This window comes from Roseibium marinum (assembly GCF_002906165.1).
Lineage (GTDB): Bacteria > Pseudomonadota > Alphaproteobacteria > Rhizobiales > Stappiaceae > Roseibium > Roseibium marinum.
In genome coordinates this window covers 1-57,671 of the sequence record NZ_PPCN01000008.1, presented here as the reverse complement: position 1 = coordinate 57,671, position 57,671 = coordinate 1, and the positions used below count along the sequence as shown (strand labels likewise).

The following is a 57,671-nucleotide window of genomic DNA, read 5'->3' as shown; positions in this document are numbered from 1 at the left end:
CCATTCAACCGCGCAAACCGCTTTTCTTTGACGCCAGCGGCGCGCGTATCGCCTGAGGAGACGGGATATGAAGCAGTTCATCAACTCGAAGGAAACGCTCGTCACCGAGGCCATCGACGGGACCTTGCGGACAGCCGGTGGCCGACTTGCCCGTCTGGACGGCTATCCGCATATCAAGGTGGTGGTGCGGACCGACTGGGACAGATCCAAGGTGGCGCTGGTCTCCGGCGGCGGCTCGGGACACGAGCCGAGCCATGCCGGTTTTGTCGGGCAGGGCATGCTGACGGCCGCCGTCTGCGGAGAAGTCTTCGCCTCGCCGTCCGTGGATGCGGTCCTTGCCGGCATCCTGGCAGTCACGGGCAAGGCCGGCTGCCTGCTGATCGTCAAGAATTATACCGGCGACCGGCTCAATTTCGGCCTGGCGGCGGAGCGGGCGCGGGCCTTCGGCTTGAAGGTCAAGATGGTGATCGTCGACGACGATGTCGCCCTGCCGGACCTGCCGCAGGCGCGCGGGGTTGCCGGAACGCTGTTCGTGCACAAGATCGCCGGTGCGCTGGCCGACCAGGGGGCGGATCTGGAGACCGTGAGCGAAGCCGCGCAGCGTGTGATCCGCGGGGCGATCTCCATCGGCATGTCACTGGACACATGCACGATCCCCGGGTCTCCGAAAGAGGCGCGTATCGAAAAGGGCAAGGCGGAACTGGGCCTCGGTATTCATGGAGAGGCCGGTGTCGAGCAGGTCGATTTTTCCAATGCCAAGGCCGCCATGGCAATGGTGGTCGACCGGCTGGCGCCCAGTCTGACCCCCGGTCCGCATGTGGCGATCCTCAACAATCTCGGTGGTACGACACCTCTGGAAATGGCGGTGCTCGCCGAAGAGCTGACCCTGTCGCGCATCGGCGGTCAGATCCGCTGGCTGATCGGGCCTGCCGCGATGATGACCTCGCTGGACATGCACGGTTTTTCCGTATCGCTGCTGCCGGTCAGCAAGACGGATGAGGCGGCGCTCCAAGCCCCGGTGGCGCCGTGGGTCTGGCCGGGCTGCCTGGCGCTCGGGCCGGTGTCCATCCTACCTCTGCCGGATGGCCTGGCGCCGATACAGCCGCTGCCGTCAAAGAACGCCGACATGCGGGGGTTCATCGAGAATTGCTGCAATATCCTGATTGCGGCCGAGGCCGATCTGAACGCGCTCGATGCCAAATCCGGGGACGGCGACACGGGCAATACGCTGGCGACTGCCGCGCGTGCGCTGATCAAGGCTCTCGACCGACTGCCTCTCGCCGACCTCACCCAGCTCTACCGGGCGATCGGTCTTGAACTCAGCCAGACCATGGGCGGTTCGTCCGGTGTTCTGCTGGCGATCTTCTTCGCGGCGGCCGGGGATGCCTCCTCCAGCGGACGCAATGCGATCGGCGCGCTGAAGGCGGGTCTTGACCGGATCATGCAGGTTGGCGGCGCCCAACCCGGAGACCGGACCATGATCGATGCGCTGATGCCGGCGCTGAACGCGCTGGAGAAGGGTATCGGGGAGGCCGCACGGGAGGCGCGTCAGGGAGCGGATGCCACGGCGCGCATCACGCGCGCCCGGGCCGGGCGGGCCAGCTATGTCTCCGAAGCGAACCTTTCCGGCCATAACGACCCGGGCGCGGAAGCGGTTGCGCGCCTTTTCGAACAGCTTGCCGCCCAGCCGGTCCTCTCCTCCCGGACCGCTTGAGCGGGAAACCTTCCGGCAGCCCGTCTCAATGGCGGTCTGCCGGATTTTTTATGCGCTCACAAACATGTCGCCGTATTGCTCCCGCAGGACGTTTTTCTGGACCTTGCCCATCGTGTTGCGCGGCAGGCTGTCGACGAGGACGAGTTTGCGCGGATGCTTGAAGCGTGCCAGCGACGATCCGGCGGCCGACATGACCGCTTCCAGGTCCGGTGTCTCGCCGGGGGCGGGAACAATGAGGCCGAGAACCGTCTCGCCAAAGTCGGCATGGGGCACGCCGATGACGGCGCTCTCCTGGACGCCGGGCTGGGCATCGAGGACCAGTTCGATTTCCTTGGGATAGATGTTGTAGCCACCGGAGATGATCAGGTCCTTGTTGCGGCCGACGATATGGACATAGCCGTCGGCGTCGATCAGGCCAAGGTCGCCGGTGATGAAGAAACCGTCTTCGCGCAGTTCCGCCGCGGTCTTCTCGGGCATTTGCCAATAGCCCTTGAAAACGTTGGGGCCGCGCACCTCGATCTGGCCGACGGTCCCCTGGGGCAAGGTCTCGCCGGTTTCCGGATCGGTGATCTTCAACTCCACACCGGGCAGCGCGAAGCCGACCGTTCCGGCCCGGCGCTCGCCGTCATAGGGGTTGGAGGTATTCATGTTGGTTTCGGTCATCCCGTAGCGTTCCAGGATGCGGTGACCGGTTCGCTTCTCGAACTCCTGATGCGTGTCGGCAAGCAGGGGTGCACTGCCGGAAATGAACAGACGCATGTGACTTGTCAGGTCCCGGGTGAACCTGGGATCCTGCAGCAGCCGGGTGTAGAAGGTGGGTACGCCCATCATCGCTGTCGCCCTGGGCATCCATTCTATCATCGCATCCACGTCGAATTTTGGCAGGAAAATCATCGATGACCCGGCTTCCAGCGTGATGTTGGTCGCGACGAAGAGGCCGTGCGTGTGGAAGATCGGCAGGGCGTGCAGCAGCACGTCGCCAGCCGAGAAGCGCCAGTGTCCAGCGAGCGTTTCGGCATTGGACAAGAGGTTCTTCTGCGTCAGCATCGCGCCTTTCGACCGGCCGGTGGTGCCGGAGGTGTAAAGAAAGGCGGCGAGATCGTCCTCGTTCCGTTCGGCGGTCGGATAATTCGCGGGCATGGCCCCGGCGAGAGCGGTCAATGAGCCGGACCCGTCGGCGTTCAGCGTTTCAATGCGCGCGTTCATTTCAGCGGCGACCGGTGCCAGCGACGTCTTGCGGGCATCATCGCAGACGACGGTCCTGGCGCCGCTGTTTTCGATGAAATAGCTCAATTCATCAACGGTGTAGGCGGTATTCAGCGGCAGGAAGACGACACCGGCCTGAACACAGGCGGCGTAGAGCGCAAGCGCCATGGGCGATTTTTCGACCTGTGCGGCCAGGCGGTCTCCCGGCCGCAGTCCGTTTTCCGTCAGAACATGGGCAATCCGTGCCGCTTTTTCCAGGAAGTCCGCATGACTCAGGACTGTCCCGTCCGGCAGGTAAAGGAACGGGGTGTCCTTGCCTGCATGTTTGCCGAACATCCGGTCATAGAGTGGGTTGGTCATGGTATGCGATCCTAAACGAGAGCTTCTTCGGCGGACGCGCTCAGCGACCGGATTTCCGAGGATGCGGCGATGGTGTGGCTGGAGGCGAAGCGCTCGTGGTTCTGCGCAACCTTCGCAAGGTCGTAGAGATAGTTGACCATGACGCCGGCGGATTGCTGCATGCCTTTTTCCGAAATGTCGGCCCGGGCATGAACCTGGTGTATCTTCGCCCCGTTGCCGAGATGGAACCGGGCGACAGGATCGAGAGGCAGGCCGTCCTCGCGTTTGGCGGTGAGAAGATAATTCGCGGCAAGGCTCCGCATCCGTTCGTCGTCAGCCGGGTCGTATGACCTGCCGTCCTTCTTGAGCTTGCGCACCAGTCCGGGGATCGGTGACAGGGTGACGAAGGTCTTCAGGCCGGGCAGTTCGATGGAAAGATCGGTGACGACCTGCTTGATGAGCGAATTGCCGAAGGAAATTCCGGCGAGCCCTTCCTGGCAGTTTGAAATCGAGTAGAAAACCGCCGTGTCCGCGCGCTCGGCGTCGATCATGTCGCGGTTGCCGGCAAGCAGGTCCTGGATCGATCCGGGCACGCCCCTGGTCAGCGCCACCTCGACAAAAATCAGCGGTTCGTCGGGCATGGCCGGATGGAGAAAGGCGAAGCAGCGCCGGTCGGCTGGTTCCAGGCGGCGCCTCAGGTCGTCCCAGCTGTCGATCGCATGGACTGCTTCATAGGCGATGATCTTTTCCAGCAATTGCGCAGGGCTCTCCCAGCTGATGGGCCTGAGAACCAGGAAGCCACGGTTGAACCAGCTTCCGAACAGGTGGCGGAAATCCATATCAAGCGCCTGCAGCGCATCGTCGTCACGGCCGAGCCGCAAAAGATCCTCCCTCATCCTGACCAGCGAGCGCGTTGCATCGGGAACCTGGTTGAGACGGCGGATCAGTTCCTGGCGGGGCGGTTCGACAGCTTCCATGAAGGCTTGATAGCTGGCCTTCGACTGGCCTTTTTCATAGGTCTCCAGCGCGGCCCGGACCGCGGGCGCCGAGATGGTCAGGTCCTCGGCAAGATGACGGAAGAAAGCCCGCTTGTCATCGTCGTCCAGAGTGGCATAGCGGCTGAGAATCTGCCGGGCCATTGTGACGCCGGAGACTTCGCCGGTCGCACCGATCAGGTCGGCGACGAGCGCCTCCAGCGGCCTGCCATCCGTCTTGTCGGATGTTCTGAAGCGATATCTTCTCTCGAACACCGTTGAGAGGATGTCCGCCAGAAAGGTCATTTAGGTGCTCCCATGACAGTGTCGGGCAGCCAGGTGGCCAGATCCGGAAACAGGCACAGCAAAAAGATCGCGAATACCATGCAGGCCACATAAGGCAGCGATCCGGTGAGGATCGTTTTCAGCGAGATATCGGGCGCGATGCCGTTGATAACATAAAGGTTCAGGCCGACGGGAGGGGAAATCAGGCCGATTTCCATGTTGATGGTCAGCACGACGGCGAACCAGACAGGGTCGAAGTTGGCCGCGACAATGATTGGCAAAAGGATCGGCGCGGCCATCAGGATGACGGCGACCGGCGGCAGGAAAAAGCCGGCGATCAGCAGGAACCCGTTGATGGCCGCCATCAGGACCCAACGGTTGACGTCAAGCGTTCCGATCCATTCCGCGATGGCCTGGGTGATGAACAGCGAGGAGAGCATATAGGAGAACACACCCGCGGCGGCGATGATGAAAAGGATCATCACGCTTTCCTTGGTGCTGTCGCGCAGAACGACCCACAAGGCGGCCAGACTCCAGAGCTTGTAGATGATCATGGCGATCAACAGGCACAACAGCGCCCCCACGGCGGCGGTTTCCGATGGCGTCGCGACACCTCCGTACATGGCGTAGAGAACACCGAGAATGATTGCCAGGAAAGGCAGGACGCGCGGCAGGATCTCGAATCTCTGTTTCCAGGAATAGCTGCCCGCGCTCAGGACACTGGCGTTGCCACTTCGCCAGGTCGAATAAAGCGACCAGGCCATGAACAGGCCCATCAGCATCAGGCCGGGAATGACGCCGGCCAAGAACAGGCGGCCGATCGATGTTTCCGTTGCGATACCGTAGACGATCATGGTGACCGACGGCGGGATGAGAATGCCCAGGGTGCCACCGGCGGCAATGGACCCGGCGGCGACGCCATCGGGATAGCCGCGCTTGCGCATTTCCGGAATGCCCATCTTGCCGATGGCGGCGCAGGTCGCGGGCGAGGAGCCCGACATGGCGGCGAACAGGGCGCAGGCGCCGAGATTGGAGACCACCAGTCCGCCGGGAATGCGCGTCAGCCAGCGCTCGAGCGCTTCGTAAAGGTCCGCACCGGCCCGGGTGGAGGCGATGGAGGCCCCCATGATGATGAACATGGGGATCGACAGGAGCGCAAAATTGTCGAGCTTGCCGAAAAAGATTTCCGGCATCAATTCAAGGGAGCGCGAGCCGTCGAAAGCGAGTAGGAAACCGGCCGAAACGATCAGGAGGCCGATGGCGACCGAGACGCCGGAGAACAGGACGAGGATTGTGGTCACGGCGACCAGCAGGCCGAGAAAAAGCGGATCCATCAGGCGTCCTCCAATCCGAAGGGTTTTTCCAGTCCGGTCAGGACGGCAAAGAGATCCGCGACCAGTTGCAAAAGAAGCAGGCCGAAGCCGACCGGGATCGACAGATAGGGGATCCACAGCCTGACACCCCAGACCGTGTCCGATGTCCACCCGCGCGCCCAGGCAAAGTGCCAGTATTCAAAACCGTAGTAGAGCATCACGGCGACGATCAGGGACGAAGTGGAAAGCGTCAGACAGGCAAGAAAATATCTTGCGCGCGGGCCAAGCGACAGAGGAAACAGATCGACATTCACATGCCCGCGCAGGCGCTGAACATAGGGAAGGCCGACAAGCGTGGCGGTAATGACGAGATAGATGACCGCCTCGGTCTGCCAGACGGTGGAGGCGTTCAGCACGAAACGCACGAATATCATCTGGCAGGTGATGGCGACGGCAATGACGATCATCGCCGCGGAACACCAGCCGGCGACAGTCGAGATCGCCGCAACGCCGCGCAGAAAGGGATTGTTGCCGGCATACGCAACCGCAGCCGTACTGTGGCCCGCCATGGGTCACTCCTTCGAATGAAATCGGGTAGAAGGCGTTTTGCGGGGCGGCTGACCGCCGCCCCGGTTCAGATCGTGTCCCGGTGCGTCAGTTGACCGACAGCGCCAGGTCGAGAAGCTCTTGTCCATTGGGAGTTTCCTCCACAAACGCCTTGTAGGACGTTTCCTTGGCCAGGGCCCGCCAGGCTTCGAAGTCCGCTTCCGTCATGGCCGCGATCTCCACGTCATTGTCGCGGAAAACCTGCGCCGATGCAGCATCTTCCTTCTTGGCTTCTTCAAGATAAAAGGCCTGCGCCTTTTCGGAAGCGGAAAGCAGGGCTTTCTGCTGGTCCTCGTTCAGTCCCTCGAAGGTGGACTTGTTCATGAGAAGCGGCTGATACATGAACCAGAGCGCGTATTCCCCGGCGGGGGTGTAGCAGGAGACCTGCTCGTAGATCCGGTAGCTGACGAAGGAGGACGAGGACGTATTGGCCGCATCCAGCACGCCGGACTGCATGGCGTTGTAGATTTCCGAAGAGGACATGGAAGCGATGGATGCACCCGCGCCCGCAAGCATCTGTTCGAAAGCCTTGCCGGCCGCACGGGTCTGAAGACCCGGCATATCGTCAGGCTTGGTGATGCATTTTTCCTTGCCGGCAAAACCACCTGCCAGATAGCCATGGACGAGGACCATGACGTCGTCTTCCGCCATGATCCCCTCAATGGCATCCATGAACGGGCTTTCGTTCAACCGTGCGGCGTGATCGTGGTTTTTCACCAGACCCGGCATAAGGGTGAGATTGTATGCAGGCTGCTGTCCGCCGGCATAGCTGAGCGGCAGGACCGTCATGTCGAGCAGGCCGCGGCTGAGGGGCTTATATTGTTCGCGGGCCTTCAAGAGCGACTGCGAGGGGAAAATCTTGATGTCGAGGTCGACGTCCGCGGCGGCGACGTCATCGGCGACCATCTGCGCGACCTTGTGACGGACATCGCCGTTCGACCATTGATGCGACAGGCGCAGTTCTGTGGCGTTTGCCGTAAGCGCGCCGGCAAAGAGCGCCACGGCCGCAACGGACGCTGAGAGTTTGAAGTGCATTTTATTCCTCCCTGGAAGTTCCGGTTCTGGGACCGGGACATGATCTTACCCTTATGTCATGTTTTTTTGTCAAGCCTTTTTGTATACAAGAATGGCAATATTGCGCGCTAAAAAGGCTTATGCTAAATGCAACATCATGGAACGAAGACGCGCCGACTGTATTGCCGATGACCTGGAAGGACTGATTTTCGACGGTACTTTCGCCGATGGCGAGAGACTGGACGAGGTCCAGCTGGCCAACCGTTTCTCGGTTTCCAGAACACCCGTTCGTGAAGCTTTGCAACGGCTTACGCAGTCCGGCCTGGTTGAGCAGATCCCGCGCAGGGGCGTGTTCGTCCGTCAGCCCGGCCCCGTTGAGCTTCTGGAGATGTTCGAGGTCATGGCCGAGCTTGAAGCGGTTTGTGCCCGTCTCGCCGCCTCGCGCATTTCGGACGAGGGTTTCAAGAACCTCCTCGACGCCAACAAACGCTGCAAGTCCGTCGTCGAGGCACAGGATACCGACACCTACTACCGTGAAAACGAGCGTTTTCACGCGATCCTGTACCGGCAGTCCGGCAATGCTTTCCTGGAGCAGGAATGCCTCCGCCTTCAACGCCGCCTGCAACCCTTCCGCAGGGTGCAACTGCGCGTTCGCGGGCGCATGAGCCAGTCGATGGCGGAACACGAGGCGATTGTCGCCGCTATCGGCGATGCCGACGGCGAAAGAGCGGCTGAGGCAATTCGGCAGCACGTGTCCGTCCAGGGGGAAAAATTCCACCATCTGATCGCCCGCCTCAAGCCGGCGGCTGAATAACCGGCCGATCCTCCCGGACCGGAACCGGAGATCGGCTTGCGCCAGCGATGCGGTAAAAGCCGAAGAGCGATCCTGTTCGCGCGACCTTGGGTATAAGTGATTTAAAAGGCCCGAGGCGCTGGCAACTGACGCGGTAAGAGACTAATTTCGGTCCGAAAGAAATCCGCAAGAAGCCCTGCAGGGAGTCACGGGATGCTCAAAGCCCTCTATGTCGACGATGACGAGGATATCGCAACGATTGTCGAGATGTGTCTCGATCTCGACGGCGCCTATGAGGTTCGATGCGTGATGTCGGGCCGGGAAGCGCTGAACACGGCCCGCGAGTGGAAACCGGACGTGATCCTGCTGGATTTCATGATGCCGGAAATGGATGGACCAACGACGTTCCGCTATCTCAAGAAGGACAGCGAGACGGCGGAAATCCCAGTGATTTTCATCACTGCCAAATCGATGCAGGAAGACATCGCGAAGCTGGAAGCACTTGGAGCGGTCGGGGTGATTTCCAAGCCATTCGATCCGACAAGCCTGGCAGGTGAAATCAAGGCCATGCTAGCCTAGGGCACGGACCCATTTCATCCTCATTCATGGGGTCGTGACCTAGAGCGAGATGGGGTCAGAGAGACCGATTTGTTGGCGGAAACCGCCGAAGATCCTGGTGACCTTCAAATGGTCAATTCGGGGACCGTTCCTGCTCCGACTGCTCCGCAGAATAGTTCTTTTTCAATTTTATCTCTTCGATCAGACCAGTAAATTTTTCCAAGAGTTCACCCGGCCGAGTCTTCGATTTGATCAGGGTTGCGTCAACATGGATATGCTCGATATTCTCGTCAATAGCCGTCACCACAACGGTTTTCGTATTCTGCCGGTTTGGAATGAACTGGATCACGTCCAATCCTTCGCCATCCCTGATGTGGACTTGCTCCGATTTAGTGGAGAGGCTTTCACTCTGTGATGGCCATTTCGGCCACGAATGATACCGGCGATTTGTATCCCAATGCGGAATGTCTCCGGCGTGGATTGTAGAAGCCGTCGATGTATCGGCCAAAGGCCAATTCGGCGACGGCGCGGGTCTGGAAGATCGTTCTGCCGCCCAGTCCGTGCCTGTAGCGCTGGAGATAACCGTCATGCGGTTTTGCATCTTCAGTCTCCAAGAAGTGTTTTCCCGAAAGCCAGATTTGGGATCTCTATTCCTTAAGGTTGGCGGTATTCAGAAACTCTGATCCGGAAGACTGCATGCAAACACAATTGCGGCCATTGGCCTTGGCTTGATAAAGAGCTATATCCGCCGCGGAAAGAAGTGCTTCCTCCGAAGTGTTCGCATTGGATCCTGCCAGACCGCAACTGAACGTTACATGGAACTTTCTGTTCGTGGCGCTGAACTCAATGTGCTCGAACGCGCTTCGAATTCGATTGATCGTCTTTTCCGACTGGTCCGGTGTCGCATCGAGAAGGATGATGGCGAATTCCTCCCCACCGTAACGCGCGATGATATCGATGTTTCGGAATGAGTTTTTCAGCAACGTCGCAAAGGTCTGGATGACTGTGTCACCGACCTGGTGACCATAGGTGTCATTGATCGACTTGAAGTGATCAAGATCAAGCAGGGCAACGGTAAAGGCCGCCATGGTTCGTTTGCTGCGGTTCAGTTCACCAGTCAGCCGTTCCTTGAACGCGACATGGTTCAAAAGACCAGTCAGGCCATCGCGAACCATGATCTGGCGGAGTTCAACAGCCCTCGCGGCGCGCATCCGTACCATTTTCACGAGATAATTCACGTCGACAGGCTTCTTGATAAAATCGTCGCCGCCAATCTCCCGGGCCAGCTCCTGAATGTCTTTCTGGTAGATGGAAGACAAGAACATGATTGGAAGTGACGTATAAGCGGGATCCAGACGGATCGCCTGCGCGACATCAATACCGTTGGCTTGCGGCATGTCGATATCCATGATCACCAGATCCGGACGAAAGTCTTCAATAGTGGCTTCAGCCTGAAGCGGATCGTGGATGATCTCTACGCGCAAACCGCACTTTTCCAGAGCCAGCGCATAGACCGTTGCTGTGAGTTCATCATCGTCGATAATCAGAACACGGGCTTCGGGCATGTCGGATTTGCGGGTTTCCTCAAGGTTGGACAAAACCTCAACAGCGTTCACGGGCAGGCTCAGTAATCCCTTGGCTCCCATATGCACTGCCATGATCTTGAACTCGAAAGCCCGATCATCGGTTGTTAACAGGACCTTGCATTTTTTGCTGAGCGACTTGCATAGCTCGAATTGCGGGTCCATTTTTGGATTGATCAGGGCTACGGTGGCTGATTCCGCAGGAAAATTTTCCGTGTATTGGACAACTTCGAGTCCGAATTCACCCAGGGTGCGCGAAATTTCTTTGATGTTGTTCTCAGTATCAACAACAATCACAATTTTATTCGGAGATATAATTGTGATTTCTTGATGATTATCATCATAAAATAATGAATTTTCTTTGGAATTACTTTCCATTGCGCAAACTTTCGTTGCTCTTCAGCTGTGAATTCAATCTGCGTGCGGATCTAACCAGTCCGGTTGCTCCAGTCCGGCGAGCAAGGACTGGTCGATCTGTTCAACGAGTTTATTCACCGCCTGAATAATGAGGCTGGTATCCGCGCCGCAATCGACCATTTTTTCGACAGTTCTGGCAGGGAGATCGAGATCGTCACATCCGAACAAGTGAGCGCTTCCGACGAGCCGGTGCGCTATGTAGCGGACGATTTCAAATCCATTTGTTGCATTGCCGTTGCGAACCGCCGCCAGGCTGGAAACGAGTTCACTCTTGTCCTTGTCCAGGCGCCGTTCATACGCTGCTACAAGTTGTGCGGTCTTGGTTTTCAGAGCATCTGTCATGCGGCTTCCCTTTAAGGTTGCGCTCAATAGAATGCCATCTATGTATTAAGATACTTTTATGTATTTTTATTGTAAGATTTAACAATAATCTTGAACTAATTTATCGAAATATGGATTTTAATGTAATATTTGACAATAAATACTTAGTTTAATTGCCGCTACTATTATGTTAATTGTAATAATGGTGTTGGTATATTTATCGATGTCGGTCGTTATATTTCTCACTGGTTTGAAAAAAAACCTTCGGTTTCAGGCCGCTCCTGACACGCGGCTTTTTCTCTGTTTTATCTCTTCAACCAGCTCCGATACCCTTGCAGCGAACTCCCCCGGACGTGTCTTGGCCTTGATCAGTGTCGCATCGACGTGGATGTGCTGAACATTCTCATCGACCGCCGTCACCACCAGGATTTTGGTGCGCTCGGGAGCAGGAATGAACTGGATAAGGTCCAATCCGTCGCCGTCTTCTATCAGCCGGTCGAGGATAACGATGTCGAATTCTTGTTCGTCCAGCCGCCGCCTGGCTTCTTCAACCGTCCTGACATGAACCAGATCGAGATCAGGCTCCAGCCCGGCGGCAAGAACCGTATGAAAGTCATTGTCGTCTTCCAGATGCAGACCAAGCAGCCGGGTATCCGCCGGATTTGGTAACGGATTTCCGCCAAGTCCGTTGGCTACCTGCAAGGGGAATTCCACCCAGAAGGTGGTTCCCGAGCCAACCAGGCTATCAAAGCCGATCTGACCGTGCATCCCTTCGACGAAGCTTTTGGATATATTCAGACCGAGACCTGTGCCGCCCTCGCTCCTGGTCGCGCTGCCATCGGCCTGGGAGAAGGCTTGAAAGATGTGCTTCCTGAAATTTTCGTCAATCCCCACACCCTTGTCCACGACTTCGATCCTGCCCTTGCGCCTGGAAACCATGGTCCGGAGCGTAACCGTATGTCCTTTGTTAGAAAACTTCACCGCGTTTGAGATCAGATTGCTCATGATCTGCTGGAATTTCGTGGATTCCAGGGAGACGAGGATTTCATTGCTCGCCAGTTCCGCGTCAAGCTGAATACCGGCATCGTCCGCGTAGCCCTGATTGAGCTCCAGCGCCTTTTCGATTTCGCTGTTGAGATCCAGGACCTTCATCTCGAATTTGGTTTTGTTCGCGCGCAACTTTTCAAAATCGAGTATTTCGTTGACGAGTTGGATCAGCCGTTCCGTGTTTTTTCGGGCCATGCCAATCAACTGGAACACTTTGGGCGGCAAATCGTCCGGCGCGAGGGTGTCGATCAGTGTCAGCGATCCCCGGATGGAGGTAAGTGGCGTTCTCAATTCGTGGCTGACGGTGGAGACAAATTCCCTGCGCAAACGATCTATTTCCCTGCGCTGGCTGATGTCGCGAATCACACCGCTGAATTTTGTCGTGCCGTTAAACTTGACCGCGTTGATTGAAAGTTCGATCGGGAATATCCGACCGGACTTGTCAACGGCTTCGAGTTCGCGGGTGATATCGAGCGTTCGCCCCCCAAGTCCGTCTCTGTAGCGCTTAAGATAGCCGTCATGGGGTTTCGCATCTTCCGGTTTCATGAGCGTCTTGATATTGCATCCGATAGCTTCGGACGCGGTATAGCCGAACATGCGTTCGCAACTCGGATTGAACTGCTCGATCAGACCATAGCCATCGATCAGAATGAGTCCATCGACGACATTGTTAACGATCGCCGACGCGCGGGTGCGGCTCTCCATGAGTTCAGAATTTCGTTTTTGAATGGCGGACGCCAGTTCGCCGATTTCGTCGTTTCGCTCCGTGGGAAGATATTCGAGACTGTCCTCGTCGCTGGAATGGCGGACGGCGTCGGCAAGATCCGATAGCGGCTGCATCATGGACCTGGTGAAAACGACCGCGATCAAGGTGCTGATTGATATGACGATGAGTCCGACGATCAGGACTTCGTTGCGGCTTTGAGTCGCCGCGGCGTACCAGTCTTTCCTCGAGACGGTGACGATGACACCCAGATTGGCCGAAGCCTGGGAAAAGTAGCTTGTATCGCGGATGAAATATCCAACCTCATCCGGCGTATAGAACAGCCCCTGGTTTTCCGTGGTTTCCTGAACCCGCCGCACAATGTCCGGCAGCGGGCGTGTCAGACTGCCATTCATCTCGAGCCTGTGGACAGTCTGCCGCATGCCGAGGCTGTGCTCCATGAAATCGCCCGATCCGTTGACAACAAATGTATGTTGCTCCGGGTTGATTTCGGAAAAAGCGGATTTCAGCATCGTCTCGTAGTTGACGTTTATGACGAGAAAGCCGAACCGGTTCCCGTCGTCATCGTCGATCGGCATCATACCGCGCAACGTAGCGATGTAGGCGCCGTCCTGCTGACCGTATTCCCGGTTGTAGGAGATGTCGGAAAAGACAACTTCCCCGGAAGGTGCCTGTACCGCGTATTTGAAATAGGATTCCTGTTTCTTCTGTTGAAGCTCTTCGCTTTCCTTCACTTTCAATCCATACCGTGTCCGGTCGACACGGACGAGTTCCCGCCCGGCATCTTCCACACCGATATACCGGAACTGGAAATATTCCGGCCGTCCCCGAAGGACGGCTTGAAAGATGGTTGCGAGACGTGAGCGCCAGAGCGCGTCGGTGGAACCGTCCAAAGGATCGACACCATCATTTTTCATACTGCGGATCAGTCCCTGGAGCGGCGGCGTCTCGGAAACCGTTCTCAGGTCGTTGGCGATCAGGTGATAGTCGAAGCTGAACCTCTGGGAGAGCAACTGGGCTTCGGTAGCAAGATGCGTTTCCGCCAGATGAAGTGTTTCAGATCTGATGCGGACATAGGAAAGCGTGCCGATCGTGAGTGTGGAGAGGGCGACACAGAACGCGGTGAGGATCAGGGTCCGCTTCTTGAGGCTGGGGCGAATCTTCAACTCGTGCAGTTCCGCAGCAATCTTTCCAAACAGGCTCTTCTTCTTGAATGACACGGTGGGCCTCTGTTTCGCCTCTAGATCAACAGACATCCAATCGGAAACGACTGCAGGTCAAAAAGTTAATCGGCTTTAAAGTGTTAGAACATCTTGTCCGCGTTCAATCGAACGCAGGATGCGCCAGGGTCTGTGGACAATTAGGTTTGGGTCGCGGCGCGAGCCGGATTTCGGTGTCCGACGCAGTCGGGACCGAAATCCGCCGCGTCTCGAAGAGATTTGGCGCAAAACGCCCATTTCGGCGTCCCAATGTCTTGAAAGGGAACACCCTTCCTGCGACCTTGCTTCTTGAACTGGGCGTTTTGCATCCAAACCTCGACCAAATCCTTATTGTCCACAGACCCTAGAGCGTTTTCTCGATCTCTTCTCTTCAGCACCAACAGATGCTTCGACGAAGTTCTCCCTGCAAAAAGCAAATCCGGCGGGTGACGAAAGCTTCGCTCGCCGCTTCTGACTTCCTTACAGGCTTGCCGACCAGCGGCTTGCGTCATTTTTCCAGACGGGATGTAATCCATTCCGGCTGGCGTATTCCGTCGGCAAGCAACCGTTCGATGCGGTCGATCAGTTCCTGCACAGCATTGACGAGCAAATCCGTATCCGCGCCGTCGTCGACCAGTTTCTCGACTTCCTTGGCTGGTTCGGCCAGGTCATTGCAATCGAACAATCCGGCGCCGCCGTTTATGCGATGGGCGATGTAGCGGACATTGTCGAAGCTGGCGGCATTGAACTGGCTATCGTGAATTGACGATATGCTCGAAACGAGTTCGCCTTTGTCATTGTCCAAGCGCCGCTCAAATGCGGACACCATTTGCACTGCCTTTGATTTAAGAACACGGTTCATCGCGTTATCTCATTACGTTGTATCTATTAGTGTCCATCTTAAGTATTAAAATTCTTTTTAAAGTTTATTTATTGTAACAATTACCAATATACTGCATTATTATTTTTATCCCTGTCTATTTTTACAATGTTTTTCTGATGTGTTGCTTTCCAGCGAAATGACCCTGCATTTGCCGGTGGCCAAGGAGTTCCTCCGCGGAAATGTGGTGGAACTTGTTCTGGTACAAGTTGGCGGATTTGCCTTATGGTTGGCTATTTGCCGCGGATTGCAGAGACTTGCCTCTCTACGTCCCTTGAGGGCCGCAGACCAGCGTATCGAACGGCATGTGCAATCCATCGTCCACTTGAGCCGGTTCAAATGCAGGAGAGCTAAATGACAGAGAAACAGATGTTGACCATGGCGGACTTCGAGACGCTGGTGGACCAGGCGTTCGAGGTCCGGTCCGTGTCGCCGACCCTGCTCTTTTCTCTTGTCGAGGTGAAATCCATCGGATCGGGAGAGAGGGAAGGGCGCGCGTTTTCCGTGTTGTGGCAGGGACCGCCGGAGCCGGTACTGGAACAGGCGATCTACAGGCTCTATCAGTCTGAACTCGGTGAGCAAGACGTGTTCATGGTTCCGGTCGCCCAGAAAGCCGCCGGCATCCAGTACGAGGCGGTCTTTACCTGAACTCTTCCGGCAAACATCCGTTTCGCACGCAGGATTGTCGCCGCCCGAATTACGCTATGTACAACCCGTTGGGACCTTCCGGTCGCTCCTCCAGTCCAGAAGGTCGTAGACGCCCTTATCCTCGCGTTTCACGAAGCCGAGCCGGCTGTAAAGGCTCATGGCCGGATTTTCCTTTTCAACGTGAATACTGACGGCTTTGCCAGCGTTTGCGGCCTCTTCCATGAGATCCCGCAGGATGGCTCCGCCTATGCCTCTGCCGCGCGCTTCCGGTATCAGGGCGACGTCGATGATCCTGTGCTCCGACGTCCAGCGCTCCAGATAGAGGCGTCCGACCGCAGTCCCTTCCTGCTCGACGATCAGCCAGAGCGCGGCCGGATAGTGAGTCTGGTAGTGCCGGTGCTGCGCCTCAAACTGCATGGCGATGAAGGCCTGCTTTTCAGGCTCCGGCCAGGACGTTCTGGCGAGCTCCGTTTCCCGCGTCGATCGGTACAGCGCGGCAAGAAACGGCAGGTCGTCCTCGCGCATGGAGCGGTAGGCAATGCGGTGCTCTCCGGCGTGCCGGCGCGGCGGCAGCGGGAGAGCACCGGTTTGACGTCGCAAATTCATGCGTGTGATCCGTCAGTGCGGATTGGGTGTTATGTCCTGCGTCAGAGCGATCGCAGACAATGGATTGTCTCCAAGAGAGTTCCAGACGGCCGACCAGTGATCGAGGGACAGCTGGTTCAGGTAAAAGGCATTGCCGGAACTGCTGTCGAGAGCAAAAAGACTAAGGTTCTCGTCCGCATTCGATTGCAGGACGAGTGTGCTGTCACTCTTCACATGCGCAATGATCCGCAATGCCGACCAGTTCCTGTCCGCGCCTCCGGTCTGATAGGAGCCATAGACAGGGCTGTTCGGGCCGGAGCCGACCTGGGCCGCAAGATAGAGCCCGTCGTTGGAGGAAACCGCTACCGTCATGGTGTGAACCGGAGCGCTGAAAGAGCCGAAGAGAACCCATTCGGAGAAGGTGTTGGAGCTGACCTCCTCTTGAACCTTCATGTAGATCCTGCTGCCGATGCGTGCGAACACATGTACGAGTGCGTTGCCGTCGATACAGCCGACAAGCTGTTCGAACCCGGTCAGGCCGCCCCTGATGTCCTGCCAGCCCTCCCATTTTTCCGGGAGGAATGGGTGGTCGCTGGACTGGAAGTTCATATAGGGAACCGCGTCACTGTCCATGCCGAACATGATGATGCGGCCGTCCGCGTTCTGAACGGGTGCCAGGCTGCACAACGCTCCGGGGATCTGCAGCCAGTCCGACCAGGGCCGGTCAGGTGGAACCTCAACCGGAACGGTAATTTCAATCGGTGTGTCGGTGCCGGGCGGAACCACCGTGATGGTCTTTTGTTCGATCCTGTTGACGTTCTGGTATTTCCACCAGAGCGCATTGCCAGCGGCCGAACTGGTCGCGAAGATGTTCTGACGACCTGTGAGACCGTTGATCAGTGCCGTGTCTGTAAATCCGGTGACACCGTCCGGCTTGCCGAGGTCTTCGGGGTCCGCAAACCGGTTCGCAGCGTCCGGAGTGTTGCTTTCGTGCAGATAAATGAGGTTTGCTGACTGCGCATCCTGGGCAAGCAAGGCGACATAGCCTTCCTGCGTGACCGACGCATTGAGACGGTCCGTCGCATATGCCGATTGGGTCAGCCGGGTGAAGTAGTTGTAAAAAGGACCGTTTTCAGATTTCTGGTCCTTGTATTCAAGCTCCCCGTCCGGAGAGACCGCGGCAACGAAGATCCGGAAGTAGCTTGGTGCGGTATGAACGATACCCTCGAATTCTCCGGGGATTGCTTCTTCGACTGACATTTGATGTGTCCTTCCGCTAAACTGGGCGCCCATTCCAGACCGTAGTGCTGAGCGTATTCAATAGATTGGCCGTTGCCGCTAGCTGCGCGACGGATAAAGGCCCTGGAGAGCGATGATGAAATTCATTGCCAGGAAGGGCTGGACATTGTCATGCGCCTGGCTACCGCCGGTTGTGGACAGTGTCTGGGAGGCCATGTCGACAAGATTCGACGTCGTGTCCGAGTGGTATACCCGGTCGGAACCGGACCGGCCAAAAGATGTCGTCGTGGACGGGGCGGCAACTCCGCCGCTTGTGCTGCTCGCGCGGGCGATATGGCTGTGTGACGGGATTTGCTCTTCTGTGAGCGTGATCGTTTCGACACCGACCTTTTCACCAAGGCGACGCGAGGTCAGCCCGGGGCCGCTCCCCGGATGCATGGGCGCGCGACCCTGCATGTTCGGCAGGGCGGTTGTCGTTCGTCCGTCGCCGCCATAGGTGGTGCCGATGAGCGAGAAAAGCGCGGTGTTCTGGGAAACCGGCAATAGCTGGCCGTCGCAGAAAGCCCAACCGCGCGGCGCGAAGTTGCCTGCGAAAATTCGAATTTCAGCAATAAAAGGTTCTGACATGTCCGCCTCCTAATGCCGGCTCGGATAAATGCCGACGAGGGCAATGATGAAGTGCACACAAATGGTCGGCATCAGGTTGGTGTGAGATCGCGACCCACCGGTGTTGGCAACCATGTCCAATGCCATAGAGACATCCTGCCCGACATCCGCGTAGAGGTTGACCCCGACGCCTTCCGCAGTTACCCGGCCCTGCGGGGAAATCTGGTCGGCCGCGGCTTTGTTTGCATTGAAATCGTGTGAATGACTGGCGAGCTGGTTGATCGTCAGCGTTTCATGTTCAGTGCCGCTTTTGGAGCCGAGCCGTCTGGGGCTCAAGCCCGGCCCGGTTCCTGCATGAAGGGGGATACGACCCCTCAAGTCCGGCAAGCCGAATGTGGTCCTGCCGTCGCCGCCGTAGATGGTTCCCAAGAGGGAAAAGAGCGCGTCGTTCTGTGAAATCGCCAGAAGCTGGCCGTCGCAGAAGGCCCAGCCACGTGGGGCGAAATTTCCGGCGAACATGCGGATCTCGCCGACAAAAGGTTCAGACATCCTGTGTGCTCCGGCGTTAATTGCGTGAGGGAAAAAGACCCTGCAGGGCAATGCAGAAATTGAGCGTCTCGTAAGGCTGCATGTTGTTGTGCGCCTGCCCGCCGCCGGCATTCGTGACCGTTCCGGGCCGCAGGGCTGTCATCGAGGCGGCTTCGGGATCGCGGTACCCATAGTCGGGCTCAATTTCCGACCCGAACAATGTGCCATCCGGCGACCTGTTGTCGCCCGCGACCGACACAGCTTTCACCGTGTGGGTGTGGGCAGCGATCTCCGCTGCGTTGAGGGTAACTGTTTCCGCGCCGCCCTTCTGGCCCAGCGTATACCCATTGCCCTTGTGGATGGGCGTGCGGCTGCGCAAATCGGGAAGGGCGAAGGACGTTCTCCCGTCTCCGCCATATGTGGTTCCCAAGAGGGAATAAAGCGACTGGTTCTGGTTGATGGGCAGGATCTGGCCGTCCGTGAAGGCCCAGCCGCGCGGCGGGAAATTGAAGCCGATCATGCGGACTTCGGCGAGAAAAGGTTCTGACATGTCTCCCCCAATTGCTCCCCCAAAGGAACATGTAACAATTGCTTTAAGGGTCCCGGAAAAATCGCGGAACAGAATCTCAGGTTGTATATATCTGGAACTGTTCTTGTTTATTTTAACAACCTTCACATACATTTCTAAAATATTGCAATCAAAAAAACTTCGCATACGAGATGATGCGAACTCCGGTCCCGATCCGTCAAACTGACTAATAATCACGCATGCTCGCTGCCATTTATGCGCAAAAAACGCAACGTCATTGTGAGAGTGTTGAAAACATTGCAAAAAATTTAGCCGAAAAATTGAGGCTCTGACGCTCAATATATACAGAGCCGGTTTTGCTGCCTGGGCCTCGGTGTTGCCTCCAGGAGACAGAAATTTTCTATTTTTAATAGAAATAGGTGTAAATAATTACTAATGATTGATTTCTGAAAAGTCTCGTTTTAGTTGTGGTCGTCAAGCGGCTCCGATTGCACGGTCGAATTGCGCGCATCTGCGGCAGGGGACACCAGATTAAGGGGGGTGAATGTGTTTTCCGAAGCAAAACGGGTTATTTCAAGCAAATTCATTGATCCCTTGACGGACCGGGTGTTCGTATCCGGCTTCACATTACGGTCTATTCTGGTCGCATTACTGGCCGTTTTTGTGCTTGGCGCGGTCGACGTTCAAAATGCCAGGGCGGCCTGGGACGATTGTTCCGGTCTGACGGTGACGACAGGTGGGGACCTGACCCTTGATCTGACTGCCGACACCTGTACGCTGACAAACACGTTCCCGGGTACGAATGATTATATCAATTTCAACGCCGGATCCGGCTCCAGCGTGACGATTGACCTTATCGGCGTCGACGATCCTTCGGGCAGTTTTTCAGGGGTCTCCATCGCGCACGATGGGGGAACAACCGTCGTTACCAACGGTACGGCCTTCGGTCAGGCGAACGACTTCACCGGCGTTTTCGCCTGTTCCACCGGCTGTACGGTTTCCGGCAGCTACGACGCCGCCCCGATAAGCGGTCCGTTCAGCGTTAGCTATATCCAGAACGCGGGGTCTGGCTCGGTTGATTCATCCGCGCCGGAGATTTCCGTTTCCGCGGATATCGGCGGCGCGGTTACGGATGGGGGCACCAATACCCAAGGCACCCAGGCCGCCGGGTCCCCGGTGACGGTGACCTACACGGTGACCAACTCGGGGACGGCCGACCTGACAATCGCCACGGCAACCAGTTCCGCCCCGAGCAACGTCACGGTCGATTCCATCGGCGCTCCGGGATCGACGACCGTGACGAGCGGAGGGGGAACAACGACGTTTGCTGTACAGTACACCCCGACATTGGCAGGGGCTTTTTCCTTCGGTCTTTCCTTCGTCAACAACGACGCCGACGAGAACCCGTTCAACTTTACCGTCAGCGGAACCGCCACCGGTACGCCGGAGATTTCCGTTTCCGCGGATATCGGCGGCGCGGTTACGGATGGGGGCACCAATGCGCAGGGCACCCAGGCCGCCGGGTCCCCGGTGACGGTGACCTACACGGTGACCAACTCCGGCACGGCCGACCTGACAATCGCCACGGCGACCAGTTCGGCCCCGAGCAACGTCACTGTGGATTCCATCGGCGCGCCTGGCTCGACGACCGTGACGGGTGGCGGCGGAACAACGACCTTCGCGGTTCAGTACACCGCTACATTGGCGGGGGCTTTTTCCTTCGGTCTTTCCTTCGTCAACGATGACAGCAACGAGAACCCGTTCAACTTCACCGTCAGCGGGACGGCTACAGGGGCTCCCGAGATTTCTGTTTCAGCGGATATCGGCGGCGCGGTTACGGACGGGGGCACCAATGCGCAGGGCAACCAGGCCGCCGGGTCCCCGGTTACGGTGACCTACACGGTGACCAACACCGGCACGGACGATCTTACGATCGCAACGGCAACCAGTTCCGCCCCGAGCAACGTCACTGTGGATTCCATCGGCGCGCCTGGCTCGACGACCGTGACGGGTGGCGGCGGAACAACGACCTTCGCGGTGCAATACACGCCGACATTGGCGGGTGCCTTTTCCTTCGATCTTTCCTTTGTAAACGATGACAGTAACGAGAACCCGTTCAACTATACCGTCAGCGGGACGGCTACAGGGGCTCCCGAGATTTCCGTTTCGGCGGATATCGGCGGGGCGGTTTCGGATGGCGGCACCAATGCCCAGGGAACCCAGGCCGCCGGGTCCCCGGTGACGGTGACCTACACGGTGACCAACTCCGGCACGAACGACCTGACGATCGCAACGGCGACCAGTTCCGCCCCGAGCAACGTCACTGTGGATTCCATCGGCGCGCCTGGCTCGACGACCGTGACGGGCGGCGGCGGCACGACGACGTTCGCGGTTCAGTACACCGCTACATTGGCGGGGGCTTTTTCCTTCGGTCTTTCCTTCGTCAACGATGACGCCGACGAGAACCCGTTCAACTATACCGTCAGCGGGACGGCTACAGGGGCTCCCGAGATTTCCGTTTCGGCGGATATCGGCGGGGCGGTTACCGATGGCGGGACCAATGCACAGGGCACCCAGACTGCCGGAACACCGGTGACGGTGACCTATACGGTGACCAACTCGGGAACGGACGATCTGACGATCGCCACGGCGACCAGTTCCGCGCTGACCAATGTCACTGTGGATTCCATCGGCGCGCCTGGCTCGACGACCGTGACGGGCGGCGGCGGCACGACGACGTTCGCCGTACAGTACACGCCTACATTGGCGGGTGCCTTTTCCTTCGATCTTTCCTTTGTCAACGATGACGCCGACGAGAATCCGTTCAACTTTACTGTCAGCGGGACGGGAACGGGAATACCCGAGATTGCCGTTTCCGCGGATATCGGCGGCGCGGTTACGGATGGGGGCACCAATGCGCAGGGCACCCAGGCCGCCGGGTCCCCGGTGACGGTGACCTACACGGTGACCAACTCCGGAACGGCCGACCTGACGCTGGCGACGGCGACCAGTTCATCGCCAAGCAACGTGACAGTCGATTCCATCGGCGCGCCTGGCTCGACGACCGTGACAGGCGGCGGTGGCACGACGACGTTCGCGGTGCAGTACACGCCGACGTCGGTGGGCGCTTTTTCCTTCGGTCTTTCCTTCGTCAACAATGATGGCGACGAGAATCCGTTCAACTACACCGTCAGCGGTACGGCCAGCGGTGGGGCATCCTCGCTGGCCGCGACCTCCGGATCGGGACAAAGCACCGAAGTCGGGACTCAGTTCGATAACGTTCTGGTGGCCACTGTCACAAACGCCAGCGGTAACGGGGTCGCGGGCGTGGATGTCACCTTCACCGCGCCGTCGACCGGAGCGTCCCTGACCTTTGCCGGTACGGCGACCAATTCGGAAACGGTCACCACAGCGGCGGACGGCACCGCGACAAGTTCGGCGATGACGGCGAACGACACGGCCTCCTCCTATCGGGGCGGCGGTGCCCTTGAGCCCTACAAGGTCACCGCCAGTGCGACCGGCCTGACCAGCGCCTCCTTTTCGCTAACCAACGACCGGGATGCGGAAGCCGACATCCAGAAAACCAAGGAAGTCATCGCCTCCTTCGTGACAAACCGGGCCAACACCATCGTGTCCGGACAACCGGATCTGGTCTCGCGGCTGACCGGCGGGCCTTTCGGACAGCGAAGCGGAAGCAACGGCTTCAATTTCGATGTCACGCCCTATTCACGGTCCGGCAATTTCCAGTTTTCTCTCAGGGCCTTCGCCGATGCGCTTCGCGCCGACAATCGTGGAAACGGCGCCGGGCAAAGGGCGGCGGCCGGGGATGGCCGGTCAGTTCAACCGCAGGCGAGCGAGCCTGAGGACAGGTATGCAGCCTTCGACAACTTCAACACTTCCGGCACGATGAGCTATACCGCCGCGATGCCAACGCCTTCACACGAGGACACGCTCGCGATCCTGAGCGGAACCGGCGAGGAAGCCGCCGGGAGCGCAGCGCGGGACTCGCGATCGGGCTGGGATTTCTGGGCGCAGGGCAGTTACGCCGTCACTGAAAACAACGACAGCGACAGCCAGACCGGGCTGGTCTTCGCCGGCGTCGATTACCGCTACGGGGACCGCGCCGTCTTCGGTCTCATGGGACAACTCGACATAACCGACGAGACCAATGCAAGCGAGAATACGTCCGCCGACGGTGTCGGCTGGATGGCCGGCCCCTATGCGGTCGTCAGGGTGCACCAGAACTTCTATCTCGACGGCGTGTTCACCTATGGACAATCCTACAATTCCGTCAATGCGCTGGGGCTTTTCGAAGACGATTTCAGAACCCAGCGTTTTCTGCTGCAGGGCGGGCTGACCGGTGACTTCAAAATCGACAAATACACGAGGATCAGCCCCTTCGCGCGCCTGACCTATTATTACGAGGAACAGGAAGGCTATACCGATACGCTCGGCCGCCTGATCCCGTCTCAGGATTTCGATCTAGGACGGATCGAGTTCGGTCCGAAAATTTCCTGGGACCTCATGCTTGACGACAGCATTCTGTTCTCGCCGTTCCTGTCGCTTTCCGGGATCTACGATTTCAACAAGCTGCAGGACGATTCACCGACCGATGCAACGCTGGCTTCGTCCGATCAGGACCTGCGCGCCCGGCTGGAAGCGGGTGCCGCACTGCTGATCCCCGGCCGCAATATCCGGATTTCCGGGGAAGGCTTCTATGACGGTATCGGCGCGGCGGATTTCCGCTCTTATGGTGCGACCGTGAGTGTCACGATCCCATTCTGACGGTCCGGCCTTGCTCGGTCACGCGAGGGTCTTTTGCAGGGTGTGAAAGAAAACAGCCCTGAAACGCATAATCCGGCAGGCCGGTGATCCGTTTGACCGGAAAGGACTTTCTGAAAACTCAAGCCTAAACAGGTGCTTCAGAATTGCGCCGGTGCTGGACAGGTTCGTCAAAACGGGCTTAAAACCGGCCCTATCAGGTTAACTTGGGAGAATGCGGCCACGGCGCGGAACTGCTTTCAGGCAGCCGCGATCACCTCAATCTCGATCTTCCAGTCTTCCGAGAGCGTTTGCGCGACGATCGCGGTTGTCGGCACACGCCTTTCGCCAAGAGCGGCCAGGCGGGCCTGCTGATTTTGCGCCGCGTAGGCAGGATCTCTCAAGTAGGATGTTACGCGGACGATGTTGTCCGTGGTCATTTGCGCTTCCGAGAGAACGCGACGGATGTTCGACCAGACACAGGTGAGCTGTTCCTCCAGAGTGCCTGGAGCTGTACCGTCCGCCTTCAGGCCCATGGTGCCGCTCAGATAGAGGATGCGCTGAGCGCCGGTCAGTTCGATGGCGTGAACATAGTCGCCGGTGGCCGGATAGATGCCGCTCACCGGATTGACAATTCTCTCGTGCATGCTGAATTTCCTTTTGGTTTTGTCTAATATTGCCGATCAAAACTCGGCAAGAATAGAGAAAGCAATCGGCATGGTCGGAAAAACAGACGAGAGTCGCCGAAACCAATCGGCTAAGCGCCCGCTGGATGCGTTCGACCGAAAAATCTTAAGCGCATTGACGCGGGATGCGCGGCAGACCAATGCCGAAATCGGCGAAAGTGTGGGCCTGTCGCCACCGGCGGTATTCGAGCGGATCAAACGGTTACGCGGAAGCGGTGTGATTTCATCCACTGCCGCCAGGCTGAATGGTGCAACTGTCGGCAAACCGATGCTGACCTTTGTTCATGTGGATGCCGATGGATGGGGCAAGAGCCAGCGCATGATGAAGCTGCGCGATTTTCCGGAAGTTGAAGAGATCCATTCCGTCGCAGGAGATACCTGTGTCGTCCTGAAGGTCCGGACCGCGGATCCGCAAGCGCTGGAGCATTTCCTGTCGCAGCTTTATGTGCTGCCGGGCGTGCGCGGGACAAAAAGCTATGTGGTCCTGTCGACTTACCTGGAGCGGCCGGTGCAGGCGGAGGTCACCGAGGACTGGCCGGCGATACCTATGCCTCCGGAGTGAACAGGGTCAGCCAACCGGCCGGTATCTGTGAACCCGGGACGGTTGCGTCGTTGCTGAAAACAACGGTAGCGACAGGCTGATAGGGTCGCTGATGAGCTTTTGAGTTGCGATAAGAACAAAATAAGAACATTATCGATGGGCAGTGTCCGGTGCACTGTCTGGGTGTTACCACAGAGCAGTTTGGTTGAATTGAATTCAGGAAACGGCCCGAATGCAGTTGAGATGCAAACGCGGTCTCGGGCGTCTTCCCGAAGACATGAAGCCGTTCAAACGCAACACGCTACAGGCGATGGGCAAAGGAGTAGGATCATGATCCGTGCCTTCAAAGTAAAATACGCGATCTTTGCTCTTTTGATCCTCGGGACAGGGTATGTTCTGGGATATTTTTTCGGGAGTATGCAGCCGTCGCCAAGCTATATCGCGGATCTGCGAACCATGCCGCTTCTTATGAATTCTCCGGAAGATGTGTCCGAACTGGTCAGGAGCCATCTGCCTGATGATCCATATGAGGCATTCAAGATCGTCGCGAACTCGTCTGAGCAAATAAAAGCGTATTATAGCGAACAATGTGAATGCGATTTAATCGTTCTGCAGAGATACGTAATAAGGCTTCCTCTTCCTGACAGAGAATTGACTATTTATTTCACGATCAAAGATGGAAAACTTGATTTTGAAAGCGCAGAAGTCGTGATCTGGTTCGTTTAGAAAATGGACACTTAAACTTATTTCTTAAGACGTTAATCCGGCAATCAAGGTCAAGCAAAGGCGCTGGTGCGCGTTGCCCGAGGATCACGCGCCGGAGCATGTCGATTTAAATGGAATTCAGGAAGTCGCTCGAACGCAATTGCGATGCAAACGCTGCCTCGGGCATCTTCGTGCTGCCATGAAACCCTTAAACGCAACACGCTCCAAATCTTGAAAACCGGTGAGGTTTCCAGCGCTTTCGCGCTGTGGATACAATCATTTTCTGAACGGCCTCAAGCATATTCCTACGGGTCGGTGAGCAAACTTGAGAAGGTGTTAGATGGAAAAAATCGAAGTCGGTTACGACGCGATCGACAAGACTGGTAATCTGGCTCACCACAAGTTCATTCTTTACACGCGTGCAGATGGAAGCACGTTCCAGATACACGGTGGTGGTTCGAGAGATTACGGATACAGCCCGGTCGAAGAACTTGTCTCCAGCGGCGTGCCCGGTCTTGTCGGATTCGGGCATCTGTCGGCAAAGGTCTTCAAGTCTTCAGCCAAGCAACAGGAGAATGCACTTCTGGCTCCGCGGGAAGTCATTTTTGAAGGGGAGGATCTTTCCAGAACCTTCTTCAAGATGGCTGGGATGGCGCAGGGAATAGCCGAGCAAGAGAGCAAATATCACGCAGACTCAAATAACAGCAACACACTGGTCGATCGGATCGTGCAGTGGTCCGGAGGGCGGGCGCCGGATCTGGACAAAAAGCACTGGTCACCTGGCAGCCTTGACGATCAGGAGTTCGATCCGGAATTCTTTTCCAAACTGCCGCCGATCCTTTGGGGAAAGGACACATATTCAAAGCACAAGGATGTGGTCGGGCAGCTGTTCAAAAATGCCGGTGAGGATGCGGGTGAAGAGGACCTCCAGATTGAGGGCGCTCTCGATCCCCTGAAGACACCGCAGAGAGAAACTGACGGAGATCGGGCCGTCATGGAACAGGCGGGTCGTATCGACTGGGGGGCGACCGAAGAGACCATTCGGCAGCGGCACGTCAATGAGCCCGCCCTGGCGGCAGGCATCATCGCGGAGCTGGCTTCCGCCAAGTCCCTGGGGAGCGCCTGGGAACAGGATTTCGCAACCAGATATGGGGACTATCTGGTCTTCGAGCGTGGTTCGGAAAGCTCTGCCAGCGATCTACTGCCGGATGATCCGGCCCTGCCTGATCGCACGGATCTTTCCGGATACTCTCCGACTGCCAACGCTGTGGACCCAGGTTCGCTTATTGCGACCGGCAGCGGGCAAGAGCGGCAATCCTCCTATGATACTTACAGACAGCTCGGTTCCACACCGGAAGAGGAAGCGGCGGCTGTCGATGAATACAAAGCGCTTTTGAAGAAAAGTTACGTCGATGTCGGTGGTCAGAGCAGGGTAGCTGAAGCGCTGGCGACCTGGAGGTTCGAGCGGAGCTGGGGCCTTTCTGGGTTCGTACCCGAGGGGCAGGGAACTGTCGTCAAACATCCGGTGGAAAAGATGTATCCGGATCCTGAAAAGGATGGCCACGGTTACGTGCGGAAAGACGCCGAATCGGTGCTTGAGGCGCGGGGCATCCGGGCGGCCCGATGGTATCTTTCGCCGAACGAAAAATCCGGCCGCGACAAGAACAAGGGCATGACCGATGACCAGGGACTGGGGCCGCGCATGACCTTGTCCTATGACGATGAAAGTGGCGTGCGGCACACGGTAACGGACAGCTTTCAGGCAGATGTGCGCAGCGCGGTCAAAGGCAAGAGAGAGGCACGCGGCCGGATGCGTCGGGTAGAGGCAGGGCATGCCGGGCCGGAATTGCCGAACGCGGCTGCGGATGTTGCACCCACACCGGTTCCCGCGCCTTAACCGGAACCGTGCCCTGGAGGGGACGGGAGGCTGCCAGCCAGAATTTCACCATAAGAAACGGATTGAAGGAAGGCAGGAATGCCGACACCGGAACGTGATGCGCCCGCTCTGAAGTGGCCAACCAGGGCCACGCGGCGCAGGGCGTGTGAGGCGCTGTGTGCGCATATTGCCGCCGGATACTCCATCGACAGTTTTCCTGGCGCCGACAGGACAGCCATTCGCTATTACGCGGAGCAGTTCCCGGAAGATTTTCCGCCCGAGAAACTTGAGGAAGCCATGCGGCTCGGTTTGCTGGAATGGGAAAAGATCGGCAAGGAAGGCGCCAAGGGCGAGCTTGCCAAATTCAACGCCAGCGCCTGGACCTTCACGATGAAAAATCGTGCAGGCTGGTGGGACCGGCCCGAGGCTGACACCCGGATCAATCCGGGCGCGCCGGCCGACGCCAAGAGAATTGAGAAATTCAAACCGCGCAGCTCGGAGGAAATTGCTCTGGGCGTTCTTGCCCTTCTGACCGCAAAGGATATGCCGACGGATGGCAACGGCTCTCAAGACGCTGATTGATCATATCGACAAGATGGCCGCACCGGATCGCGTCGCCCTGCAAAAACAACTGGATGAGGCAGGCGTTCTTGAGCAGTTCGCCGTCTGGCGTCCACAGCCGGGACCGCAGACGGAGGGGTATTTCTGCGAGGCCGATCTGACGCTTTACGGTGGCGCAGCCGGAGGCGGCAAGACGGATCTGATCGCCGGGCTGGCGCTTTTCGCCCATCACAAGACGGCGATTTTCCGCCAGTCGCTGAAATCCCTCAAGGGGCTGATCGAGCGGATGAACACGCTGTTGCGGCAGGCGGGTATGGGCAAGATCTCCGGCAATCCGCCGAGATGGGTGGGGCCGGATGAACGTATCATCGAATTCGGACATCTAGGCCTGCCGGGGTCGGAAGAGGACTGGCAGGGGCGCGATCATGACTTCAAGGCGTTTGACGAAGGTGCGCAGATGGATCCGCGCAAAATCCTCTTCGTGCTCGGCTGGCTGCGCTCCGCACGGAAGGGGCAGCGCTGCCGCGGCCTGATTGCCACCAATCCGCCGCTGGGCGGGCAGGGTGACTTTCTGAGCGAGTGGTTCGCTCCCTGGCTGGACCCGATGCATCCGCTTTACGGCAGGGTGAAACCCGGTGAGCTGCTCTGGGCCGTCTTCATCGACGACGGCGACGCCGTCCGCACCGTTTGGGTGGATGGGCCCGAACCGGTCGAGATCGAAGGCGAGACCCGCACGCCCAAAAGCCGGACTTTCATCCCGGCAAGGCGCGGCGACAACAAGTATCTGGGCGCCGACTACGACGCCCAACTCGACCAGATGCCGGAGCCGATGCGTACGGCGCTGAAGACCGGCGATTTCCTCGCCGCGCGCCAGGACCATGACTGGCAGGTGATCCCGTCGGACTGGGTGGATCTGGCCTTTCAACGCTATGAGGAAGGTATCGACAAGGACGCGCCGATGAGTGTGCTGGCCGTCGATGTGGCGCAGGGTGGCAAGGACAAGACCGTTCTGCAGCCGCTGCACGAGCGGCGGTTCGAACAGAATATCGTGGCGAAAGGATCAGACACCAGAGATGGCGCGGATGTCGGTTCGCTGATCATCCGGGAGCGGCGGGACAACGCGCTGATCGTGGTGGACTGCACCGGCGGCTGGGGCGGCGATACGGTTGGATTCCTTCAAAGGGAAAACAATGTCCCGGTCGAGAAATGCGTGTTTTCCGCTCATTCGGGGGAGTGCGCGAAGGACAGCAGGATCCCGTTCTACAATCTTCGTGCGCAGCTTTACTGGCGGTTGCGCGAGGCGCTGCATCCGAAAAGCGGCATGGGGCTGGCGATCAAGCGCACGTCGACCGTCAAGGCGCAGCTCACCGCTCATCGCTGGAAGATGAAAGGCGGCAGCATACTGATCGAGAGCAAGGAAGAAATAAGGGAACGGCTCGGTTCTTCCCCGGACGAAGCGGATGCGATTGTCGAGGCTTTGGGATGGAAGGAAAAGGCGGAACTGAAGAAGGTGCTGAAGACCTCGAAACGGGCGGGGATGGCCCCACTGTCCGATCCCCTGGACGGCTTTTGATCAAGGATCTGTGCGTGCGCGACGCCAGTTTCATCGCGGCCAACATGCGGGTGGAGGATTTCAGGGAAATCGCCTGTCTCTGGAAGGACTGGAACACGCGGGCGCTGGGGCTTTGCGCCCTGGAAACGGCCATCCCGGGTATGGTCTGGTCGATCTGGTACGACGGTCAGCCGGCGGCGGCTTACGGTTTCAGCCGGGCCTCGGCCTTCGATCCCGAGCATTGGCAGGCCTGGGCTTTCGGAACGCCGCGGTTCAGGCGCTGCGTGCCGATGATGACCCGGCATATCACCAGCCTGCGTCCGCAGATCGTGCGCGAATGCCGCCGCCTGCAGGTGATCACACTGGTGGATCATGACATCGCGCATGGCTGGATCGAGGCACTCGGCGCCAAAAGGGAGGGCCGGCTGCGGTCCTACGGCCGGGGAGGCGAGGACTTTTATGTATATGCCTGGGTGCGGGCAAGCGGCGTCTCAGTTCTGCAAAACGAGATAAGTTCTGAAGATTTTTGAAGATGCTCCGATCTGATGCTGCCGGGCACACAAGCTGTGAGTGGCACTCTTTCAGGCGCCAGAAACCAAGCGCTTGAATTCGGCCCTCGGAAGGCGGAGAGCAAAGGAACTAACCTTGCATGGGAAGGCGGGTGCTGCTTCTATGCGGTTCAAAACCCAGGAGACGGCCATGATCGACACCACCACAATGATTGCCTATGTCATGATCGTGCTTGGCTTCGTCTTTATTCCCGGGCCGGCGACGCTTTTGACCGTGGCCCGGGCGACGAGCTCCGGAGCGAAGGTCGGTATCGCGACGGGCGCGGGAATAGCGGCCGGCGACGTGGTTCACACAGTCATGGCGATTGCCGGCGTTTCGGCGATCATCGCAACTTCCGCCGTCCTGTTCAGTATCATCAAATATGCGGGGGCGGCCTATCTCATCTATCTCGGTATCCGCGCGATCCTGGAAAAGGCACCCCTGGACCTGACGCGCGGCAGGCAGCCGATAACAGCCGGAAAGGCATTTCATCAGGCGGTCATCGCGGAAGTGCTGAACCCGAAGACGGCACTGTTCTTCCTGGCTTTTCTGCCGCAATTCGTGAAGCCGGAAAATGGATCCGTAGTGCTTCAGTTGTCGGTGCTCGGTGCTGTTTTCGTGCTGCTCGGTCTGTTGAGCACTATGATTTTCGCTCTTGGCGCGGGTAGTCTCGGCACCTTTCTGCGTCGCCATCCGGCTGTGCTCAAATGGCAGGGAAAGGTCGTCGGCGGAATCTATTGTGCACTTGGCGTACGCCTTGCGCTGCAGGAACGCTGACGGCACGTCGAGAAGTCGCCGTTCCCTTCAAAACGATCAATTCTTCAATCTGATTTCAGCGGGCGTATCGCGTCGATCCGCCAAAGGAAGAGTGCTTGCGGTGGTGGGGCGCTCGGGCGAGGTTGGGTAAGTGAAAAATATCAGTCGAAAACGCATTAAGAGGCAAACGCTAAACGCGGTTGTTCGATAAGCCCTTTTTCAAAAGTTTCGTCTAAACAACAGCTTCAGTCGAGCGCAAGCTCTGGACGGTTCGTCACATCGTGGCTAAAACAGTCCTCATACCGCTACCTTGGACAAGTGCGGCCGTTGCCGCGCAGTCAGTGGTCCAGGTGTTTCCCAGATCTTGAACGTTGAAACCATCGAGAGGCCGTCTCTCCAGGGGCGGCAAGCCGTGCGCTATCGCTGGGCCAAGCCTGTTCACCTTCCAAAAAATTCAACCAGCATCAGAAAGGGACCACTCATGTGCATGTTTGGTGGGGGTGGCTCGAAGCAGCCGGACCCGGAACCGACACCGCCGCCGCCGCGCGAGCCCGATCCGCAGCGGCAGGCCAGGAACCTGCAGGAAAACAACCGGCGCCGCCGGGCCGCTGCCTATGGCACGCGGGCAACCAACCTGACCAGCCCGCTGGGTGTCGCCGATTACGGCAGCGCCTCAAGGCCTGGCGTAACGCTTTTGGGGCGGGCCTGATGGGCATTGTCGACGATCTGAAATCGGAACTGCAGTCCGCGCGCGCCGAGCGTCAATGGTATGAGGCCGACTGGCAGGAATATGTGACCTACACCGCGCCCGACATGGAGCGGGCGTTTAACCGGCCGGGCGGGGTGACTGCGCCGGACGGAATGAGCGCCTTGCGGCATTCGGCGGCGCGCGAGCGTTCCCGCAAACTCTACGATCCGACGGCGGTCTGGCTGCTGGATCGCCTGGCCTCCGGCGTCGGCTCGCTGACCATGCCGGAAGGCTTTGCCTGGCACGGTGTCGGTTTCGGCGATCCCTTCGCGCCGCCGCCATCGCAGATCGATGAAGAATTCTTCGAGCTGGTGCGCGATCATCTCTTCCGTGTTCGTTATTCCGGCCGGTCCGGCTTCGCGCTCGCCAATCGCTCCCGACTTCTGTCGACTGTCAAGCTCGGCACAGGCGTTCTCTTTCCGATCGAGAACGAGGACAATCTGGCCGATATTCGAACGCCGGTTCAATACCGTTACGTGCCGCTCTACGAAATTTATCTGATCGTGGATGCGCAGGGAAACGATTGCGGGTTCTTCCGTGTGCGCATGCTGAAGGCCTGGCAGGCGGTGAAGGAATACGGCGGCAACGTTTCGGAAAAGGTGAAGGAAGAAGCCGGGGATCCGAAGCGCAAGAACACCGAACACGCGTTCGTGCATGCGTGTTTCGTGCGCGAAGGCGGTCATGGACAGGCGGGGGACGTCCGGAAATCCCGCTATGAAAGCCTGCATTTCGAGGAAGAGAGCAAACACATCTGCCGACGGGGCGGGTTTTTCGAATATCCGCTGGTGATCAGCCGCTGGGACCGGGACGGATTGTCGCCTTACGGCTCGCCACCGCAGGCAAAGCTGATGAGCGATATCAAGAGCCTGCAGAGCCTTGCCCGGGATGGACTGATCGCAAGCTCACAGGCGGTGCGGCCGCCGATCGCAACGCATGCGCAGGAGCGGCAGCTCGATCTCAACCCCGGCCGGACGAATCCCGGACTGATCGACGAACAGGGGCGGCCGTTGTTCCGGCCGATGATCGATACGGTCAATCCGGGCGCGGCCGACGCGCAGATCGAGAATATCCGTGAAAAATTGCGTGTCGGGCTCTATGGGGACCTCTGGCAGACGCTGCTGCAAGGAAACGGCAGGACGGCAACAGAGGCCAATATCCGCCGCAAGGAAATGGCCGATATGATCGGGCCGTTCTCGACGAATATCCTGGCGGGGAACGAGGCCTTGTTCGAGCGGGAGATCGGCATTCTTGGCCGGCGGGGTGCATTCGCCCCGGGATCTCCCCTGGCGCCGCCCGAGAGCGTTCTTGAAAGCGATGTCACGCTGACCTCGACGGCTCCGATCGACCAGATGCGCGAGGCCGGGCATTTCGAGGCGATCATGGGCTTCCAGGACTATCTCGGCATAGCCGCCGGTGCCGATCCGTCCATCCTGGATCTGCATGACCGGGAAGAGGAATACGACCTGACCCGGCGCGCGCTGGGCCTGCCGGCGAAACTGAAACGCAGACCGGAGGAAGTGGAAGCCCTGCGGAGCGAGCGGGCGGCGCAGCAGGAACAGCAGCAGCAGCTTGCGGCAGGTGAAAGCATGGCCCGGATGGCCAAGGACGGAACGCCTTTGTTGAAAGCCATCGGCGGGCAGGAGGGGCTGGATGGTCTGGCATAGCCTGAAACGGGTCGCACGGCGGCGGCGGGACAGAGCGGCAGCGATCGAACGGGCCTACCGGTCCGTTTTTTTGTGCCGGGAAGGTGAAACGGTGCTGGCGGACCTGGCTGCGGAATGCGGGATCTATCAGGCGCCGCCTTCCAGTCTCGAACCGCGTGCGAGCGGTTACCTGGACGGACGCAAGGCGCTTTATGCCCGCATCCTTGCCATGATCCGAATTTCGCCGGAAGAGCATGCCGCCCTTCAGGAAGCCGCCCGGCTGGAAACCCTGCCTGACTTTGAAACGGATGAGGACTTTTGATGATCGACGGCGAAATTGACGTAAGCGAGGGTGTTGACACGGGGAATGATATGGACCCCGAGAATACCGCATTCCTGTCCGCCTTGAGCGATGAAGACAAGGCTTTCGCATCCGAAAACGGCTGGCGGGGCGTCGGCAATGTTCTGGAAAGCTACCGTTCGCTGCAGGAGCAGCTTTCCGGGTCGCTGACTGTTCCGGACAAGACGGCCAGCGCCGAAGCGAAAGCGGCGTTTTACGCGGATATCTCCAGGAACTGGACGCCAAAAGAGGGATATCAGTTCAAGTTGCCCGACGCGTTGCCGGAGAACTTTCCCTATGATCAGTCCTTTGCCGAGGAGGCGGGAGGATGGTTCCAGGAAGCGGGGCTTCACCCGGACGCCGCGCAAGCGCTGCATGATCGATGGGTCGGCAAGATGGCCGAGCAGTTTGCTTCCCACGAGGAAACGGCCCGCGAAGCCTCATTGAAACAGACAGAAACCGCGGAAGCGGCGCATCTGGCGCTGGTGAAGGAATATGGAGAGCCGGACAGCGACAGTTACCAGAACGTGGTTGCCAAGGCGGACAGGGCAATAAGTGGCCTGAAGTCGGCAGGTGTAGACCTTACGAACTGGTTCTCGGAAAAGGGCGCTTTGACGGAAGCCGGAAAAGACGGCCTGCAGAAGGTGATCGATCCGGTCGCAGTCAAACTGCTTGCTTTTGTGCACGACAGTGCTTTCGCCGAGGACGGTTTGAGCGGGCTTGGCGAAGGTCCCGGCGGAGCAAATCCGTTCGACAAGGGAAATCCCAATCTAAGGCTGCAATCGGAATTGCTGGAAAGCAATCCTGCGCGCGCGCGCCAGCTGATCGTCTCCGCGGGCCGCGATCCGAGGATGTTCGGGCTTTGAAAGCTCAATAGCCTGTTGCCTAAATTAAATTGAGGAGACCGCCGAACGCATTTGCAAAGCAAATTCTGCCTTTGGCGTCTTCCTGAACCCGGCCACCCGCCTAGACGTAATACGCTTGAGAACGGTTGCTGCGGTTTTCAGTTTACCGTTGCTTCCCGTGCACCCCGGCCTTGCGCCGGGGTTTTGCTTTCATCCGGCGCCTGGCTCCGGACAAGAGAGCTGAAGCTGCTGACATGAAATCCATACAGATTGGAACGGGGTTTCCCGGTTCCTGATTGCGCTGTGTCCAGCCGGAATACGGCAGCAGCAGCGTGCCTGCACTCAATTCCAGTGCAAACCGCGGTGGGGCTCGTACGCCACCCGTCTTTCCCGGTGCGGCCGGAAATTCTCATAGATGACTTCAACTCAACTCAAGGAAAATCCATGACTTCTGCAATTTCTGACATCGTCGTGCCGCGTGTCTTTACGCCTTACATGGCGGAGAACAAGCCGGCAAAGCTGGTCATGCTGGAAAAATCCGGCATCCTGGCGGCACCGGCGCCGGAGATCGCCAAGCGCTTCAAGACCGGCGGCAACCAGATCGAGGTGCCCTACTGGGAAGATCTGGACGATGCCGAACCGACGGTGATGGACGACAGCGACAACAAGATCACCACCAGCAAGATCACCGCCAGTGACATGAAAGCCTACAAGCATCGTCTTGCCAAAAAATATGGTGCCAAGACGGTGGCGAGTTATGCCGCGACGGGCAGAGGCGACAGCGCCATGAACCGGGTTGCCGAACGGATCGGCGCCTATTGGGGCCGGCGCAAGGAAGAGCGGATCATCGCCACCGCCGAAGGTGTGATCGCGGACAATGTGGCCAATGACGGCGGCGACATGGTGTATTCGATCTATTCCGATGTGGGTTCGCCGACGGCGGCAAACCGGATCAGCTACCAGGCGATCAACCGGGCCCGGCTTACGATGGGCGAGAATCTCGACGATCTGCGCGTCATCGCCATGCACAGCTTCGTATACGGTACGCTCCTGGACGATGAAAAGATCGAGTTCAAGAAGCCGTCCGAGGCTCCCTTCGAGGTGCCCTATTATGCCGGCATGATGGTTGTTCATTCCGAAATGATGCCCGTGACTGCGGGTTCGAATTCCGATGAATATTCCTGCTTCCTGTTTGCTCCGGGCGCTTTCATGCATTTTGACGAGGTCCCGAACCGGCAGACGATCTACGGCAATGAAGGCACGGAAATCACCCGCGATCCGGACATCGGCGACGGCGGTGGCGCGGATTACCTGACCACCCGGCGCTTCGAGCTGATCCACCCGGCCGGCATGGATTTCCTGGCCAGCTCTCTTGCCAAATCCCAGGGCGCGTCGCTGGCGGAACTGCGCAATGCGGCCAACTGGGACCGGAAGTACACCCGCAAGAATGTGAAATTCGCCTGCCTGAAGGTGAATATCTAGTTCCTGCTGCGATGTAGCGAATTTTCAGGGGTGGCTTCGGCCGCCCTTTTTCTTTGCGGGGAGGGGTTTGAAATGGACGAGATAATCATGCGGCGCCTGAAACATCTGCAGACGCTTGAAGAAAATCACGAGACGGATTTCCAGGCGCGTTGCGGTGACGGGAGAAAAAGCCCGGAAGAAAGACGCGCGGACCTGCGCGATGCGCTTTCCGCCGACTGGAACCGCAAACGCAAGGCATCCGGCGCGCCAATGCCACCCAAAGCGCTGCCCAACGGCTGGCGCAAGGAGCACTGGAAGACGCAACAGGCGATGGCGGCTCACTATGCCGGTGTTACGACGGCCAACAAAAATGAAGCCGTTGAGGCACTCACCGCCTACGAGGCCCAATTTGCCGGGAATGCGGCAGCCTGAATTTCAGAAAAGAAAGCGTTTACATGTCCGGTACGGTCAACACATCCGTTGAGATGGCGAACCTTGCGCTTGCTCATTTGAAAGAGGCGCCGATCCGCGATTTCGATTTTTCCTCAGTCGCCTCCCGCTGGTTCCGCAACCACTACGCCGCCCACCGCGATGCGTATCTTGCCATGCATGACTGGGACTTCGCCACGGAACTGGTGAATCTGGCGGCGGAAACGGAGAGGCCTCCCTTCCGCTGGACCTACCAGTACAAGATACCGTCCGACAGCTTGCGGATGCCGCAACAGACAGTGAATGGCGAGGCCGGAGGCAGCATCATTCCGTTTGAAGTGGTCGGACAGCGGATCATGACCGATCAGCCACCGCCATTCCCGCTGCGTCATATCCGGCGGGTGCTCCGGGAGGCCGAGTTCGCGCCCCTGTTTGTGCACGGTTTCTCGCTGTTTCTGGCGGCGGGCTGTGCCCATGCGATCACCGGCAAGAACAGCCGGGCCGAGGCCCTGCGGCAGGCGGCGCGCGAGACCTTCGATCAGGCCGGAACCTTCGATGCCATGCAGGGCACGCCCCTGCCCATGATTGATCTGGAAATAGTCACAGACCGATGAGCTATCACCTTCAAGCGACATTCAGCCGGGGCGAACTTGACCCCGAACTCATCTACCGTTCGGATCTCGAACTCTTCCGCTCCTCGCTCGCAGAATGCCGGAATTTCGTCACGCTCAAGCGCGGCGGGCTGCGCCGGCGCGGCGGAACCAAGTTCGTTGCAGAGCTCAAGGGCAGCGCGGACAGCGGCTGGCTGATCCCGTTCGAGTTCGGCAACGGCCAGTATTACATGCTGGAATTCGGGGATTATTTCTTCCGGGTTTATACCAATTCCGGCCGTGTGGGCTCTGTGGAGGTGGCGACGCCCTACAGCAAGACAGTGTTGCCGGAGCTGAAATTCGTCCAGTCCACCGACACGCTGTTCATCACAGGCGGCGGAGTGCCGCCGCAGGCCCTGCAGCGCCTGGGAGAGACTTCGTGGGCGATGGCGCCGATGTCCTTCAAGGACGGTCCCTTTCTGGACGTCAACATATCGCCGACCAACCTGAAGCCTTCCGGCACCGGGAACCCGGTGCCGGACATGTCGTCCAATTCGGCGCCGAGCGGGACGGTCTCGGCCTCCAACGGCAGTGCAAGCGCCTGGCAGGTGTTCAACCGTTCGGAAGGTAAAGTCGTTCTGTCCGGCAGCGGAAACGGATGGGTGCAGTATCACTTTCCAGGCGCGGTGGTGATCGACGGCTACATGCTGCAGTCGCCCAATGACAACAGCCAGAATGACGACATGCCCTGGCAATGGAACATAGAGGCGTCGAACAACGGCTCGAGCTGGACCATTCTGGATACGCAGGACGGTCAGGACACCTGGGCTTCGAACGAATGGCGGCAATATGCCTTCCACAACGAGACTGCCTTTTCCTACTACAGGCTGAGCTTCACCCAGGGCGGCGGTTCCAGTTCGGACAATTCGGCGATCGGTCAGATCGTGTATCATCAGGCTGGAGAAGATCAGACGCCGTTTAACCTGACGGCATCGAGTACGGCGGGTATCAACGGCAGCGCCGGGTTCAAGACCTCGGATGTCGGCCGGCATGTGCGCTTTCGCGGGTCTGACGGGTTCTGGCGCTGGTTCAAGATAACCAGCCGGACGTCCTCCTCCGTCGTTCAGGTCCAGCTTTTCGGGCAGTCGCTGCAGGACACGAAGGCCCAGAGCATCTGGCGGCTTGGAGCATGGTCCGCAACTACCGGCTGGCCGGATACAGTCGGGTGGCACAAAAGCCGTCTTGCCTTTGCCGGAACGCAGCAAGAGCCGCAGAAAATATGGGAAAGCCAGACGGAGGACTTCACCAACTTTTCGGTCTCCCACGTTCTGGATGCGTCGGATGCTGTGACCGCCGGCATATTGTCGGGGCAGGTGAACCGCATTCAGTGGCTCATTGACGACAATGACCTGATCGTCGGCACCACAAGGGCGGTGCGGGCCGTCGGCAAGGCGACGGACCAGGATCCTTACGGGCCGGAGAATGTCGATCAGCGGCCGGAGACCAATTTCGGCGCCAACAGTATCAGCCCGATCAAGGTCGGTTCCGTTCTGCTTTATTTCGGCCCGTATGCGACCGATATGCGGGAAATGGCCTATGATTTCGGGGCGGACGGCAGGGTTTCGCAATCCGTCAGCGAGGTGCAATCGCATCTCTTCCGCGAGCGCATTTCCGGGGCCTGCTATCAGCAATATCCCGATAGCATCATCTGGGCCTGGGACACGCAGGGACGTGCCATCGGTTTTACCTATGAGCGGCAGCAGCAGGTTTACGGCATGCAGCGTCATGACTTTGGCGGCGTGGTGGAATGCATGGCCGACCTCTCCGGAACAGTGGCGGATGAGGTCTGGATGATCGTCAAGCGGACCATCAACGGTCAGACGAAGCGCTATATCGAAATCATGCAAAGGCCCTTTGCGGGAGGCGCTATCGAAGACGCCTGGCATCTGGATTGTGCCAGCCGTTACGAAGGTGCTCCCGCGAACACGATTACCGGCCTCGGCTATCTGGAAGGGGAGGATGTTGTCCTCTACGCGGACGGGACGGATTATAGGGCAAGCGTGAGCGACGGCGAGGTGAACCTGCCCAACGGGCAGACCGCGCAAAAAATCCTTATCGGGCTGGATGTACAGGCGAGAGCCAAAACGCTGCCTTTTCCGGTCAAAACCCAGGACGGATCGGCGATGGGCCGAAAAATGCGGATCGACAGCTGCAATGTTGCGGTTCTGGAAACCGGCACGCTGAAAGCGGGCGCCGACGAAACCTATCTGGACGAGCTGATCTACTACCGGGCAGGCGATCCGGCGGGTCAACCGGCGCCGCTGCGCACGGGTGTGCTCGATCAGACAATCGAAACCCGATGGGAAGACGGGGGGCAACTGACGCTGGAAGCGGGCGGCGGCAAACCCTGCACCATCCTGGCCGTCAATTTCGGCCGAGACGCGGAGCCTTGAAACATGTGTCATCCAGCAATTTTAACGGCGGTTTCCGTATTGGGATCCCTGGCCGGCGGCGTCGTTCAGGCCCAGGGCATCCGTCAGCAGTCGGAAGCGGAGGCACAGGCGGAGGAACGCCGCGCCCAGCTAACGGATCGACAGAAGGACGTAAACCAGACGCAGGCATCTTTCGAACGAAAACGAACGCTTGAACGCCTGGATCGTGTGCTAGGCGACAACCGGGCCGCAGGTGCTGAACGGGGCTTGTCGGAAACCGGTTCGCTCACCGATGTCGCGGACGACAATGCTTACGAAGCCGCTCAGGACATCGAGGCGATCCGTTACAGGGCCGAGGGTGAGCGAGGCAATCTTGCATTCGAATCCAGCGCAGCCAGAGAGCGGGCGAAATCCCAGCGCCGGGCCGGAAGGATCGGCGCGGCAGGCGCGATCCTGGGCGGTGCCACCAGTGCGGCAACCACACTCGGCAATGCCATTTACAGCAGCACTTCGAAAATCAGCTGACGGCGAACGGTTCTCATAATATGGCAAGATTAGAAAAATACAGCGGTGCGCAGGGGCTTCCGGGCGTGCGCCGCCCGCAGGTGATTGCGGACACAGCCGTCGGGAGTGCAATCGCGGCACTGGGAGGCCAGATCCAGCGGTCCGCAGGACAGGCCGGCCGGTTGGCGCAGCTCGCTCAAAGGCGTCAGCAGCAGATAGACGACTTTGAGCAGATCAAGGCTCAACGGCAGTTGCGGGCCTCTATGACGGTCAGGCAGGCGGAGGAGTTGCAAAAGCTTCATCCGGGTGCCGCCGGATACACCGAAGCCATGCTCGCGCATCTGGAAAAGGGACGCGAAGACGCTCTCAAAGCGCTGCCCGAAACCGTGCATGCCAGCTTCAACCAGGAATTCGAGGCAAGGCGGGCAGGGTATGTCAGCGGTTTTGCCGCTCAGGAAAATGCAGCAAACAGAACTTATTTTCGGCAGGGGGGGCTGGATGTTTCGGCGCAGCTTGCCTCCGATGTCCGGGAAAACCCGGAATTGCTTGAAGACGCCTTCAAGGAAGGCGAGGCGGTTCTGGCTGCGATGCCTTTGCCGCCGGACGAGAAAGAAGATGCGCTCCGCGAGCTGGATGCGCAGCTTACCGGAGCCTGGCTTGAGACCCGTCCTCCCAAGGAACAGGTTGCCGTACTTGAAAGCGAGCTGAGACGGCGAGAAATGCTGGCCGCCGGCGATGATGAACTTCAGATAGATGAAGACCTGCCCGGGGTATCGAGTTCCGGAGCGGGGCCTGTCCGGCTCAGGGGCATGCCGGACGTTTTCTTGAAGCGACTGCATGAAAACGCGGTGAAAAAAACGATCGCTACGGCCCTGTCCGAATCAGAACGCATTGCCGACAGAATTGCGAAGGCGCATGGGCATTTCGACCCGGGAGAAATCGAGAACAATTCAGTTCTCGAACCGTTTCAGAAGGTGCAGTTGATCAAAAGTCTGAACCATGCTATTTCAGAACAAAAAGAGAACATTGACGCAGTTAATCGAGTGCTATTCTCAGAACCGGGAGAAGATCTGGGCCCAGCCCAAAGCCGTTTCGTGGATCGGGCCTTTGCTTATCTCGATGACGGTGAAACGGATCGAAATGCGCTGGCGCGGGGGATTTTGCACGCCAAGGGTGTGTTGCCTAAACCATATGTGAATTCGCTCAAAAAGGGCCTGGCGAGCAATGATCCTCAAGAAGTTGGCAACGCTTACGAGAATCTGACGCAAATATTCGCGATCAACCCGAATGCTGTGCGGGAAATTGAGCAGGCAGAAGGCCTTGAGGAAGCCTTAACCAAATGGCGATTGCTCACCGACCTGAACGGGATGAATGTCGAGGAGGCTGCTGAAAAACTGGTAACGGCCAATGACCCCGAACGACGCGCCGATCTTGAACAAGAGTTTGAAAGAGAGTTGTCCGGAGGCAAGCGGAAACAGATCGAAGCGACAGAAATTCTGGATCGGCTTGGGGCCTCAGCCTATGGCGATGTTCAAATTCCCGGAGATGAATTTTTAAACGGAATTGACTTCGTCGAGCAAAATCGCCGGCAAAACAGGCCGGGGGACGAGATCAAGCTCGCGGGTAGCGTCAACGATTTCAGCAAGTCCGTCGGTGTACCCGTCATAGGCCGGCTCAATCCCGATGAGCCGAGTGAATTTTATGGTGGGCTTTCGCCTACTCAAATGGGTGCAGACGCCTATCCCTATGTCCGCCTGATGTCGGACCTGATGAACCCGGCTTCGACAGCATCGGTTCTGTTGAACAAAAGAGGTCGAACGGGAGGAGGCAAAAAAGCATCCGACAGTGGCAAAAACGACAACCATGGAGATGGCGGAAGGGCGACGGAAAAAGCGCAGAAGCAGGTTGAGAATTTAAACGCCAAACTCGCAGATGCGAAAACCCGGCGCGAAAAGAAGCTGCTGGATAGAAAAATCAGGAACGTCAAGAAAGCGGCTCAAAGAGCGGCAAAGGGCGAAATCCATAGCACGAGAGGGAAGGGTGAGCGATGAAAGGCACTGACTGGAAGTGGCGACCGGGGGTTTCTGTGGGGCCGGTTAAATTCGGTGTGTCTCTCCAGGACTATCAGGCGGATTTTGATGTCGCTCTCATAGAACCGGAAGGGACCGATGCGACTGGATGGGGAGAATATGAATTTGGCGGGGAGGACAAAACGGTCTGGACTGAAGAAGGCAAGATTGTCGGCGTTCGATGCGATGATTTCTTTGGTTACAAGGGAAAAAATCTTATCGGAATGTCTGAAGCCGAATTCATTGAGCATATGGGCCGGGATCCGGACGAAATAGGCACGAGCGTAGAATACGAGGACGGATCGATTCAAACTCCCTTTGAATATGAAGATCTTGCCTTGGAAGTATGGTCTGAAGACGGGAAAATTGTATGCGCTTCCGCAACCGAGATTGTGAATGATTAGAGGGATTTGCCAGACTCTCGTGCATTCCATCTCTCTTGTTCTTCAGGTACGCGTGCCCTCCTGGTGCCAGAAAAATTGATATTCCACTCAACGCACGCCGATCAATTCGCGGTCATGGCTTTTTCTTCCGGTCGTTCTCAAACCCCTTTGCATATCATCTCCGCCTCTACAGGCTTCGCCGCTGATGTGGCGGCTTTCAATTTAACAGTTGGTTGAGGTCCATCACCCTTTACGTCAAATCGCTCACATGTGGATTGATGTGATAGCAGATAATCTTTTTATTTCAATAATTTACAGAATTTCTCGACGTTTGGGCGAACGCTGGATGCTCTGGCCGCCAATAGATTTTCGTGCACTCGGCAATTGAAGCCGCTGCAATTACGAAGGAAAATTCATGACAGTAGCTGCCTTAACGGACGGCCGTGCCCAGATACAGGGCGACGGCGTGACCAATCGTGTCGACCTGCCGTTCCAGTTTGTCGATCAAAGTAACCTGCAGGTCGTTCACACTTCAACGGAAGGTGCAACGACGATCTGGATTTACCAGCAGAGCCCCGGCAACTGGTTCTATTCCGGAGGAAATTTTTCGACCGGTACCGTTTTTTTCGATGCCGCGGCCTTGCAGACCGGAGAACAGCTCACGGTCTTGCTGGTCGGTGCATTCGACCAGCCCTACAGCCTGGCAGGCGGGGAGATTGACCCGGCCGTCATGGAGCGGGCGATGGACCGCACCGCGATCAACATGCAGTCCGTGGCGACCCGGGCGCTGATGGAGAAGAACGGCGGTTTCGATCTGCTGGGAAGACGCGTGATCAACGGGATCGAAGCGGCGGACAATGGCGACCTGCCGACCCTTCAGCAGGTTCTGGAAATCGCCTCGCTGCCTGGAGCTCAGGGACCCAAGGGGCCGGTTGGCGACCAGGGCCCGACCGGACCGGCGGGCGCTCAAGGACCGGAGGGGCCTCAGGGACCACAGGGGGAGCGCGGTCCTCTGGGCTATGAAGGTCCCAGGGGGCCGACCGGACTGCAGGGACCGGAAGGTCCGCGAGGACCGGAAGGACCGACAGGGCCGACGGGATCCCAAGGGCCGATCGGGACCCAAGGCACTCAAGGCCCGGAAGGTCCGGTGGGCAAGTCCTTCGATCCGGACGCTTCCGGGCTTACCGCGGACAGGAGCGCTTACAATGCGGAACCCGCCAATTTTTCGTTTCTCGACGTCGAGACAGGCACGGTCTATTTCAAACTTTCCAATGACATAGGTGCCTGGTCGGACGGGGTTCCCTTCGGCCGCGGTCCTCAAGGACTGCAGGGTACACAAGGCATTCAGGGGCCCGCCGGTCCGGTGGGTATGGTCCATCGTGGAAGTTGGTCAAGTTCGCAAAGCTATGATGTGAGCGATACCGTTTCCCATGACGGATCATATTTTATTTGCGTTGCAGCCCACACAAATGTCCTCCCGGAAGACGCCGCCGCCGAATGGGACAGCGTAACCTCAAAAGGCGAGCGCGGCCTGCAAGGGCAGCAAGGCATCCAGGGACCGGAAGGCCCACAGGGTATCCAGGGACCGGAAGGCGTCCAGGGGCCGAAGGGTGACACCGGCGCTCAAGGCCCGACGGGAGCACAGGGTCCGCAGGGGCCGCAGGGAGACCCTGGTCTGATTTACCGCGGAATGTGGTCTTCCGGCGAGCCCTACAATTCCGATGAAACGGTGACCTATAACGGCTCGGCCTATATTTCGCTGACGGTCAACATTGGGCAGAACCCGAGCACGTCACCCGACGACTGGGGGCTGCTGTCCGCAAAGGGCGATACCGGCGCGACGGGTGCGACCGGACCGCAGGGCACACAGGGGCCGGTCGGTTCAACCAGCTATGACGCCGGAACGCTGGACGGGCTGAATAGCACGCAATTTGTACGCTCGGATGCAAGCGACACCATGTCGGGAACCTACACCGTGACTGGAAACCTTACGGTTCAGGGCAACTGGTATGTCGGCAAAAACGGAGGCAGCGACAGCAACGCCTATTTCTATGACGACAACAGCAATACCTGGAGGTCGTTGCAGTGGGATGACAGTACGAATTTTTGGCGGTTTGAAGACAATGGAGGAACTTTTTCGCCTCCAGCACTGTTCAGCACAACATCCAGTGCAGGAGACACCAATTTCCCCTTAGGTCATATCGTTGTCGCTTCATGGGGGGCGTCTGCAGCTAATCGAAATGCAAGCCGGACTTTATATACTTATTCTGCGAACTCTGAGCAATATATCGATAGCAACGCCAACTCTTCAAGCAGAGGATCGACGATTGCCGGGACATGGCGTTCTCGAGGCGTTGCTGGAAATGGCACGAGCATCTACCAAAGGGTTGCATAATGGGGAATAAATTTGAAATTCGAGAAGTACTCGAAGTATTTCCTCATTGGGAAACCGATCACACCGCTAAAGGTGCTAGTTACATTACTGGCACAGTTGTTTTTGAGGGTAGAGTTCCTGGAGATGAAGTAGAAAGTCGTATAGAATATGGTTTACGGGTGGAAGACTCAAGTGCAAATGCTCAGTTGGTGCGGAAGTATTTACAGATTTGGCTAGAAGCTGGCGGTGTTATACCAGAGTGGGTGCCGCCAACAGATGAAGAACTTCGAGAACTAATGCCCCCTTTGACTGCCCGGCAATTCCGGTTGGGATTGCTTCAATGCGGTCGGTCTCTGGAACAGGTGGATAAAGCGATTTCAGTGATAGAAGACGATATTGAGCGGGCTCACGCGCAAATAGAGTTGGAATACGCTACGGAATTTAAGCGTGCCAATATACTATTGATGAGCTTATGGTCAGCTTTATGTTTCACACCGGAAGAAGTTGATGTGCTTTGGCAGGAAGCCTTGCAACTCTGAACTCTCCGACACTTTGAACCGTAAGTACCGCCCTCGAGGCGGTTTTTTGTGTTTGAAAGCTTCTTCATGAAATTGACTGCTGATTGGCGCCGGGTCCTGAAACGGGCCTGGAGCGTCCGCCTGATGGTGTTTGCCGCGCTGCTGAGCGGTGCGGAAACCGCGCTGCCTTTCCTTGGGAATTCCATCGAGCCGGGGCGGCTGGCCGGCTTGTCGGCCCTGGCAACAGCGGGGGCATTCGTCGCCCGCATTCTCGCACAGAAGGACATGGAAGATGAAAAGTAAGCGTGCCAAGGCCGCGCTTGCGTCCGGGCTCGGTCTCGTGGCGTTGACGGCAACTTTCCTGACGGCTCCCTGGGAGGGCACCGAGAACCGCGCCTATTGGGACAGGCTCGGCAGGGTTTGGACCGTCTGCACCGGTGAAACCAAGGGCGTGCGCAAGGGCGATACCTATACCGACGAAGAGTGCAGGGACATGCTCTACCGCACACTGGAAAAGGACTACCGGCAACCGCTGCGGAATTGCGTGAAAGGTTATGACGGCCTTCCGCTGAGCCTGCAGGCGGCGATGCTCGACGCGGCCTACAATGTGGGCACGGGTGCGATCTGCCGGTCCACGGCGGCCAGGCGGGCGATGGCGATGAACCTTGCCGGGGCCTGCAAGGCGCTGACCTGGTTCAACAAGGCCGGCGGGCGGACGATCCGGGGACTGGTGCTGCGGCGCGAATATGGTGATAAGACGCGCATCGGCGAATACGAACTGTGCATGGCGGGGCTGAAATGATCGGCTTGCCAGGCGCGCTCCTGCGAAGCCGCGCCGCCTGTTCCGTTCTCGCCGTTGCCGCCGTTCTGGGCGGTTTTTTTGTGTGGCACAAGGTGGACAGGTCCGGCGCGGTGCGCCGGGCGGTTGTTGAATATGTCGCCAAGGTGGAACTGGCCTCAAGCCGGGCGGAGCTGGAAGAGCTGAAGCGCCGCCATGCTGTCGCAGCCGGGGCGGCGATGCGTCTTCAAACCGAAATCGAAAAGGCCTTTGCCGAAGCCGAGGCCGCCGAACAGGAGCTTGAGCACTATGTCTCAACCGTTGAAGATAGCTGCGTTGTTGAGCCTGGTCTCGTTGAGCGCCTGCGGAACCGTTGACCAGCGGTTGAAAGCGGCAGCGGAACAGGCCGGACGGAGGGAAGCGCAGAAGGTTCTGCCGGACCATCCGGATGATTGTCGGAAAATAGAGCGCTCCGGTGTCCGCACTGGCGAACCGCTGGATGTCGCTTTACTTCGAACGGATCAAGCCCTTGGCCGGTCCAATGCCCGCGTGCTCCGCTGCGCTGGTTGGTATGCCGAAATTCAGGCTGGATTTGGAAGGGGGGAGCCGTGACGAATGAAGAGTTGCGGGAAATTGCCCGTTTGGGTGGCAAGGAGGGTGGACGTGAAGGGGCGCGGGAAGTCCTTCGCGCACTGGGCGTCGACATCGAACACCCGCTGGAGGCACAGAAAGACATGCACTTTCTACGTGATTTCCGGAAAGGGACTTACAGCGTCAAGGTGAAATTCATAAATACCACCATAGGCGCCTTTGCATTGGCCGGCCTCTACAAGCTTTTTTCAGGTGTCATGTGGGAACCCTGAGTGTGAGCAGTCACAGACTTGACCTGAGTGAACTGTCCGATACACGCCAGTCCCTGGTGACAACTTTGGGGCGCTCCTGAAGGCATGCGACGCCGGTTATTGAGGGATTGCCAGAAACCAGAGGTTCCGGCGGATGTTGCGGAACCAGCGGCGGCTGGAAGGGCCTTCTCCTGCTTCCCGTTCCCCGGGGCCGTTGTAATTCAAGCGGTCGTTCATCACTCTGGAGCCGTCCCAGAAATCGATATGATCCCCTGAAGTGCCGTCCGACCGGCGGAAACAGTCTTCGAAATAAATGATCCCGGGCGGGCCCGACAGTGTTCTCTCGATCTGTTCGGCAGTCATGGAGTCGGATCCCGCCTTGGAAAAGCGCTGGAACGTCCAGATGCCCCGCAAATAATCAATCAGTCGGGAAGCGCTGGCATTGTGGGCAACATCTGTTCCGCAGCGCCTGTTGGTCGCGCTGTGGGTGTGACGGATCCGGCTTCGATCGAAATGAAAGCCGATGTCCGCACGCATAAGTGCCACGCTCATTCTAACGGCACACTGATTGGTCACGCTCTCTTGCCCACAAGGCATTCCCTGCACGTCGCGAAAGGTCTGGTATTCCCGCAATAATGTCGCCGCTGTGGGAAGGCGGACGGCTCCAGGTCCGAGAGTCCGTTCCGTTTCCGCCCGCGGCGTTATGGACGGCGCGGGGGTGATGCTCACCGGCACGGGTGCACGCGGCGCCCGTTCGTCAAGGACTTTCCATGTAAGTCTGCCTGCGACACCATCTCCTGTACGGCCTTCTTCGGCCAGCCCGGCAATCGCCTGAAAACGGGCGACCGCGGCAACCGTTTCACCGCCGTAATCTCCGTCCAACGTTCCGTCGGGACGGATCGAACGGCGCATGGATGCAGACCCCACGCTGATCAGCGCATTTTGCAGTATACGTACCGCTTCTTGGTCAGGGTCACCTCGACGCAAGGGTGGAGCGTTTTCCGCGGCATTGCGGATACGTGCATTGTCTCTGAACTGCGGATTGGACAGGGGCATTTCCCGGATCTCTCGGATTGTGGCGCATTTTCAGCACGAAAGGCTGTAAAAGCCTCAAGCCCGTAAAATAGGTCTTTTGTCCGGTGGAGCCCGTGACGCGCGTCACGGTCTGCAGTCTCGATTTCCTTTTTTTTGAGAGTCAGCTTCTCTCGCTGGTTGATTTGTTGGAATCACGTTCCGATCAGGCACGGTGCTGACCGGCCCGAGAGGCTTCCCTGCCGGGAAACACATTCTGTGGGCGACAGACTGTTCACTAATGTGCGTCTAGTACGCCGTAATCTGCGCAACTATCTACATTTCGTGAACATAATAACCGGAAACGATTGCTATTGATTGGAGATATCCCCATGAGCAAGCCCGTAATTCTTCAGATTGATGCTTCGGCCAGAAAAGCAGGTTCGGTAACGCGCGAGCTGACAGGCGCCATTGCAACACAGCTACTGAACAGGTCTCCGGACGCCAAGGTTCTGATCCGTGACGTTTCGCAGGGACTGCCTTTTCTGGACGAAGAGTGGGTGGGGGCGAACTTCACCGATCCTGCGGAGCGAACGGCGGCGCAAAGGCTGAAGCTTGCCCTGTCCGACACGCTCGTTGCAGAACTGATAGCTGCGGACACGATCATCGTTGGTGTGCCCGTTTACAACTTTTCGATCCCCGCGGCCCTTAAAGCCTGGGTCGATCTGATCGCACGGGCAAAAGAGACATTCAAATATACACAGAACGGTCCGGTTGGCCTTCTTGAAGGCAAGAAAGCCTATCTGGCGGTCGCATCGGGAGGAACCAAAGTCGGCTCGGAAATCGATTTTGCCGTAAACTACCTGAAACATATGCTCGGGTTTGTCGGCATAAATGATGTCACCATCATTGCCGCCGACCAACTGATGATGGATCCGGCGAAACAGGAGGTTGCTTTGGCGCAAACGCGTGAACTTGCTGCTTAGCCGTGGAGCGTTCCGCAAGTAAACAAACGGCGGTCGATTTGGTCGAGGGTCACCGGACCAAGGCAATTGTCCGTTTCTGCCGGGGCCCGGTCTTGCTCGCCGGGTCGTCGTCGATCTCAATCTATGATTGCGTTAGCATTTGAGAGAAGCGCGGCGAAATATCAACTCCGGAGAACGGAATATTGCCCTTGCGGGGAATGAGCAAGGTCTGCAGTCGGCCGATCAGCCGTTTCCGCTTCCTGCCTGCACCTTCTGGTGCAGCAGGTTGGAGTCGTCTTTATCTTATTCTTTTTGTTGCGGAATTCTTTCAGCCGAAATCCTGGTATCAGCTTCTGTTTGTTGTCTATTTTGGGGTTGGATCAGATTACGCCAACCACGATGGCAGCCAGAAAAGCAAGGGCTGCAAGAAAGGCAATCATGTTCAGGTTCCGTGCAAGGGTCATTTGTGCGCTCCCGATTACCTCTGTTCGACGGAACGATATTAAGACAGCCGTTCAGGGAAACGAAGAAAAAAAGATGCTGCAATGCAAAGCCGCTATGCGCTCCTGAGTTGCGCCCCTTCAGGATTTGTTAATTAAGGCATTGATAGAAAACAGTCCCTGAGATTGGGAAGAGTTCGCAGACGTTGTTAAGGCGGGTTAATATTTTTTCAGCTACAGAGCGGTACGCTCGCCGGGAAGCAACCGATATCGGCACCGGGAACCGGTGAAATTCCCCACAATCCCGATAAATCCGGCAGTAGCTTAGTGTTAACAGACTTTTGCTATATTTCTGCACACGCGCGATGAATGCGTCGGAGTGTCAATGTTCGATCTTAGCAAAATTGCTGACCTGGCAAGAGATCCCAGCGCTGCGGGCCGCAAAAGCCTGATCTGCATGCTGACGGATCTTTTTGTGAGCGCCGGTGACGACCGGGATGAACAGATCAGCCTGCTTTTCGGCGATATCGTCCTGAAGGTTCTCGGGCAACTGGAAGAAGAAACCCGGATCATTCTGTCCAAGAGAATGTGCGGGGAAAAAAATGCGCCGCTTGAACTGATGGTGAAGCTGGCTCAGGATACCCTGGCTGTTGCTGAACCCGTTCTGGAACAGTCTCCCGCGCTTTCGTCAGAGGATCTGGTGGCAATAGCCAAGACTGCCCCTATAGAGCATTTGGGGGTCATCGCCGGCCGACAGTCCATCGACGAGTCCGTCACATCGGTCCTGGTCGATCGGGGCGATGCCGGGGTTCTGAGCAAGGCCGCTGAAAACAAGGGGGCTCACTTCGCGGATGCTTCCTTCCTGAAGCTGGTGGAAAAAGCTCGTACCAGCATAAAAATCCAGGCTGCCCTCATTGACCGTACGGATTTGACCGAAGAGGCAGCCGAAGCTTTGTTGCCGTTCCTGGCTGAAGAATTGAAAGAACGGGTCACTGCGCTTGGAGCTGACAATACCCTCGTCCAGTTGCTGGCGCAGCGGGCCGCCCTGGAAGTGGCGGCCCGCTCCCAGAAGCTTGAAGAAGCGCGGGAGCAATCCAACGCACTGATACAGGACGTCGTCAGCAAGAAGGCTAAAATCGGCGATGCCGTGATCCTGTTCGCACGGGCCGATCGAACAGCGGAATTGGGAATATTGCTGGGCAAAGTGAGCCAACTTCCGCCGGCCGCCGTGTCTCAGCTACTGTTCAGTACAAGCGACAAGCCGCTGGTCATACTTTGCAAGGCAAACGGTGTTCCACCGGAAGCCTACAAAGAGATCCTTACGATGCGTGCCAGGCGCCTCCGCATTGGCGGTCTGGAGCTGAACGCTGCCATTCAGCGCTATGCAGCCCTGAGCGAGGATGGGGCCAAGCGGTCGCTCGAAATCCTGAAGCAGTCCGGAGCTTCGTTCGGCCTGAAAACCAGTGATGAAAATGCGGCATCGGATGAAACCGCCGTTAAGAAAAAGATCCCTTTCGCTTCCAGCCGAAGTTCTTCCGCGAGCTGATGCCTATCCCGCCGACCGCTGCAGCGTAGCGGTCATGGCAGCTGCGGAAATCAGAAACCCACCGCCCACCTTGTTGACGATCCGCAAAAGAGACGGGTTTTGAATTTTCCGGCCAACCGCTGCCGCTGCCAGAGCGTAGATCGCTGCATTCAAAATGCCCAGGACAACGAATGTTGTCCCCAGCAGCGCCAGTTGGGGCACAACAGGGGCCTGGGCGGCAATGAAGTGCGGCAGAAACGCCATGAAGAACACAATGCCTTTCGGGTTGAGCGCGGTAACGATGTACGCATGCCAGAAAATCTTCCGGGCGGGTATATCCGCCACCTTGTGCGGGCCGAGCGCGGTGGGCCGGCTGCGCCACATTCTGATCCCGAGCCAGACCAGGTAAATCGCCCCGACCCATTTGAGCATTGTAAATGCAGTTGCGGAAGCCGCCAGAATGGCACCCAATCCCAGGAGAGAAACCACCGCCGCCGTCGCATCGCCCAATCCTACACCCATCACGCTTGCAAATGCCGATTTGCGGCCCTGGGTCAGGGCGTAGCTCACGACAAGCATTACGGTCGGTCCGGGTATGGCCAGAACGATCAGCGTTGCAACAATATAGGCGGAATATAATTCTAGCGTCATGAGAACCCTACGGAGCTGGTTGCCGAAACTTAGTCCGCCGATGAGAGTTATTCAAGCAAGCGCACCCAAATTTAACGATCGGGATCCGGGAGAAAAATGCGGATTGTCACTCAGTATTGCTGTGCTGTCCTGGCGGGGACGGTCTTCGGTCTGCCTGCGCCAGCAGCGGGTGAACCTGTCCCGAACGCCAAACCGCTGGCGACAACCCGCCAGCAACCGTTTCTGGAGGGCATCGACACACCGCCCGCCAAGCCACAGGTTCCGGACAGCACCAGAAATGTATCAGGTACACGGTCTGAGCCACTTGCAGCATGTGACATTCCGGGAGCCTTGCTGGATGTGGCCGAACCGGTCACGGATGGCGGATATGAAGATTGCGGAATTGCGGACCCGGTCAGACTTGCCGGCGTCGTAAGTGGGCCGAACACAGCGAAGTTTCATGCTCCCGTGACAATCTCTTGCGACTTCGCCAAGGTTCTGACCGACTGGCTTAGACGGGACGTTCTTCCCGTAGCTGAGCTCGAATTCGGCATTCCGGTGGCTGTTGTGGCAAGCGGGCCGGGTTACCAGTGCCGTCGGCGGAATAACCGGCCGGACGGGAAACTGTCCGAGCACGCGTTGGGCATGGCCATCGATATCACTCAATTTCAGCTGGCCGACAGCTCAAACATTTCCATTGAAAAAGACTGGGTGACCGCGACTGGGAAGGGGAAATTCCTGCAGGCAATTCATGCCAAGGCCTGCAGACGCTTCACGACGGTGCTCGGTCCGGATGCGGATGCCAATCACCGTTCTCATTTCCATCTGGATGCCGGCTGCCACGGTCAGGACTGTACGTATATTATCTGCCAATGACTTAGGGTACGGACTCATAAAATTATGCTTTCAGGTCGTTTGGAAATTAATTGGAACAAAGAGGTGATAGCGCGAGAAATCTTTACGGTTTTCAAAGTTTTGTAACACCGGAAACCGTTGCTTTCGATACGATCCAAAGGACAGCAAGCCGGCAGCCAAGAGCAGCGTCATAGCTCTTGCGTCATGTACCGGCATGGCTCCGCACGCTTTTCCTCGCTCCTATTTGCCGGATTGATGCCTGAATGAATAATTTTATGGGTTCGTACCCTTACTCACGGCTTGCAAATCACCCGCAAGCTTGTTCCATTCGAGCCATTGACCGCAAAAGCCGGAACCACTGATGGAACGATATACGACTGCCGTTGATGCCGCGCTGGACCTGCGTCCCGATCAGCCGATTTACTGTTTCCGGCCCGAGGTGCTGCGTGAGGACGTGAAGCAGTTTCAGGCCCTTTTTCCCGGAAAAACCGCTTATGCTGTGAAGACCAACGGGGAACCATTCGTACTGGATGCGATCGCAAAGTCCGGCATCGATTGCTTCGATGTTGCATCGCCGGCTGAATTTGCCGCCGTCCGCAAGGCCGCGCCCAAGGCCGAGATGCTTTACATGCATCCGATCAAGGCCCAGTCCGATATACGGCTGGCCCTTGAACAATACGGCATCCGTACGCTCTCCCTGGATCATGAGGACGAGGTTGCGAAGATCCTGCGGATCGTGCGGGCTCTCGATATAGATCCAGGCACAATCACGCTGTTCGTACGCATCGCCACCAAAGGCCACGCAGCCTATGAGCTGTCGAAGAAATTCGGCGCGGCGCCGGGGCATGCGGTCGAACTTCTGCAGCGCATCCACCGCATCGGGTTCAAATGCGGGTTGTGCTTCCATGTCGGCAGTCAGATCGAAGAACCCGAGATCTATGAACGTGCCCTGGCCTCGGCGGACTGGATTAGGTCGCGGGCAGGGGTGCCGATTGTCGAGCTGGACGTCGGCGGCGGCTTTCCGGCCGTCTACGGCCACGACCCGCGCCGCAAGGTCCGGGAAATGCCGTCGCTTGAAGAGCTGATGGCGCAACTCAAGGCGGATATTACCGACTGGCAATTTGACGATCTACCGCTGGTGGCCGAACCCGGACGGGTAATCGTTGCAAGGTCGATTTCCCTGATCGTTCGGGTTCTTTTGAAAAAGGGCCGCCGCCTTTACATCAATGACGGTATCTGGGCTTCCCTGTCGGACAGCTGGACCGGTAAGATCACGCTGCCGGCGCGGTTCATCCCGGACCCTGCACGGAAAACCCGGTCAGGCCAGGCGGACAAGATCGTCCCTTTCAAGGTTTGCGGTGCGACCTGCGACAGTGTGGATATTTTGTCCCGTCCGTTCTGGCTTCCCGAAACGGTCGATACGGGAGACTGGATCGAGATAGGTCATATCGGTGCCTACAGTCTGTCGCTGAGAACGCGATTCAACGGCTTTTATCCGGAAAAGGTGATCGAAGTCAGCACGCCGTTCGATGCCGGCGAGGCGCCCGAGGGCTTCGCGTCCATCGAGACGATGGCTGACTAAGCGAGGGCGGGATCTTAAAAAAATACGGCAACACGCGGGTGGCCAGTTGGGCTGACCTGTCGCTCGTTGCCGTAAGTTTGCGGGCTATGGGCTTTTCGGCGTCCGAAGCCTATTGGCAGAAGCGCTGTTCGCCGCCATAGGTGGTGAAGGTGCCAGTCGACTGATTAAAGGACCGGTATTTCGAGGAGCAGTACTGGTACCAGGCAGGGCTCCAGGGCTGGTATCCGACAGTTCCGTGTACACGGCCAGGGTAAGGGGCCGGCGGGTAGTAGTTGACCGGCGGCGGGCCTGCGTAGCTCGGTTGGCGGGTCGCCCCCAGCAGGATCGCGCCTGCCGCAAGGCCGATTACGCCGGCTGCGACGGCTGCACCCAGATTGCCGTTGTTACCATGTTTCTTGTAACCTTGGTTGTTGTTGTGGCCTTTTTGTTTCCGGTGCGACCCATAATGCTGATTGTGGTCCCCGCGGTTGTTATTCCAACTGTTTCTTGGTCCAGCTTCGGCGGTTGCGATTGTCGGCAGAAGAAGTGCGCCTGTCAGGGCGGCGGCGATCATGCGTTTGCTCGTGTTGTTCATTGTCTCTCTCCAAGGGCCCGCGCCTTTTGTGAGTGGCGCCGTAGCTGATGAAGAGAGATTTACACACGCGGCCTGAACCGGTTCTGAGATGCCCGTTCATCTGATGTTCAGATTTCCGGTGTGGGGTTTGGCGCGTATAATGCTGCAGGAAACCGGTTACCGGGAAATCCGGTGGATGCGAGGAACAATGGAGATCGGGAACGACGTGGACAAAGAAACCAAATCCGTGATCCGCCCGACAGATGACGAGGCACGTTTGCTGGCCAAGGGGCTGATCCGCTCTGCGAGGTTCGGCGCTCTTGCGGCGCTTGAAGCCGGGTCCGGGCATCCCATGGCCAGCCGGGTTGCCGTTGCAACGGATCTCGACGGAACGCCGGTTATTCTTACAAGCACGTTGTCCGGCCACACCGCAGCGATTCTGCAAACGCCGGCCTGTTCGCTTCTTGTCGGTGAACCCGGCAAGGGCGATCCCCTGGCGCATCCCCGGATTTCGCTTTTTTGCAATGCCGTACCTGTGGAACGGCAAAGTTCGGTTCATGACCGTTTGCGCGCGCGCTATCTGGCACGCCATCCCAAGTCGGAGCTTTATGTCGATTTTGGCGATTTTTCATTCTTCCGTCTGGAGCTTCTGCGTGCCAGCCTGAACGGCGGTTTCGGAAAAGCCTTCGAGTTGAAGCAGGAGGACCTGCTGATACCAGTGGACGATCCGCAACATTGGGGGGCGCTTGAATCGGGTGCCGTCGCGCATATGAACGAGGATCACCGGGACGCCATAAAGCTTTACGCCGAAGTATTGTGCGGAGCGGAGGACGCCAACTGGCGGCTTGCCTGCCTGGATCCGGAAGGGCTGGACCTCGTTGCGGGAGACCGGATTAAACGGCTTTGGTTTGCAGAGCCGTTGGACGATCCCAAGGAAATGCGGCCAACGCTTGTTGCCCTGGCTCTGCAGGCCCGCAACGCTTGAGGGTGTCCACCATCGGTTTCCCGAAATGGAAGCCTGATCGTACTTGTTTCAAACCGTGGCTCGGGATAAATTCTCCCATCTTTTTCAATCTGGACGATTGTTTTGCCTACGCTCTAACCGGTCTTCGATTCCGCATTTGCATTCGTTTGAGTGCGCATCTGACTTGTTCGTCAATGTGGCGGATCGGGGCCGGTATGGCTTTGCCAGACCGTATCTGAGCTTTCCGATACGCTGCTGATTTTCAATACATCTCTAGAGCATTTCCCGAAAAGTCTGAATCGGCTTGGATTCCCTTTGATCGCGAATTGTGATTCATATGTGGACGCCCCCCTATGGCAAGAGCTGTTTTTGTCATGTTGCGGTGATCGGTTGCTTTCATATGTCCGGCCTGTTTGTGCGGGATACGTTTGCCGCTGGCCCTGATGGAAATCCGCCGGTGAGGTCCCTGATCAAGCTGGCGCGCATGAATGGCGCATTGAATCAGACGGGTTTGCCTCTCCATTGGCTCGATCGTTACGCATCATCGACTGCTATTGCCAATTCGGTTCGGGCTGCGCGCGGTTAGGCAGGCTGCCCGTAGGGTCTATAAGTCTCTCCGCGCGTGAGTATTGCCCAGGCGATGCGGGCGAGCTTGTTCGCGAGGGCGACCGAGGCGAGCCGGAACGGCTTCTTCTCCAGCAACCCATTCACCCAGTCTGTCATCGGCGTCGGGTTACGCTTGGCGTGTCGCATGACGGCCGTTGCGCCAACGACGAGCAGTCGCCGCAAATACCTGTCGCCCTGTTTGGATATACCACCGAGACGTGTTTTGCCTCCGGTCGACTGTTGCTGCGGCGTCAACCCAAGCCAGGCGGCAAATTGCCTGCCTGATTGGAACTGATCGGGGTCTGTTACTGTCGCCGCGATGGCTGTCGCTGTGATCACCCCGACACCCGGGATAGCCGCGAGCCTTCGACTGGCCTCGTTCTCCGCATGCCAGATGCGTAATTCCTTATCGAGTTCGCCAATCTCCTCGTTTAATTCGGTGATCCGTCGGATCAGGATCTCAAGCGCTCGATGAGCGTAAGCAGGAAGGGCTTCATCGGCAAAGGCCCTGGCGGCCAGCTTCACCAGATTGGCAATACCTGGGTTGGCGACCAACCCGAATTCGGCCAAGTGCGCGCGTAGCGCATTCGCGGTCATGGTACGCTGACGTACGATCAGCGATCTGGTCCGGTGCGCCATCAGAACACTCTGCTGCTCAACTGTCTTTACCGGCACAAACCGCATGGTCGGACGTTGCACGGCCTCGCAGATCGCTTCTGCATCAATCGCATCGCTTTTGCCGCGCTTGACGTATCCTTTTACGTAAGACGGTGGCATGATCCTGACGTCATGGCCCATGGCGGTCAGCGTACGCGCCCAGTGATGGGCCGTCGCGCAGGCCTCAACGCCGATCAGACAGGGCGCCAGTTTCGAGAAGAATGGCAGCATCTGTTTGCGATGCAGCTTTTTCACCAGAACCGTCTTGCCGCATGCATCTATCCCATGCGCCTGGAAAACGCTCTTCGCCAGATCCAGCCCAAGTGTTGTGATGTTCATTGGTACCTTCCTTTCCTGCTTTCACTTCTTTCTCAGCACCATACTTGGCGCTGCGCTGGCGGGGGTGTCCACATCATCAAACTGAGGGCTGGACAAGGAGGCCAGCCTTCACGACGCGACCTCTATCGACTGACTTACGCAAGCGTTTGATTGATGCCGTTGAAGGTGGAATGTCGCGTCGGGCCGCGGCAGAACGGTTCGGGGTTGGGGAAGCGACGGCAATCCGCTGGGTGGAGCGATATCGACGAACTGGCCGCATCGACCCCGAGAAGATGGGGCCTCGTTCTCCGCGCAGTCCGCTTGAGGCGTTTCGCGATGAGATTCTTAAGCTGGTGGAGGCAAGGCCCGATATCACTCTCGCGGAAATCGTGGAGCATCTGCACGAGACATTCCGTCTGAGAACATCGACCAGTTCTGTTGATCGCTTCCTGGCCCGCAACGCTATCACGTTCAAAAAAAGACAGCGCACGCCAGCGAACAGGAACGCGCCGAT

At 57.9% G+C, this 57,671-nt stretch carries 55 protein-coding genes and 2 pseudogenes (1 of these 57 running past the window's edge); 36 read left to right on the top strand and 21 right to left on the bottom strand.

Annotated features, from left to right (window positions below; translation table 11 throughout):
• Together CLV41_RS17370 and CLV41_RS17365 are read left to right on the top strand one after the other, a co-directional pair.
• On the top strand, positions 1-56 hold the 3' end of the coding sequence (locus tag CLV41_RS17370; RefSeq protein WP_103223697.1) for an ABC transporter ATP-binding protein. It extends 940 nt beyond the left edge of the window; the window shows 56 of its 996 coding nt (coding positions 941-996); the start codon falls outside the window, past its left edge; its stop codon occupies positions 54-56.
• Positions 57-67: 11 nt separating this feature from the next.
• Complete coding sequence (locus CLV41_RS17365) at positions 68-1,714, top strand: dihydroxyacetone kinase subunit DhaK (protein WP_103223696.1); 1,647 nt, start codon at positions 68-70, stop codon at positions 1,712-1,714.
• 48 nt (positions 1,715-1,762) lie between these two features.
• Here the strand turns inward: CLV41_RS17365 and CLV41_RS17360 are convergent, their stop codons facing one another.
• From CLV41_RS17360 to dctP, 5 genes are all read right to left on the bottom strand, one after another.
• Complete coding sequence (locus CLV41_RS17360) at positions 1,763-3,280, bottom strand: malonate--CoA ligase (protein WP_103223695.1); 1,518 nt, start codon at positions 3,278-3,280, stop codon at positions 1,763-1,765.
• An 11-nt stretch (positions 3,281-3,291) separates the two neighbouring features.
• Entirely contained in the window at positions 3,292-4,539 is a 1,248-nt protein-coding gene (locus CLV41_RS17355; RefSeq protein WP_103223694.1) for a malonyl-CoA decarboxylase, read from the bottom strand.
• A complete protein-coding gene (locus CLV41_RS17350) occupies positions 4,536-5,852 on the bottom strand; it encodes a TRAP transporter large permease (protein ID WP_103223693.1) in 1,317 nt (438 codons plus the stop codon). The genes CLV41_RS17355 and CLV41_RS17350 overlap by 4 nt, the downstream gene beginning before the upstream one ends.
• Complete coding sequence (locus tag CLV41_RS17345; protein WP_103223692.1) at positions 5,852-6,400, bottom strand: TRAP transporter small permease; 549 nt, start codon at positions 6,398-6,400, stop codon at positions 5,852-5,854. Before CLV41_RS17345 ends, CLV41_RS17350 begins: the two co-directional genes overlap by 1 nt.
• 85 nt (positions 6,401-6,485) lie before the next feature.
• Complete coding sequence (dctP, locus tag CLV41_RS17340; protein ID WP_103223691.1) at positions 6,486-7,472, bottom strand: TRAP transporter substrate-binding protein DctP; 987 nt, start codon at positions 7,470-7,472, stop codon at positions 6,486-6,488.
• Between the two features lie 136 nt (positions 7,473-7,608).
• Between dctP and CLV41_RS17335 the strand changes: the two genes are divergently transcribed.
• On the top strand, positions 7,609-8,265 hold the full coding sequence (locus CLV41_RS17335) for a GntR family transcriptional regulator (protein ID WP_103223690.1): 657 nt from the start codon (positions 7,609-7,611) through the stop codon (positions 8,263-8,265).
• Positions 8,266-8,457: 192 nt separating this feature from the next.
• Complete coding sequence (locus CLV41_RS17330) at positions 8,458-8,823, top strand: response regulator (RefSeq protein WP_103223689.1); 366 nt, start codon at positions 8,458-8,460, stop codon at positions 8,821-8,823.
• Positions 8,824-8,935: 112 nt separating this feature from the next.
• Here the strand turns inward: CLV41_RS17330 and CLV41_RS28150 are convergent, their stop codons facing one another.
• The 6 genes and pseudogenes from CLV41_RS28150 to CLV41_RS17295 form a co-directional block, all read right to left on the bottom strand.
• Positions 8,936-9,151 (bottom strand): hypothetical protein, encoded by a 216-nt coding sequence (locus CLV41_RS28150; RefSeq protein ID WP_146048589.1) that lies wholly within the window; start codon positions 9,149-9,151, stop codon positions 8,936-8,938.
• A 55-nt stretch (positions 9,152-9,206) separates the two neighbouring features.
• Positions 9,207-9,350 (bottom strand): annotated as a pseudogene (locus CLV41_RS28145) (IS3 family transposase); the annotation flags it as partial.
• A 99-nt stretch (positions 9,351-9,449) separates the two neighbouring features.
• Positions 9,450-10,763 (bottom strand): diguanylate cyclase, encoded by a 1,314-nt coding sequence (locus tag CLV41_RS17315; RefSeq protein ID WP_103223687.1) that lies wholly within the window; start codon positions 10,761-10,763, stop codon positions 9,450-9,452.
• A gap of 33 nt (positions 10,764-10,796) precedes the next feature.
• Positions 10,797-11,144 carry a hypothetical protein gene (locus CLV41_RS17310; protein ID WP_103223686.1) on the bottom strand — a complete coding sequence of 116 codons (348 nt, stop codon included), beginning with the start codon at positions 11,142-11,144 and terminating at the stop codon, positions 10,797-10,799.
• A gap of 249 nt (positions 11,145-11,393) precedes the next feature.
• Positions 11,394-14,114 (bottom strand): sensor histidine kinase, encoded by a 2,721-nt coding sequence (locus CLV41_RS17305; protein WP_170107238.1) that lies wholly within the window; start codon positions 14,112-14,114, stop codon positions 11,394-11,396.
• A 487-nt stretch (positions 14,115-14,601) separates the two neighbouring features.
• Positions 14,602-14,922: an Hpt domain-containing protein gene (locus tag CLV41_RS17295; RefSeq protein ID WP_268952669.1), complete on the bottom strand. Its 321-nt coding sequence runs from the start codon at positions 14,920-14,922 to the stop codon at positions 14,602-14,604.
• Between the two features lie 405 nt (positions 14,923-15,327).
• Here CLV41_RS17295 and CLV41_RS17290 point away from each other — a divergent pair, with 405 nt between their 5' ends.
• The gene (locus CLV41_RS17290; RefSeq protein WP_103223682.1) at positions 15,328-15,621 is read left to right on the top strand and encodes a DUF6916 family protein; all 294 of its coding nucleotides are present in this window, start codon (positions 15,328-15,330) and stop codon (positions 15,619-15,621) included.
• Positions 15,622-15,675: 54 nt separating this feature from the next.
• Here the strand turns inward: CLV41_RS17290 and CLV41_RS17285 are convergent, their stop codons facing one another.
• The 5 genes from CLV41_RS17285 to CLV41_RS17265 form a co-directional block, all read right to left on the bottom strand.
• Positions 15,676-16,227: a GNAT family N-acetyltransferase gene (locus tag CLV41_RS17285; protein WP_103223681.1), complete on the bottom strand. Its 552-nt coding sequence runs from the start codon at positions 16,225-16,227 to the stop codon at positions 15,676-15,678.
• A 12-nt stretch (positions 16,228-16,239) separates the two neighbouring features.
• Complete coding sequence (locus tag CLV41_RS17280) at positions 16,240-17,466, bottom strand: hypothetical protein (protein ID WP_103223680.1); 1,227 nt, start codon at positions 17,464-17,466, stop codon at positions 16,240-16,242.
• A gap of 78 nt (positions 17,467-17,544) precedes the next feature.
• Positions 17,545-18,072 (bottom strand): phage tail protein, encoded by a 528-nt coding sequence (locus CLV41_RS17275; protein ID WP_103223679.1) that lies wholly within the window; start codon positions 18,070-18,072, stop codon positions 17,545-17,547.
• 9 nt (positions 18,073-18,081) lie between these two features.
• Complete coding sequence (locus tag CLV41_RS17270) at positions 18,082-18,600, bottom strand: phage tail protein (protein WP_103223678.1); 519 nt, start codon at positions 18,598-18,600, stop codon at positions 18,082-18,084.
• 16 nt (positions 18,601-18,616) lie between these two features.
• Positions 18,617-19,129 (bottom strand): phage tail protein, encoded by a 513-nt coding sequence (locus CLV41_RS17265; protein ID WP_103223677.1) that lies wholly within the window; start codon positions 19,127-19,129, stop codon positions 18,617-18,619.
• 525 nt (positions 19,130-19,654) lie between these two features.
• Here CLV41_RS17265 and CLV41_RS17260 point away from each other — a divergent pair.
• Entirely contained in the window at positions 19,655-23,893 is a 4,239-nt protein-coding gene (locus tag CLV41_RS17260; protein WP_170107236.1) for a choice-of-anchor D domain-containing protein, read from the top strand.
• 236 nt (positions 23,894-24,129) lie between these two features.
• On the opposite strand, the gene CLV41_RS17255 is transcribed toward CLV41_RS17260, so the two are convergent.
• A complete protein-coding gene (locus CLV41_RS17255; RefSeq protein WP_103223675.1) occupies positions 24,130-24,516 on the bottom strand; it encodes a RidA family protein in 387 nt (128 codons plus the stop codon).
• Positions 24,517-24,586: 70 nt separating this feature from the next.
• On the opposite strand from CLV41_RS17255, the gene CLV41_RS17250 reads away from it, so the two are divergent.
• The 24 genes from CLV41_RS17250 to CLV41_RS17130 all read left to right on the top strand — a co-directional run bounded on the left by CLV41_RS17250 (position 24,587) and on the right by CLV41_RS17130 (position 47,072).
• Positions 24,587-25,117, top strand: a complete 531-nt coding sequence (locus CLV41_RS17250; protein WP_103223903.1) for an Lrp/AsnC family transcriptional regulator — start codon at positions 24,587-24,589, stop codon at positions 25,115-25,117.
• 309 nt (positions 25,118-25,426) lie between these two features.
• Positions 25,427-25,822 (top strand): hypothetical protein, encoded by a 396-nt coding sequence (locus tag CLV41_RS17245; protein ID WP_103223674.1) that lies wholly within the window; start codon positions 25,427-25,429, stop codon positions 25,820-25,822.
• Between the two features lie 319 nt (positions 25,823-26,141).
• On the top strand, positions 26,142-27,698 hold the full coding sequence (locus tag CLV41_RS17240) for a hypothetical protein (RefSeq protein ID WP_103223673.1): 1,557 nt from the start codon (positions 26,142-26,144) through the stop codon (positions 27,696-27,698).
• Between the two features lie 78 nt (positions 27,699-27,776).
• Complete coding sequence (locus CLV41_RS17235) at positions 27,777-28,259, top strand: hypothetical protein (protein ID WP_103223672.1); 483 nt, start codon at positions 27,777-27,779, stop codon at positions 28,257-28,259.
• Positions 28,231-29,811, top strand: coding sequence for a hypothetical protein (locus CLV41_RS28140; protein WP_235867164.1), 1,581 nt, complete (start codon positions 28,231-28,233; stop codon positions 29,809-29,811). Before CLV41_RS17235 ends, CLV41_RS28140 begins: the two co-directional genes overlap by 29 nt.
• Positions 29,808-30,320: a hypothetical protein gene (locus CLV41_RS17225; RefSeq protein ID WP_103223671.1), complete on the top strand. Its 513-nt coding sequence runs from the start codon at positions 29,808-29,810 to the stop codon at positions 30,318-30,320. Before CLV41_RS28140 ends, CLV41_RS17225 begins: the two co-directional genes overlap by 4 nt.
• 169 nt (positions 30,321-30,489) lie before the next feature.
• Positions 30,490-31,116, top strand: coding sequence for a LysE family translocator (locus CLV41_RS17220; RefSeq protein ID WP_103223901.1), 627 nt, complete (start codon positions 30,490-30,492; stop codon positions 31,114-31,116).
• Between the two features lie 460 nt (positions 31,117-31,576).
• Complete coding sequence (locus CLV41_RS17215; RefSeq protein WP_146048588.1) at positions 31,577-31,804, top strand: hypothetical protein; 228 nt, start codon at positions 31,577-31,579, stop codon at positions 31,802-31,804.
• Complete coding sequence (locus CLV41_RS17210; protein ID WP_103223669.1) at positions 31,804-33,507, top strand: portal protein; 1,704 nt, start codon at positions 31,804-31,806, stop codon at positions 33,505-33,507. The genes CLV41_RS17215 and CLV41_RS17210 overlap by 1 nt, the downstream gene beginning before the upstream one ends.
• Positions 33,494-33,808, top strand: a complete 315-nt coding sequence (locus CLV41_RS17205; protein WP_103223668.1) for a Bbp19 family protein — start codon at positions 33,494-33,496, stop codon at positions 33,806-33,808. Before CLV41_RS17210 ends, CLV41_RS17205 begins: the two co-directional genes overlap by 14 nt.
• 50 nt (positions 33,809-33,858) lie before the next feature.
• Positions 33,859-34,692, top strand: coding sequence for a hypothetical protein (locus CLV41_RS17200; protein ID WP_146048587.1), 834 nt, complete (start codon positions 33,859-33,861; stop codon positions 34,690-34,692).
• A 423-nt stretch (positions 34,693-35,115) separates the two neighbouring features.
• Positions 35,116-36,153: a hypothetical protein gene (locus tag CLV41_RS17195; RefSeq protein ID WP_103223666.1), complete on the top strand. Its 1,038-nt coding sequence runs from the start codon at positions 35,116-35,118 to the stop codon at positions 36,151-36,153.
• A 72-nt stretch (positions 36,154-36,225) separates the two neighbouring features.
• Positions 36,226-36,564, top strand: a complete 339-nt coding sequence (locus tag CLV41_RS17190) for a hypothetical protein (protein WP_103223665.1) — start codon at positions 36,226-36,228, stop codon at positions 36,562-36,564.
• A gap of 23 nt (positions 36,565-36,587) precedes the next feature.
• Positions 36,588-37,175 (top strand): hypothetical protein, encoded by a 588-nt coding sequence (locus CLV41_RS17185; RefSeq protein ID WP_103223664.1) that lies wholly within the window; start codon positions 36,588-36,590, stop codon positions 37,173-37,175.
• On the top strand, positions 37,172-39,604 hold the full coding sequence (locus CLV41_RS17180) for a hypothetical protein (RefSeq protein ID WP_103223663.1): 2,433 nt from the start codon (positions 37,172-37,174) through the stop codon (positions 39,602-39,604). The genes CLV41_RS17185 and CLV41_RS17180 overlap by 4 nt, the downstream gene beginning before the upstream one ends.
• A gap of 3 nt (positions 39,605-39,607) precedes the next feature.
• The gene (locus CLV41_RS17175) at positions 39,608-40,108 is read left to right on the top strand and encodes a virion core protein, T7 gp14 family (protein ID WP_146048586.1); all 501 of its coding nucleotides are present in this window, start codon (positions 39,608-39,610) and stop codon (positions 40,106-40,108) included.
• A gap of 20 nt (positions 40,109-40,128) precedes the next feature.
• Positions 40,129-42,138 (top strand): hypothetical protein, encoded by a 2,010-nt coding sequence (locus CLV41_RS27985; RefSeq protein ID WP_208987572.1) that lies wholly within the window; start codon positions 40,129-40,131, stop codon positions 42,136-42,138.
• Positions 42,135-42,560, top strand: a complete 426-nt coding sequence (locus CLV41_RS17160; RefSeq protein ID WP_146048585.1) for a hypothetical protein — start codon at positions 42,135-42,137, stop codon at positions 42,558-42,560. The genes CLV41_RS27985 and CLV41_RS17160 overlap by 4 nt, the downstream gene beginning before the upstream one ends.
• A gap of 394 nt (positions 42,561-42,954) precedes the next feature.
• A complete protein-coding gene (locus CLV41_RS17155; protein WP_103223659.1) occupies positions 42,955-44,934 on the top strand; it encodes a collagen-like domain-containing protein in 1,980 nt (659 codons plus the stop codon).
• On the top strand, positions 44,934-45,452 hold the full coding sequence (locus CLV41_RS27585) for a hypothetical protein (RefSeq protein ID WP_146048584.1): 519 nt from the start codon (positions 44,934-44,936) through the stop codon (positions 45,450-45,452). The genes CLV41_RS17155 and CLV41_RS27585 overlap by 1 nt, the downstream gene beginning before the upstream one ends.
• A gap of 66 nt (positions 45,453-45,518) precedes the next feature.
• Entirely contained in the window at positions 45,519-45,734 is a 216-nt protein-coding gene (locus CLV41_RS17145; protein ID WP_103223657.1) for a DUF7940 domain-containing protein, read from the top strand.
• Positions 45,724-46,233, top strand: a complete 510-nt coding sequence (locus CLV41_RS17140) for a lysozyme (RefSeq protein WP_103223656.1) — start codon at positions 45,724-45,726, stop codon at positions 46,231-46,233. Before CLV41_RS17145 ends, CLV41_RS17140 begins: the two co-directional genes overlap by 11 nt.
• Positions 46,230-46,586, top strand: a complete 357-nt coding sequence (locus CLV41_RS17135) for a hypothetical protein (protein ID WP_103223655.1) — start codon at positions 46,230-46,232, stop codon at positions 46,584-46,586. Before CLV41_RS17140 ends, CLV41_RS17135 begins: the two co-directional genes overlap by 4 nt.
• Positions 46,587-46,817: 231 nt before the next feature.
• On the top strand, positions 46,818-47,072 hold the full coding sequence (locus CLV41_RS17130) for a hypothetical protein (protein ID WP_103223654.1): 255 nt from the start codon (positions 46,818-46,820) through the stop codon (positions 47,070-47,072).
• 96 nt (positions 47,073-47,168) lie between these two features.
• Here CLV41_RS17130 and CLV41_RS17125 read toward each other — a convergent pair whose 3' ends face one another.
• Entirely contained in the window at positions 47,169-48,107 is a 939-nt protein-coding gene (locus CLV41_RS17125) for a T6SS effector amidase Tae4 family protein (RefSeq protein WP_103223653.1), read from the bottom strand.
• A gap of 347 nt (positions 48,108-48,454) precedes the next feature.
• Here CLV41_RS17125 and CLV41_RS17120 point away from each other — a divergent pair, with 347 nt between their 5' ends.
• Together CLV41_RS17120 and CLV41_RS17110 are read left to right on the top strand one after the other, a co-directional pair.
• Positions 48,455-49,048: an FMN-dependent NADH-azoreductase gene (locus CLV41_RS17120; protein ID WP_103223652.1), complete on the top strand. Its 594-nt coding sequence runs from the start codon at positions 48,455-48,457 to the stop codon at positions 49,046-49,048.
• A gap of 804 nt (positions 49,049-49,852) precedes the next feature.
• Positions 49,853-51,013, top strand: a complete 1,161-nt coding sequence (locus tag CLV41_RS17110) for a DUF2336 domain-containing protein (protein ID WP_103223650.1) — start codon at positions 49,853-49,855, stop codon at positions 51,011-51,013.
• A 3-nt stretch (positions 51,014-51,016) separates the two neighbouring features.
• On the opposite strand, the gene CLV41_RS17105 is transcribed toward CLV41_RS17110, so the two are convergent.
• Positions 51,017-51,643, bottom strand: coding sequence for a LysE family translocator (locus CLV41_RS17105; protein WP_103223649.1), 627 nt, complete (start codon positions 51,641-51,643; stop codon positions 51,017-51,019).
• Positions 51,644-51,982: 339 nt separating this feature from the next.
• Here CLV41_RS17105 and CLV41_RS17100 point away from each other — a divergent pair, with 339 nt between their 5' ends.
• Positions 51,983-52,498: an extensin-like domain-containing protein gene (locus CLV41_RS17100; RefSeq protein ID WP_170107233.1), complete on the top strand. Its 516-nt coding sequence runs from the start codon at positions 51,983-51,985 to the stop codon at positions 52,496-52,498.
• 340 nt (positions 52,499-52,838) lie between these two features.
• Complete coding sequence (locus tag CLV41_RS17095; RefSeq protein ID WP_103223647.1) at positions 52,839-54,059, top strand: alanine racemase; 1,221 nt, start codon at positions 52,839-52,841, stop codon at positions 54,057-54,059.
• A gap of 109 nt (positions 54,060-54,168) precedes the next feature.
• Here CLV41_RS17095 and CLV41_RS17090 read toward each other — a convergent pair whose 3' ends face one another.
• A complete protein-coding gene (locus CLV41_RS17090; RefSeq protein ID WP_103223646.1) occupies positions 54,169-54,633 on the bottom strand; it encodes a BA14K family protein in 465 nt (154 codons plus the stop codon).
• 205 nt (positions 54,634-54,838) lie between these two features.
• On the opposite strand from CLV41_RS17090, the gene CLV41_RS17085 reads away from it, so the two are divergent.
• Entirely contained in the window at positions 54,839-55,597 is a 759-nt protein-coding gene (locus CLV41_RS17085; RefSeq protein WP_235867162.1) for a HugZ family pyridoxamine 5'-phosphate oxidase, read from the top strand.
• A 561-nt stretch (positions 55,598-56,158) separates the two neighbouring features.
• Here the strand turns inward: CLV41_RS17085 and CLV41_RS17080 are convergent.
• Positions 56,159-57,178 carry an IS110 family RNA-guided transposase gene (locus CLV41_RS17080; protein ID WP_103223644.1) on the bottom strand — a complete coding sequence of 340 codons (1,020 nt, stop codon included), beginning with the start codon at positions 57,176-57,178 and terminating at the stop codon, positions 56,159-56,161.
• A gap of 170 nt (positions 57,179-57,348) precedes the next feature.
• Here CLV41_RS17080 and CLV41_RS17075 point away from each other — a divergent pair.
• A pseudogene (locus CLV41_RS17075) lies at positions 57,349-57,671 on the top strand (IS630 family transposase); the annotation flags it as partial.

Coding starts and splice junctions, on each gene's coding strand:
- CLV41_RS17365 (WP_103223696.1), top strand. CDS start 68: ATGAAGCAGTTCATCAACTCGAAGGAAACGCTCGTCACCGAGGCCATC.
- CLV41_RS17360 (WP_103223695.1), bottom strand. CDS start 3,280: ATGACCAACCCACTCTATGACCGGATGTTCGGCAAACATGCAGGCAAG.
- CLV41_RS17355 (WP_103223694.1), bottom strand. CDS start 4,539: ATGACCTTTCTGGCGGACATCCTCTCAACGGTGTTCGAGAGAAGATAT.
- CLV41_RS17350 (WP_103223693.1), bottom strand. CDS start 5,852: ATGGATCCGCTTTTTCTCGGCCTGCTGGTCGCCGTGACCACAATCCTC.
- CLV41_RS17345 (WP_103223692.1), bottom strand. CDS start 6,400: ATGGCGGGCCACAGTACGGCTGCGGTTGCGTATGCCGGCAACAATCCC.
- dctP (WP_103223691.1), bottom strand. CDS start 7,472: ATGCACTTCAAACTCTCAGCGTCCGTTGCGGCCGTGGCGCTCTTTGCC.
- CLV41_RS17335 (WP_103223690.1), top strand. CDS start 7,609: ATGGAACGAAGACGCGCCGACTGTATTGCCGATGACCTGGAAGGACTG.
- CLV41_RS17330 (WP_103223689.1), top strand. CDS start 8,458: ATGCTCAAAGCCCTCTATGTCGACGATGACGAGGATATCGCAACGATT.
- CLV41_RS17315 (WP_103223687.1), bottom strand. CDS start 10,763: ATGGAAAGTAATTCCAAAGAAAATTCATTATTTTATGATGATAATCAT.
- CLV41_RS17310 (WP_103223686.1), bottom strand. CDS start 11,144: ATGACAGATGCTCTGAAAACCAAGACCGCACAACTTGTAGCAGCGTAT.
- CLV41_RS17295 (WP_268952669.1), bottom strand. CDS start 14,922: ATGGTGTCCGCATTTGAGCGGCGCTTGGACAATGACAAAGGCGAACTC.
- CLV41_RS17290 (WP_103223682.1), top strand. CDS start 15,328: ATGACAGAGAAACAGATGTTGACCATGGCGGACTTCGAGACGCTGGTG.
- CLV41_RS17285 (WP_103223681.1), bottom strand. CDS start 16,227: ATGAATTTGCGACGTCAAACCGGTGCTCTCCCGCTGCCGCCGCGCCGG.
- CLV41_RS17280 (WP_103223680.1), bottom strand. CDS start 17,466: ATGTCAGTCGAAGAAGCAATCCCCGGAGAATTCGAGGGTATCGTTCAT.
- CLV41_RS17275 (WP_103223679.1), bottom strand. CDS start 18,072: ATGTCAGAACCTTTTATTGCTGAAATTCGAATTTTCGCAGGCAACTTC.
- CLV41_RS17270 (WP_103223678.1), bottom strand. CDS start 18,600: ATGTCTGAACCTTTTGTCGGCGAGATCCGCATGTTCGCCGGAAATTTC.
- CLV41_RS17265 (WP_103223677.1), bottom strand. CDS start 19,129: ATGTCAGAACCTTTTCTCGCCGAAGTCCGCATGATCGGCTTCAATTTC.
- CLV41_RS17255 (WP_103223675.1), bottom strand. CDS start 24,516: ATGCACGAGAGAATTGTCAATCCGGTGAGCGGCATCTATCCGGCCACC.
- CLV41_RS17250 (WP_103223903.1), top strand. CDS start 24,587: ATGGTCGGAAAAACAGACGAGAGTCGCCGAAACCAATCGGCTAAGCGC.
- CLV41_RS17245 (WP_103223674.1), top strand. CDS start 25,427: ATGATCCGTGCCTTCAAAGTAAAATACGCGATCTTTGCTCTTTTGATC.
- CLV41_RS17240 (WP_103223673.1), top strand. CDS start 26,142: ATGGAAAAAATCGAAGTCGGTTACGACGCGATCGACAAGACTGGTAAT.
- CLV41_RS17235 (WP_103223672.1), top strand. CDS start 27,777: ATGCCGACACCGGAACGTGATGCGCCCGCTCTGAAGTGGCCAACCAGG.
- CLV41_RS28140 (WP_235867164.1), top strand. CDS start 28,231: ATGGCAACGGCTCTCAAGACGCTGATTGATCATATCGACAAGATGGCC.
- CLV41_RS17220 (WP_103223901.1), top strand. CDS start 30,490: ATGATCGACACCACCACAATGATTGCCTATGTCATGATCGTGCTTGGC.
- CLV41_RS17215 (WP_146048588.1), top strand. CDS start 31,577: ATGTGCATGTTTGGTGGGGGTGGCTCGAAGCAGCCGGACCCGGAACCG.
- CLV41_RS17210 (WP_103223669.1), top strand. CDS start 31,804: ATGGGCATTGTCGACGATCTGAAATCGGAACTGCAGTCCGCGCGCGCC.
- CLV41_RS17205 (WP_103223668.1), top strand. CDS start 33,494: ATGGTCTGGCATAGCCTGAAACGGGTCGCACGGCGGCGGCGGGACAGA.
- CLV41_RS17200 (WP_146048587.1), top strand. CDS start 33,859: ATGGACCCCGAGAATACCGCATTCCTGTCCGCCTTGAGCGATGAAGAC.
- CLV41_RS17195 (WP_103223666.1), top strand. CDS start 35,116: ATGACTTCTGCAATTTCTGACATCGTCGTGCCGCGTGTCTTTACGCCT.
- CLV41_RS17190 (WP_103223665.1), top strand. CDS start 36,226: ATGGACGAGATAATCATGCGGCGCCTGAAACATCTGCAGACGCTTGAA.
- CLV41_RS17185 (WP_103223664.1), top strand. CDS start 36,588: ATGTCCGGTACGGTCAACACATCCGTTGAGATGGCGAACCTTGCGCTT.
- CLV41_RS17180 (WP_103223663.1), top strand. CDS start 37,172: ATGAGCTATCACCTTCAAGCGACATTCAGCCGGGGCGAACTTGACCCC.
- CLV41_RS17175 (WP_146048586.1), top strand. CDS start 39,608: ATGTGTCATCCAGCAATTTTAACGGCGGTTTCCGTATTGGGATCCCTG.
- CLV41_RS27985 (WP_208987572.1), top strand. CDS start 40,129: ATGGCAAGATTAGAAAAATACAGCGGTGCGCAGGGGCTTCCGGGCGTG.
- CLV41_RS17160 (WP_146048585.1), top strand. CDS start 42,135: ATGAAAGGCACTGACTGGAAGTGGCGACCGGGGGTTTCTGTGGGGCCG.
- CLV41_RS17155 (WP_103223659.1), top strand. CDS start 42,955: ATGACAGTAGCTGCCTTAACGGACGGCCGTGCCCAGATACAGGGCGAC.
- CLV41_RS27585 (WP_146048584.1), top strand. CDS start 44,934: ATGGGGAATAAATTTGAAATTCGAGAAGTACTCGAAGTATTTCCTCAT.
- CLV41_RS17145 (WP_103223657.1), top strand. CDS start 45,519: ATGAAATTGACTGCTGATTGGCGCCGGGTCCTGAAACGGGCCTGGAGC.
- CLV41_RS17140 (WP_103223656.1), top strand. CDS start 45,724: ATGAAAAGTAAGCGTGCCAAGGCCGCGCTTGCGTCCGGGCTCGGTCTC.
- CLV41_RS17135 (WP_103223655.1), top strand. CDS start 46,230: ATGATCGGCTTGCCAGGCGCGCTCCTGCGAAGCCGCGCCGCCTGTTCC.
- CLV41_RS17125 (WP_103223653.1), bottom strand. CDS start 48,107: ATGCCCCTGTCCAATCCGCAGTTCAGAGACAATGCACGTATCCGCAAT.
- CLV41_RS17120 (WP_103223652.1), top strand. CDS start 48,455: ATGAGCAAGCCCGTAATTCTTCAGATTGATGCTTCGGCCAGAAAAGCA.
- CLV41_RS17110 (WP_103223650.1), top strand. CDS start 49,853: ATGTTCGATCTTAGCAAAATTGCTGACCTGGCAAGAGATCCCAGCGCT.
- CLV41_RS17105 (WP_103223649.1), bottom strand. CDS start 51,643: ATGACGCTAGAATTATATTCCGCCTATATTGTTGCAACGCTGATCGTT.
- CLV41_RS17095 (WP_103223647.1), top strand. CDS start 52,839: ATGGAACGATATACGACTGCCGTTGATGCCGCGCTGGACCTGCGTCCC.
- CLV41_RS17090 (WP_103223646.1), bottom strand. CDS start 54,633: ATGAACAACACGAGCAAACGCATGATCGCCGCCGCCCTGACAGGCGCA.
- CLV41_RS17080 (WP_103223644.1), bottom strand. CDS start 57,178: ATGAACATCACAACACTTGGGCTGGATCTGGCGAAGAGCGTTTTCCAG.